This window comes from Thermocrispum agreste DSM 44070 (assembly GCF_000427905.1).
GTDB classification, from domain to species: Bacteria; Actinomycetota; Actinomycetes; order Mycobacteriales; family Pseudonocardiaceae; genus Thermocrispum; species Thermocrispum agreste.
Map to the genome: position 1 here is coordinate 633,107 of NZ_KE386603.1, position 57,671 is coordinate 690,777.

The 57,671-nt window shown below is 71.3% G+C and carries 48 protein-coding genes (2 of these 48 running past the window's edge); 32 read left to right on the forward strand and 16 right to left on the reverse strand.

The features are described 5' to 3' along the window. Both YWY_RS0113035 and YWY_RS0113040 read left to right on the forward strand, forming a co-directional pair. Nucleotides 1-321, forward strand: partial view of a TetR/AcrR family transcriptional regulator gene (locus YWY_RS0113035; protein WP_028847959.1) — the 3' portion only. It extends 258 nt beyond the left edge of the window; 321 of the gene's 579 nt are visible here — the last part of the coding sequence; the start codon falls outside the window, past its left edge; its stop codon occupies nt 319-321. Beyond that, entirely contained in the window at nt 318-1,862 is a 1,545-nt protein-coding gene (locus YWY_RS0113040; RefSeq protein ID WP_028847960.1) for a glycerol-3-phosphate dehydrogenase/oxidase, read from the forward strand. Before YWY_RS0113035 ends, YWY_RS0113040 begins: the two co-directional genes overlap by 4 nt. 126 nt (nt 1,863-1,988) lie before the next feature. Here the strand turns inward: YWY_RS0113040 and YWY_RS0113045 are convergent, their stop codons facing one another. Beyond that, entirely contained in the window at nt 1,989-2,783 is a 795-nt protein-coding gene (locus YWY_RS0113045; protein ID WP_156899232.1) for a hypothetical protein, read from the reverse strand. 227 nt (nt 2,784-3,010) lie between these two features. On the opposite strand from YWY_RS0113045, the gene YWY_RS0113050 reads away from it, so the two are divergent. After that, nucleotides 3,011-3,703: a M15 family metallopeptidase gene (locus YWY_RS0113050; protein ID WP_245566670.1), complete on the forward strand. Its 693-nt coding sequence runs from the start codon at nt 3,011-3,013 to the stop codon at nt 3,701-3,703. A 128-nt stretch (nt 3,704-3,831) separates the two neighbouring features. Here the strand turns inward: YWY_RS0113050 and YWY_RS0113055 are convergent, their stop codons facing one another. From YWY_RS0113055 to YWY_RS0113065, 3 genes are read right to left on the reverse strand one after another with little or no spacing between them, the layout of a single operon-like run. Continuing rightward, a complete protein-coding gene (locus tag YWY_RS0113055; RefSeq protein WP_028847963.1) occupies nt 3,832-7,440 on the reverse strand; it encodes a hydantoinase B/oxoprolinase family protein in 3,609 nt (1,202 codons plus the stop codon). Nucleotides 7,441-7,443: 3 nt separating this feature from the next. Next, complete coding sequence (locus tag YWY_RS0113060) at nt 7,444-8,064, reverse strand: L-threonylcarbamoyladenylate synthase (RefSeq protein ID WP_028847964.1); 621 nt, start codon at nt 8,062-8,064, stop codon at nt 7,444-7,446. A gap of 49 nt (nt 8,065-8,113) precedes the next feature. After that, the gene (locus YWY_RS0113065) at nt 8,114-8,833 is read right to left on the reverse strand and encodes an IclR family transcriptional regulator (protein WP_051310205.1); all 720 of its coding nucleotides are present in this window, start codon (nt 8,831-8,833) and stop codon (nt 8,114-8,116) included. A 59-nt stretch (nt 8,834-8,892) separates the two neighbouring features. On the opposite strand from YWY_RS0113065, the gene leuC reads away from it, so the two are divergent. Beyond that, the gene (gene leuC / locus YWY_RS0113070) at nt 8,893-10,293 is read left to right on the forward strand and encodes a 3-isopropylmalate dehydratase large subunit (RefSeq protein ID WP_156899233.1); all 1,401 of its coding nucleotides are present in this window, start codon (nt 8,893-8,895) and stop codon (nt 10,291-10,293) included. A gap of 43 nt (nt 10,294-10,336) precedes the next feature. Continuing rightward, nucleotides 10,337-10,930 carry a 3-isopropylmalate dehydratase small subunit gene (gene leuD, locus YWY_RS0113075; RefSeq protein ID WP_028847967.1) on the forward strand — a complete coding sequence of 198 codons (594 nt, stop codon included), beginning with the start codon at nt 10,337-10,339 and terminating at the stop codon, nt 10,928-10,930. 227 nt (nt 10,931-11,157) lie between these two features. Here leuD and YWY_RS0113080 read toward each other — a convergent pair whose 3' ends face one another. The 3 genes from YWY_RS0113080 to cofC all read right to left on the reverse strand — a co-directional run bounded on the left by YWY_RS0113080 (nt 11,158) and on the right by cofC (nt 15,022). Next, the gene (locus YWY_RS0113080) at nt 11,158-12,093 is read right to left on the reverse strand and encodes an NUDIX hydrolase (RefSeq protein ID WP_038045059.1); all 936 of its coding nucleotides are present in this window, start codon (nt 12,091-12,093) and stop codon (nt 11,158-11,160) included. A gap of 4 nt (nt 12,094-12,097) precedes the next feature. After that, nucleotides 12,098-14,236: an RNA degradosome polyphosphate kinase gene (locus YWY_RS0113085; protein WP_245566688.1), complete on the reverse strand. Its 2,139-nt coding sequence runs from the start codon at nt 14,234-14,236 to the stop codon at nt 12,098-12,100. Between the two features lie 147 nt (nt 14,237-14,383). Further along, entirely contained in the window at nt 14,384-15,022 is a 639-nt protein-coding gene (gene cofC, locus YWY_RS0113090; protein WP_342665116.1) for a 2-phospho-L-lactate guanylyltransferase, read from the reverse strand. Nucleotides 15,023-15,074: 52 nt separating this feature from the next. On the opposite strand from cofC, the gene YWY_RS21900 reads away from it, so the two are divergent. The 3 genes from YWY_RS21900 (at nt 15,075) to YWY_RS0113105 (ending at nt 17,912) form a co-directional block, all read left to right on the forward strand. Then, entirely contained in the window at nt 15,075-15,815 is a 741-nt protein-coding gene (locus tag YWY_RS21900) for a lysophospholipid acyltransferase family protein (protein ID WP_038045060.1), read from the forward strand. Beyond that, on the forward strand, nt 15,808-16,827 hold the full coding sequence (locus YWY_RS0113100; RefSeq protein WP_028847971.1) for an NAD(P)H-dependent glycerol-3-phosphate dehydrogenase: 1,020 nt from the start codon (nt 15,808-15,810) through the stop codon (nt 16,825-16,827). Before YWY_RS21900 ends, YWY_RS0113100 begins: the two co-directional genes overlap by 8 nt. 596 nt (nt 16,828-17,423) lie before the next feature. Further along, on the forward strand, nt 17,424-17,912 hold the full coding sequence (locus YWY_RS0113105; protein ID WP_028847972.1) for a cysteine dioxygenase: 489 nt from the start codon (nt 17,424-17,426) through the stop codon (nt 17,910-17,912). A gap of 14 nt (nt 17,913-17,926) precedes the next feature. On the opposite strand, the gene YWY_RS21905 is transcribed toward YWY_RS0113105, so the two are convergent. Then, nucleotides 17,927-18,628: a pyridoxamine 5'-phosphate oxidase family protein gene (locus YWY_RS21905; protein ID WP_051310207.1), complete on the reverse strand. Its 702-nt coding sequence runs from the start codon at nt 18,626-18,628 to the stop codon at nt 17,927-17,929. A gap of 80 nt (nt 18,629-18,708) precedes the next feature. Between YWY_RS21905 and pdxR the strand changes: the two genes are divergently transcribed. Continuing rightward, nucleotides 18,709-20,121 (forward strand): MocR-like pyridoxine biosynthesis transcription factor PdxR, encoded by a 1,413-nt coding sequence (pdxR, locus tag YWY_RS0113115; RefSeq protein WP_038045061.1) that lies wholly within the window; start codon nt 18,709-18,711, stop codon nt 20,119-20,121. Nucleotides 20,122-20,142: 21 nt separating this feature from the next. Further along, nucleotides 20,143-21,270, forward strand: coding sequence for a D-alanine--D-alanine ligase family protein (locus YWY_RS0113120; RefSeq protein WP_051310208.1), 1,128 nt, complete (start codon nt 20,143-20,145; stop codon nt 21,268-21,270). Between the two features lie 12 nt (nt 21,271-21,282). Here the strand turns inward: YWY_RS0113120 and YWY_RS21910 are convergent, their stop codons facing one another. Then, entirely contained in the window at nt 21,283-21,852 is a 570-nt protein-coding gene (locus tag YWY_RS21910; protein ID WP_084609235.1) for a DUF3515 domain-containing protein, read from the reverse strand. A 21-nt stretch (nt 21,853-21,873) separates the two neighbouring features. Then, nucleotides 21,874-22,113, reverse strand: a complete 240-nt coding sequence (locus YWY_RS0113130) for an Lrp/AsnC family transcriptional regulator (RefSeq protein WP_028847975.1) — start codon at nt 22,111-22,113, stop codon at nt 21,874-21,876. Nucleotides 22,114-22,248: 135 nt separating this feature from the next. On the opposite strand from YWY_RS0113130, the gene YWY_RS0113135 reads away from it, so the two are divergent. The 3 genes from YWY_RS0113135 (at nt 22,249) to YWY_RS0113145 (ending at nt 24,565) form a co-directional block, all read left to right on the forward strand. Continuing rightward, entirely contained in the window at nt 22,249-23,226 is a 978-nt protein-coding gene (locus YWY_RS0113135; protein ID WP_281168989.1) for a thiamine-phosphate kinase, read from the forward strand. A 53-nt stretch (nt 23,227-23,279) separates the two neighbouring features. Beyond that, the gene (locus YWY_RS0113140) at nt 23,280-23,750 is read left to right on the forward strand and encodes a GNAT family N-acetyltransferase (RefSeq protein WP_028847977.1); all 471 of its coding nucleotides are present in this window, start codon (nt 23,280-23,282) and stop codon (nt 23,748-23,750) included. 137 nt (nt 23,751-23,887) lie between these two features. Next, entirely contained in the window at nt 23,888-24,565 is a 678-nt protein-coding gene (locus YWY_RS0113145; RefSeq protein ID WP_028847978.1) for a uracil-DNA glycosylase, read from the forward strand. 233 nt (nt 24,566-24,798) lie between these two features. Here the strand turns inward: YWY_RS0113145 and rpmB are convergent, their stop codons facing one another. Beyond that, a complete protein-coding gene (gene rpmB / locus YWY_RS23755; protein WP_084609236.1) occupies nt 24,799-24,987 on the reverse strand; it encodes a 50S ribosomal protein L28 in 189 nt (62 codons plus the stop codon). A gap of 112 nt (nt 24,988-25,099) precedes the next feature. Between rpmB and YWY_RS0113155 the strand changes: the two genes are divergently transcribed. The 4 genes from YWY_RS0113155 to YWY_RS21920 all read left to right on the forward strand — a co-directional run bounded on the left by YWY_RS0113155 (nt 25,100) and on the right by YWY_RS21920 (nt 34,148). After that, nucleotides 25,100-26,716 carry a DAK2 domain-containing protein gene (locus YWY_RS0113155; RefSeq protein ID WP_028847979.1) on the forward strand — a complete coding sequence of 539 codons (1,617 nt, stop codon included), beginning with the start codon at nt 25,100-25,102 and terminating at the stop codon, nt 26,714-26,716. Next, nucleotides 26,716-28,932: an ATP-dependent DNA helicase RecG gene (gene recG / locus YWY_RS0113160; RefSeq protein ID WP_084609237.1), complete on the forward strand. Its 2,217-nt coding sequence runs from the start codon at nt 26,716-26,718 to the stop codon at nt 28,930-28,932. The genes YWY_RS0113155 and recG overlap by 1 nt, the downstream gene beginning before the upstream one ends. 124 nt (nt 28,933-29,056) lie before the next feature. Beyond that, nucleotides 29,057-32,425, forward strand: a complete 3,369-nt coding sequence (locus YWY_RS0113165) for a pyruvate carboxylase (protein WP_028847981.1) — start codon at nt 29,057-29,059, stop codon at nt 32,423-32,425. 13 nt (nt 32,426-32,438) lie between these two features. Next, entirely contained in the window at nt 32,439-34,148 is a 1,710-nt protein-coding gene (locus YWY_RS21920; protein WP_245566671.1) for an adenylate/guanylate cyclase domain-containing protein, read from the forward strand. A 6-nt stretch (nt 34,149-34,154) separates the two neighbouring features. Here YWY_RS21920 and YWY_RS0113175 read toward each other — a convergent pair whose 3' ends face one another. Continuing rightward, nucleotides 34,155-36,266: a HelD family protein gene (locus tag YWY_RS0113175; protein WP_028847982.1), complete on the reverse strand. Its 2,112-nt coding sequence runs from the start codon at nt 36,264-36,266 to the stop codon at nt 34,155-34,157. Between the two features lie 151 nt (nt 36,267-36,417). Here YWY_RS0113175 and rsmD point away from each other — a divergent pair, with 151 nt between their 5' ends. From rsmD to mutM, 7 genes are all read left to right on the forward strand, one after another. Then, on the forward strand, nt 36,418-36,990 hold the full coding sequence (gene rsmD / locus YWY_RS0113180; protein ID WP_028847983.1) for a 16S rRNA (guanine(966)-N(2))-methyltransferase RsmD: 573 nt from the start codon (nt 36,418-36,420) through the stop codon (nt 36,988-36,990). A gap of 46 nt (nt 36,991-37,036) precedes the next feature. Beyond that, complete coding sequence (gene coaD, locus YWY_RS0113185) at nt 37,037-37,522, forward strand: pantetheine-phosphate adenylyltransferase (protein ID WP_028847984.1); 486 nt, start codon at nt 37,037-37,039, stop codon at nt 37,520-37,522. Nucleotides 37,523-37,789: 267 nt separating this feature from the next. Then, nucleotides 37,790-38,524 (forward strand): DivIVA domain-containing protein, encoded by a 735-nt coding sequence (locus YWY_RS21925; RefSeq protein ID WP_051310210.1) that lies wholly within the window; start codon nt 37,790-37,792, stop codon nt 38,522-38,524. A gap of 89 nt (nt 38,525-38,613) precedes the next feature. Continuing rightward, nucleotides 38,614-39,222 (forward strand): YceD family protein, encoded by a 609-nt coding sequence (locus YWY_RS0113195; RefSeq protein ID WP_028847985.1) that lies wholly within the window; start codon nt 38,614-38,616, stop codon nt 39,220-39,222. Between the two features lie 80 nt (nt 39,223-39,302). Continuing rightward, nucleotides 39,303-39,485: a 50S ribosomal protein L32 gene (gene rpmF, locus YWY_RS0113200; RefSeq protein WP_028847986.1), complete on the forward strand. Its 183-nt coding sequence runs from the start codon at nt 39,303-39,305 to the stop codon at nt 39,483-39,485. A gap of 12 nt (nt 39,486-39,497) precedes the next feature. Further along, nucleotides 39,498-40,310 (forward strand): ribonuclease III, encoded by an 813-nt coding sequence (gene rnc / locus YWY_RS21930; RefSeq protein WP_051310211.1) that lies wholly within the window; start codon nt 39,498-39,500, stop codon nt 40,308-40,310. 9 nt (nt 40,311-40,319) lie between these two features. Continuing rightward, nucleotides 40,320-41,192, forward strand: coding sequence for a bifunctional DNA-formamidopyrimidine glycosylase/DNA-(apurinic or apyrimidinic site) lyase (gene mutM, locus YWY_RS0113210; RefSeq protein WP_028847987.1), 873 nt, complete (start codon nt 40,320-40,322; stop codon nt 41,190-41,192). Between the two features lie 81 nt (nt 41,193-41,273). On the opposite strand, the gene YWY_RS23320 is transcribed toward mutM, so the two are convergent. Continuing rightward, the gene (locus YWY_RS23320) at nt 41,274-41,876 is read right to left on the reverse strand and encodes a hypothetical protein (RefSeq protein WP_028847988.1); all 603 of its coding nucleotides are present in this window, start codon (nt 41,874-41,876) and stop codon (nt 41,274-41,276) included. 154 nt (nt 41,877-42,030) lie between these two features. Here YWY_RS23320 and YWY_RS0113220 point away from each other — a divergent pair, with 154 nt between their 5' ends. The 3 genes from YWY_RS0113220 to ftsY all read left to right on the forward strand — a co-directional run bounded on the left by YWY_RS0113220 (nt 42,031) and on the right by ftsY (nt 47,621). Continuing rightward, nucleotides 42,031-42,330, forward strand: coding sequence for an acylphosphatase (locus YWY_RS0113220; RefSeq protein ID WP_028847989.1), 300 nt, complete (start codon nt 42,031-42,033; stop codon nt 42,328-42,330). Nucleotides 42,331-42,501: 171 nt separating this feature from the next. Next, the gene (smc, locus tag YWY_RS0113225) at nt 42,502-46,143 is read left to right on the forward strand and encodes a chromosome segregation protein SMC (RefSeq protein WP_028847990.1); all 3,642 of its coding nucleotides are present in this window, start codon (nt 42,502-42,504) and stop codon (nt 46,141-46,143) included. Between the two features lie 68 nt (nt 46,144-46,211). Further along, the gene (gene ftsY / locus YWY_RS0113230; RefSeq protein ID WP_028847991.1) at nt 46,212-47,621 is read left to right on the forward strand and encodes a signal recognition particle-docking protein FtsY; all 1,410 of its coding nucleotides are present in this window, start codon (nt 46,212-46,214) and stop codon (nt 47,619-47,621) included. Nucleotides 47,622-47,924: 303 nt separating this feature from the next. Here ftsY and YWY_RS0113235 read toward each other — a convergent pair whose 3' ends face one another. Next, nucleotides 47,925-49,334 carry an APC family permease gene (locus YWY_RS0113235; RefSeq protein ID WP_084609238.1) on the reverse strand — a complete coding sequence of 470 codons (1,410 nt, stop codon included), beginning with the start codon at nt 49,332-49,334 and terminating at the stop codon, nt 47,925-47,927. Nucleotides 49,335-49,484: 150 nt separating this feature from the next. Beyond that, a complete protein-coding gene (gene dinB / locus YWY_RS0113240; protein ID WP_028847993.1) occupies nt 49,485-50,684 on the reverse strand; it encodes a DNA polymerase IV in 1,200 nt (399 codons plus the stop codon). Nucleotides 50,685-50,755: 71 nt separating this feature from the next. Here dinB and YWY_RS0113245 point away from each other — a divergent pair, with 71 nt between their 5' ends. After that, nucleotides 50,756-51,565 carry a serine hydrolase gene (locus tag YWY_RS0113245; protein WP_211227530.1) on the forward strand — a complete coding sequence of 270 codons (810 nt, stop codon included), beginning with the start codon at nt 50,756-50,758 and terminating at the stop codon, nt 51,563-51,565. Between the two features lie 9 nt (nt 51,566-51,574). On the opposite strand, the gene YWY_RS0113250 is transcribed toward YWY_RS0113245, so the two are convergent. Continuing rightward, on the reverse strand, nt 51,575-52,408 hold the full coding sequence (locus YWY_RS0113250) for a (2Fe-2S)-binding protein (protein ID WP_156899234.1): 834 nt from the start codon (nt 52,406-52,408) through the stop codon (nt 51,575-51,577). Between YWY_RS0113250 and YWY_RS0113255 the strand changes: the two genes are divergently transcribed. The 4 genes from YWY_RS0113255 to ffh form a co-directional block, all read left to right on the forward strand. Next, nucleotides 52,407-53,699, forward strand: coding sequence for an ammonium transporter (locus YWY_RS0113255; RefSeq protein ID WP_028847995.1), 1,293 nt, complete (start codon nt 52,407-52,409; stop codon nt 53,697-53,699). The two genes, YWY_RS0113250 and YWY_RS0113255, sit on opposite strands and share 2 nt — an antisense overlap. Continuing rightward, the gene (locus tag YWY_RS0113260) at nt 53,696-54,034 is read left to right on the forward strand and encodes a P-II family nitrogen regulator (RefSeq protein WP_028847996.1); all 339 of its coding nucleotides are present in this window, start codon (nt 53,696-53,698) and stop codon (nt 54,032-54,034) included. The genes YWY_RS0113255 and YWY_RS0113260 overlap by 4 nt, the downstream gene beginning before the upstream one ends. A 15-nt stretch (nt 54,035-54,049) precedes the next feature. Further along, nucleotides 54,050-56,365 (forward strand): [protein-PII] uridylyltransferase, encoded by a 2,316-nt coding sequence (locus tag YWY_RS0113265; RefSeq protein WP_038045063.1) that lies wholly within the window; start codon nt 54,050-54,052, stop codon nt 56,363-56,365. A gap of 117 nt (nt 56,366-56,482) precedes the next feature. Next, nucleotides 56,483-57,671, forward strand: the 5' portion of a protein-coding gene (ffh, locus tag YWY_RS0113270; protein ID WP_028847998.1) for a signal recognition particle protein. The gene runs 371 nt beyond the window's last position; 1,189 of the gene's 1,560 nt are visible here — the first part of the coding sequence; its start codon is at nt 56,483-56,485; the stop codon falls past the right edge of the window.

The following is a 57,671-nucleotide window of genomic DNA, read 5'->3' on the forward strand; positions in this document are numbered from 1 at the left end:
GTCGTGGAGATCGCCGAGCGGGTGCGCGACCACCCGGTGCTCGGGTTGCTGCTGCGCACCGACCCGGAGGTCTACCGCCGGTACTTCGTCGAACGGCTCGGCACCAGCCAGCGAGGGTTGCTCCGGGAGCTGCAGAGCCGGCTCGCTGCGGCCCAGGCCGACGGCACGGTGCGCGACGGCGACCCCGAGCAGATGGCCGCGATGGTGTTGTTGATCGCGGAGACCACCGTGCAGTCCTATCGCACGGTGACCGCGTTGGTGCCGGAGGACGCCTGGCGCCGCGAACTGACCCACGTACTGAACCGGTATCTCGCGCCATGACCGATTCGTCGCTCAACGCGGCCCGCCGCCGGGCCGACCTGATCGCCCTCGGAGATCGTCCGGACGTGGACGTGCTGGTCATCGGGGGAGGTGTCACGGGAACCGGCGTCGCACTCGACGCAGCCACGCGCGGGCTGCGGACGGTGCTGGTGGAGGCTCGGGATCTGGCCTTCGGCACCAGCCGGTGGAGTTCCAAGCTCGCGCACGGTGGCCTGCGCTACCTGGCCTCCGGGCGGGTCGGCGTCGCCCGGGAAAGCGCGGTGGAGCGCGGCATCTTGATGACGCGCACCGCGCCGCACTTGATCCGCCCGTTGCCGCAGGTCGTGCCGCTGCTGCCGGAGATCAGCCGCAAGCAGGAGTGGCTGGTCCACCTGGGCTTCCGCGCGGGCGACGCGCTGCGCACGGTCGCCGGGACACCGTCGTCGGTGCTGCCCCGCCCGCGCCGGATCGACGCCGCCGAGACGGTACGGCTGGTGCCCGCGGTACGGCGCACCGGGTTGCGGGGCGGCCTGCTCGCCTACGACGGGCAGCTGGTGGACGACGCGCGCCTGGTGGTGGCCATCGCCAGGACGGCGGCCGAACACGGGGCCGCCATCCTGACCCGGGTGCGGGCGTCCGGGGTGACCGGTGAGTCGGCAGAGCTGACCGACGTGCTGACCGGCGAGACCCTGACCGTGCGCGCCGAGGCGGTGATCAACGCGACGGGGGTGTGGGCGGGCACGGTGGACCCGAGCGTCCGGTTGCGCCCCAGCCGGGGTACGCACCTGGTGGTGCCTGCCGAGGCGCTCGGTCATCCGCGAGGAGCGTTGACCGTGCCGGTGCCGGGTTCGGTGAGCCGTTACGTCTTCGCGCTGCCGCAGCAGCACAGCAGGGTGCTGATCGGGCTGACCGACGTCGAAGCGCCCGGTGAGATCCCCGACGTTCCCCGGCCGACGGCCGAGGAGGTGTCGTTCCTGCTGGACACCGTCAATGCGGCGTTGGGGAGCCGGCTCGGTGCCGACGACGTGGTGGGGAGCTTCGCCGGGCTGCGTCCGCTGATCGAAACCGACGGCGCGGCCGACGGCTCGACGGCCGACCTCAGCCGCAAGCACGCCGTGCTGCGTGCCCCGTCCGGGGTGATCACCGTGGTGGGCGGGAAGCTCACGACTTACCGGCGCATGGCGGAAGATGCGGTGGATGCCGCTGTCGCGCGGCTTCGGCCCGGATCGGCAGGCCGTTGCCGGACTCCCTACGTGCCGCTGATCGGAGCGCCGGGGCACCCGATGTCGCAGCGGGCACCCGCCGGTGTCCGCGAGGAGCTGATCCGCAGGCACGGCGGCGCCGCGGCGTCGGTCGTGGATTCGGCCACCGTGGCGGATCCGCTCGCGCCGATCGCCGAGGGGCTTGACGTGACGCGGGCCGAAGTGGAGTACGCGGTTCGGCACGAAGGAGCGCTCGACGTGGACGACGTCATGGATCGCCGCACGCGCATCGGGCTGGTCCAGGCCGACGCCGAACGGGCCCGGCCCGCCGTGCAGGAAATCGTCGACGCGGCCGGCTGACGCCCGCTTGCGCCTGACAGGAATCAGGCCACCGAGCGTGCGGCCCTGACAAGACCCGGCAAGAAGAAGGCTCCGCCGATCGCAGCGGCCGACGGAGCCCTTCCCGAGACGACGTGCCGTCCGGCACTACCAGCGGCTGATCCACCACTCCTCGGCGTAGCCGGCCATGTAGCTGGTCGAGGACGGTGAGTAGGCGCGGTAGTAGTACTTCTTGCCCTTCGGCGGGGACGCCAGGACGAACTTCCAGGTGCCGTTGCTGTTGGCGCGGGTGTACTTGGCGTACTTCCAGCCGCAGCTGGCGCACTGCTTGTACTGCAGCTTGATCTGCGTGCCCTGGCCGCCGGGGCGCACCTTGCCGTAGTACTTGAACTTGGTGCTGGAGGTGCGCACCAGCTTGCTGCCGCTCAAGTTGCGGCGCACCCCGACCTTGGCGTAGGCGGCGGACGGCTCGTAGTTGCCGGTCCCCGCGAACGCCACGCCGAAGTAGTAGTTGCGCGGCGGCTTCCGGTAGAAGCGGAACAGCCCGGTCTTCGTGCTGGTCTTCATCTTGTCGACCTGGACCCACGGCTTCGACGTGCTGTTCCTGGCGAACAGCACCACTTCGACGCCGGGCAGCGCACCGCCGTCGACCACCACCTGACCCTCCAGCGTGGCCTTCCCGCCGTAGGTGATCCAGGTGCTGCGGTGCGTCCAGATGATCTTCGTCTTGATCTTCGCCGCGCCGGCCTTGTCCCCCTTGGCAGCCGTCAGGTCGACGACCTCGGCCTGCTCGGTCTGCGCCTTCGCCGGGGCGACGGCGCGCACGGTGGTGTCGGACTTGGTCTCGGCCGCGGGCTCGGCCCACGCCGAGCCGGCGATCGTGCCGCTCAGCGCGGTGACCAGCACCGCGGACGCGGCGACCAGCCTACGAGTTCGACGCACAGGTACCCCTCCGTCATGGTTGCGGACCCGCCGGATGCGAACCCACAGTGATCATTGCGCGGAAATCCTAAAGTGCGGCCGGGGAGTTCGTGACGGTTTTGCCGAAATCTCCCCTTCTCTGTGGCAGATGTCGTCCGCGTGGAGCTAGCGGCGTGGCCGGCGCCTGGCTACGATCGGCCGCCGCAATCCGGTGCACGGCCTGATGCACGGCAGAGAGGGGAGCCACGATGGGGAAACGTGTGTGGATGTCCGGCTTGGCCATGGTGGCGTCCGCGATCCTGGCGGGCACGCTCGCGGCCGTGCCCGCGTCCGCGGGCAGCGCCGACGCGGCAGGCTGGCGTCCGCCGTTCCGCGCCAAGATCGAACGGATCAGCCCGGAGCTGGCCGAGGAGATGATCGGGGTGTCGTGGCATCCCGGTTGCCCGGTGCCGATCGAGGACCTGCGGCTGATCACCATGAACCACCACGGCTTCGACGGCCGCTCGCACGACGGCGAGCTGGTGGTGCACAAGGACGTCGCCAAGAACGTGGTGAAGGTCTTCCGCAAGCTCTACTACCACAAGTTCCCGATCCGCCGGATGGAGCGCATCGAGCACTACGGCGGGAGCGACGACGCGTCGATGGAAGCCGACAACACCTCGGCGTTCAACTGCCGGGAGATCACCGGCGGTGGCGGCTTCTCGGTGCACTCCTACGGCAAGGCGATCGACATCAACACCATCGAGAACCCGTACGTCAAGGGTGACCTGGTGCTGCCGGAAGCCGGTCGGGAGTACCTGGACCGGGAGGACGTGCACCCGGGAATGATCGTCGACGGCGACATCGTGGTGCGCTCGTTCGCCAAGGCCGGGTTCATCTGGGGCGGCCACTGGACCAGCCCGATCGACTACCAGCACTTCGAGGTGCCCGTCGACGACTGAGCCGCTGGTGGCCTCCGGTGTCCGGGCGGGTGACGGTGCCGGGGCCGGGTGAGGCGGCGTTGCCGTCGGCTGGGTCGAGCGGTTCACTCATGTCGGTGCCACGGGCCGGGCGACGCCACCGTGCCGCGTCACTTCTCGGTGTCCGCTTCCTGAGGTGGGCCGTACCCGCCACCGCCCGGCGTCTCGATCACCAGCACGTCGCCGGGTGCCAGGTCGGCGGAGCCGCAGCCGGGCAGCTCGTCCACGGATCCGTCGGTCCGGACGACGTAGTTGCGGCCCAAGGCGCCGGGGCGGCCGCCTGCCATCCCGTACGGCGGCACCCGGCGATGCCCGGTCAGGGTGCTGACCGTGACCGGCTCGGTGAACCGCAGCCTGCGGATCACGCCGTTGCCGCCACGCCACTTGCCCGCACCACCGGAGCCACGGCGGATCGCGAAGCCGTCGACCAGGACCGGCAGCCGGTGCTCCAGCACCTCCGGGTCGGTCAGCCGGGAGTTGGTCATGTGGGTCTGCACCGCGTCGGCCCCGTGGTAGCCGGGTCCTGCCCCTGAGCCGGAAGCCAGCGTCTCGTAGTACTGGTGGCGGTCGTTGCCGAACGTCACGTTGTTCATGGTTCCGGATCCCTCGGCCTGCACGCCCAGCGCCGCGTAGAGCGCACCGGTGATGGCCTGGGACGTCTCCACGTTGCCCGCCACCACGGCTGCCGGATACTCCGGGGCCAGCATGCTGCCGGGCGGGACGATCACCCGCAGCGGCCGCAGGCATCCGTCGTTGAGCGGGATGTCGTCGGCCACCAGCGTGCGGAACACGTACAGCACCGCCGCCTTCACCACGGCCGTCGGCGCGTTGAAGTTGCTCGTCAGCTGCGGGCTGGTGCCGGTGAAGTCGATCTCGGCCGATCGGTTGGCCCGGTCGACGGTGACGCGCACGGCGATGACCGCGCCCGAGTCCATCTCGTAGCGGTACTCGCCGTCGTGCAGCCGGTCGATCACCCGGCGGACGGCTTCCTCGGCGTTGTCCTGCACGTGCCGCATGTAGGCCTGGACCACGTCCAGCCCGAAGTGGTCGATCATGGCCCGGACTTCGGCCACGCCCTTGGCGTTGGCCGCGATCTGCGCGCGCAGGTCGGCCAGGTTGGTGTCCGGGTCGCGGCTCGGATAGCGGGCGGACGTCAGCAGCTTGCGGGTCTCTTCCTCACGGAACCGGCCGTCACGGGCCAGCAGCCAGTTGTCGAACAGCACACCTTCGTGGTCGATGTGCGTGCTGCTGGCGGGCATCGACCCGGGGGTCAGTCCGCCGATCTCGGCGTGATGCCCGCGGGAGGCGACGTAGAAGAGGATCTCCCCGGGATCGTGCGGATCGTCGGAGGCGAACACCGGGGTGATGACCGTGACGTCCGGCAGATGCGTCCCGCCGTGGTACGGGTCGTTGACCGCATAGACGTCACCAGGCCGCATGTCGCCCGCGCGGCGCCGGATGACCTCCTGCACGCTGGTGCCCATCGAGCCGAGATGGACCGGGATGTGCGGGGCGTTGGCGATCAAGTGCCCGTCCGGGTCGAACAGCGCGCACGAGAAGTCCAGCCGCTCCTTGATGTTCACCGACTGCGCGGTCGACTCCAGCGCGACGCCCATTTGCTCGGCGATCGACATGAACAGGTTGTTGAAGATCTCCAGCAGCACCGGGTCGGCCTCGGTGCCGACTTCGGCGGATTCCTGCGTGCGGACCCGCTCGACGACGAGGTGGCCCTGCTCGATGCAGCGCGCACGCCAGCCCGGATCGACCACCGTGGTGCTGTTGGCCTCGGTGATGATCGCCGGGCCTTCGACGACCTGATCCACCGCCAGTGATTCCCGCTGGTACAGCCGTGCGTCGTGCCAACCGTCGGCATACAGCCGCACGGTCCCGATCGGCGCCGCAGGTTCGGTGCGCTGCACCGTGGGAAGCGTGGCCTCGGCCGACCGTGCGGTGGCCTCGACCGACACCGCCTCGATGATCAGCGGGCGGTCCATCAGGAAGGAGAACTGGGCCTTGTGCAGGCGTTCGAACTCCGCCGTCATGCCGTCCGCCGAGCCCAGCTGGACAGCCACCGTCGTGTCGGTGCCGTCGTAACGCAGGTGCGCGCGGCGGGTCACGTCGACGTCGCCCTGGTGCTTGCCGAGTTCGGCGATGGCCTTCTCGGCCAGCTCCTCGGCCACTTCGGCCGCCCTGGCCACGCCTTCGCCGGTCACCGCCACCTCGACGGAGCGCTGGCGTATGGCGGTCAGATCCGCCAGGCCGATGCCCAGCGCCGACAACACGCCGGCCATCGGCGGCACCAGGACGGTGCGGATGCCCAGGGCGTCCGCCACGGCACAGGCGTGCTGGCCTCCCGCGCCGCCGAAGGTGGTCAGCGCGTAGCGGGTCACGTCGTGGCCCTTCTGCACGGAGATCTTCTTGACCGCGTTGGCCATGTTGGCGACCGCGATCTGCCGGAAACCTTCGGCGACCTCCTCGGGAGTGCGATCGTCCCCGGTGGCGGCGCGGATCTCGGCCGCCAGCTCGGCGAACCGCTTCCGCACTCCGTCCGCGTCGAGCGGCTCGGTGCCGTCGGCGCCGAACACGTGCGGGAAGTGGTCCGGCTGGATCCGGCCGAGCATCACGTTGGCGTCGGTGACCGTCAACGGCCCGCCGCGCCGGTAGCAGGCCGGGCCGGGGTCGGCACCCGCCGAGTCGGGGCCGACCCGGTACCTGCTGCCGTCGAAGTGCAGGATCGACCCACCGCCTGCCGCGACGGTGTGGATGTCCAGCATCGGGGCGCGCAGCCGCACCCCGCCCACCACGGTGGTGAACACCCGCTCGAACTCGCCCGCGTAGTGCGAGACGTCGGTGGACGTGCCGCCCATGTCGAAACCGATCACCCGGTCGAACCCGGCGGCCTGCGACATCCGCACCATGCCGACGATGCCTCCGGCCGGCCCGGACAGCACGGCGTCCTTGCCGCGGAAGTGCCCGGCCTCGGCCAGGCCGCCGTTGGACTGCATGAACTGCAGGTCGGTGTCCGGCAGCTGGGCGGCCACCTGGTCGACGTAGCGGCGCAGCACGGGGGAGAGGTAGGCGTCGGCCACCGCGGTGTCGCCGCGCGGCACGAGCTTGAGCAGCGGACTGGCCTCGGCGGACAGCGAGACCTGGGTGAACCCGATCTCGCGCGCCAGGTCGCCGATCATGCGCTCGTGCTCCGGGAACTGGTAGCTGTGCAGGCACGCCACGGCCACTGCGCGGAAGCCCGCCCGGTACGCGTCGCGGAGTTCGGGTTCCAGCGCGGTCAGGTCCGGCTCGCGCAGCACCTCTCCACCGGCGGTGACGCGCTCGTCGACCTCGATCACCCTCGAGTACAGCGCGCTGGGCAGGGTGATCTGCCGGTCGAAGATGCGCGGGCGGTTCTGGTACGCGATGCGCAAGGCGTCGGCGAAGCCCTTGGTGATCACCAGCACCGTCGGCGCACCGGTGCGCTCCAGCAGCGCGTTGGTGGCCACCGTGGTGCCCATGCGCACCGCGTCGATGTCCGCCGTGCTGCCGGTACCCGCCGAGCTGGTGGCGCCCGCCTCGCTCAGCAGCTGCCGGATGCCCTCGACCGCGGCATCCGGGTACCGGGGATCCTGCGACAGCAACTTGTGGGTGCGGATGTCGCCGCCGGGAGTGCGCGCGACGATGTCGGTGAACGTTCCGCCTCGATCGACCCAGAACTGCCAGCCCATTCCTCACTCGAATCTGGTCGGATCACCCGCCCCGTAGCGGACGATCTCCGGCTCACCGGTGGAGAAGTCGACCACCGTGGTCGGCTCGGTGCCGCACTCGCCGGAATCGATCACCACGTCGACCAGGTGATCGAGCCGTTCCTTGATCTCCCATCCCTGCGTCATCGGCTCCGGCGTGTCCGGCAGCAGCAGCGTGCTCGACAGGATCGGCTCGCCCAGCTCCGCCAGCAGCGCCTGTACCACGGTGTGCTGCGGGATGCGCACGCCCACGGTGCGTTTCTTGGCGTTCATCAGCTGGCGCGGCACTTCCTTGGTGGCGGGCAGGATGAACGTGTACTGGCCGGGCGTGGCCGCCTTGATGGCCCGGAACACCCGGTTGTCCAGCACCACGAACTGCCCGAGCTGGGCGAAATCGGCGCAGACCAGCGTGTAGTGGTGCCGATGGTCGAGCTTGCGGATGTCCTTGATGCGCTCCAGTCCCTGCCGGTTGCCGATCGCGCACCCCAGCGCGTAGCACGAGTCGGTGGGATAGGCGATCAGGCCGCCGTCCCGCAACGTGGCGACCGCCTGGGCGATGGCCCTCGGCTGCGGGTTGACCGGGTGCACGTCGTAGTACCTCGCCATTCCGGCGAGCGTAGTCAACCGCACGCTCGCTGACACGCAGGCACGACGATCACAGCCGTTCGGTCAACGCATCCGCCGCGGCCAGCAGATCCGCGGCCCACCGCACGCCGGGTTTGCGCCCGATCCGCTCGATCGGCCCGGAGACCGACACCGCGGCGACCACGTTGCCGGTGGAGTCCTTGACCGGAGCGGACACGCTGGCGACGCCGGGCTCGCGCTCGGCGACGCTCTGCGCCCAACCGCGGCGGCGCACCTCCAGCAGCGTGCGCTCCCCGAACACGGCGTCCGCCAGGATGGCGCGCTGCGTCTGCGGATCCGCCCACGCCGCCAGCACCTTGGCGCCGGACCCGGCCGTCATGGGCAGCCGGGAGCCGACCGGGACGGTGTCCCGCAGCCCGCTCGGCGGTTCGGCGGTGGCGATGCAGACCCGCTGCATGCCGTCGCGCCGGTAGAGCTGAACGCTTTCCCCGGTGATGTCGCGCAGCTTGGGCAGCACCGAGCTCGCCGCGTCCAGCAGCGGATCGGTCGACCCGCCCGCCAGCTCGGCCAGCGCGGTGCCCGGGCGCCACCGGCCGTCCGGGCCGCGGCGCAGCAGGCGATGGGTTTCCAGCCCGACGGCCAGCCGGTGCGCGGTCGCCCGCGGCAGGCCGGTGCGGGCACACAGATCGGCCAGGCCGCACGGCTCGGTCGCCACGGCCTGGAGCACGGCGACCGCCTTGTCGAGGACGCCGATGCCGGACGACGGTGCAGTCGAGGTATCCTGTCCCACAGCGCGATACTAGCGTCTCGAATATTGGGAAGTCCAGATACTGGGAAATGGGTCCGGCCATGGGTAAGACACTTGCGGAGAAGGTCTGGGACGCGCACGTGGTGCGTCGCGGCAAAGGCGCCGAACCGGACCTGCTCTACATCGATTTGCACCTGGTGCACGAGGTGACCAGCCCCCAGGCGTTCGACGGGCTGCGGCTGGCCGGCCGCAAGGTTCGGCGGCCCGACCTCACCATCGCCACCGAGGACCACAACGTGCCCACGATCGGCATCGAGCTGCCGATCGCCGACCCCGTCTCCCGTACCCAGGTGGAGACGTTGCGCAAGAACTGCGCGGAGTTCGGCATCCGGCTGCACCCGATGGGTGACGACGAGCAGGGCATCGTGCACGTCATGGGCCCGCAGCTCGGCCTCACCCAGCCCGGCATGACCGTGGTGTGCGGCGACTCGCACACCTCGACGCACGGCGCGTTCGGCGCGATGGCGTTCGGTATCGGGACTTCCGAAGTGGAGCACGTGCTGGCCACCCAGACGCTGCCGCTGCGCCGGTTCAAGACGATGGCCATCAACGTCAGCGGCAAGCTGCGCCCCGGCGTGACGGCCAAGGACATCATCCTGGCCATCATCGCCAAGATCGGCACCGGCGGCGGCCAGGGCTACGTGCTGGAGTACCGCGGCGAGGCCATCGAGGCGCTGTCCATGGAAGCCCGCATGACCATCTGCAACATGTCGATCGAGGCGGGCGCGCGGGCAGGCATGATCGCCCCGGACGAGACGACGTTCGCCTACCTCAAGGGCCGTCCGCACGCCCCGCAGGGCGCCGAGTGGGACAAGGCGGTGGCGGCCTGGCGCCAGCTGCGCAGCGACGACGACGCGGTGTTCGACGCCGAGGTCGATCTGAACGCCGACGAGCTGACCCCGTACGTCACCTGGGGCACCAACCCCGGCCAGGGCCTGCCGCTGAGCGAGCGGGTGCCGGACCCGGCGGACTTCGCCGACGAGACCGAGCGGCTGGCCGCCGAGAAGGCACTGGCCTACATGGACCTCAAGCCGGGAACGCCGCTGCGCGACATCAAGGTGGACACGGTGTTCCTCGGCTCGTGCACCAACGGGCGGCTGGAGGACCTGCGCGCGGCCGCCGAGGTGCTGGCCGGCCGCAAGGTGGCCGACGGGGTACGGATGCTGGTCGTCCCCGGCTCCATGCGGGTGCGCAAGGCGGCCGAGGAAGAAGGCCTGGACAAGGTCTTCAAGGAGGCGGGTGCGGAGTGGCGCGCCGCGGGCTGCTCGATGTGCCTCGGCATGAACCCCGACCAGCTCAAGCCGGGGGAGCGCAGCGCGTCGACGTCGAACCGCAACTTCGAAGGCAGGCAGGGCAAGGGCGGCCGCACCCACCTGGTGTCGCCGCTGGTCGCCGCGGCGACCGCGGTGCGCGGCACGCTGTCGTCGCCGGAAGACCTGTGACGCGCGGGTCCACCACGAGCAGGAGAGGCAGGCAGAGTCAGACATGGAGCCGTTCAGCAAGCACACCGGGGTCGGGGTTCCCCTGCGCCGGTCCAACGTGGACACCGACCAGATCATCCCGGCCGTCTACCTGAAGCGGGTCACCCGCACCGGCTTCGAGGACGGGCTGTTCGCCGCATGGCGCAGCGACGAGACGTTCGTGCTCAACCAGGAGCCGTTCCGCAACGGGTCGGTGCTGGTCGCCGGTCCGGACTTCGGCACAGGATCGTCGCGCGAGCACGCGGTGTGGGCCCTGATGGACTACGGCTTCCGGGTGGTGATCTCGTCCCGGTTCGCCGACATCTTCCGCGGCAACGCGGGCAAGCAGGGCCTGCTCACCGCGCAGTGCGAGCAGGCGGACGTCGAGCAGCTGTGGAAGCTGCTGGAGAACGAGCCGGGCACCGACGTGACGGTCGACCTGAACGAGAAGACCGTCCAGTGCAAGGACTTTTTGACCACGTTCGACATCGACGACTACACCCGCTGGCGGCTGCTGGAGGGCCTGGACGACATCGCGCTCACCCTCCGGCACTCCGACACCATCGCCGAGTTCGAGGCGTCTCGGCCGTCGTACATGCCGGTCACCACGCCGCGCTGACCTGGCGTCCGGGTCCCGGGTAGCGCGGCTCGGGCTTCGGCTGGAGCGGCTCGTGGCTCGGCTGGCGCGGACAGTGGCTCGGGTGGCGCGGACAGTGGCTCGGGTACTGCGCCGGGAGCACGGTGGAGGGCCTGCGAGCGTGGATGGCGCAGCCGAAGGCTCGGGCAGTGCACTGCTCGGCCGGCAGCAGCCGCCGCCGACGCGGGCAGGATGTGGCTCATCCCGGCCTAGCCGTCGATCGGCGGCGGTGGGACGTAGTGCGCCGCCACCAGCCGCGGCGCCGTCCCGTCCTGCGATGTCGCGCGCCGGAAGGTCATCACCCATGTCGAGCCCTTCTTGGTCGGGACGTCGGTGAATGCCACGCCGTCCTGTCCGGCGAGCTCGGCCAGCAGGCCGGGGATCACGCCGCCCTGGCTGCACACCACGGGGGTGCGGCTGGCGGCGGCGATCTGCCGCAGCCGGGCAAGGGCTTCTCGCGGGGACTCCCGGTAGGCGTCCTCGGACAGCGCCGGCTCGTAGCCGACCTCGACGTCGGCTTCGGCGGCCACCGCGCGCACGGTCTGCACGCAGCGCAGCCGTGGAGCCGCATACACCCGGTCCGGCCGGAACAGCGACAGCTGCCTGGTCAGCGCCTTCGCCTGGCGTTCACCGTCGGCGGTCAGCGGGCGCAGGTCGTCGTCGCCGTTCCAGTTCTCCCTGCTGCCCGCCTTCGCGTGCCGGACCAGCAGCAGCGTGGTCGCGTCGGGGCCGAGGCTGCCGAACGCGTTTAGCACCGCGCGGTCGGCGTCGTAGGACACCAGTTCGCGGGCCTGCTCCAGCGTGCACCAGCGCAGCCGGTCGACCTCCTCGTTGGGGGTGAACTCGCCCGCTGTCGCTCGCGCGGCGTAGTAGGCGACCACCTTGTGCCCGCCGGCCACCGGATAGCCGACCTGGGTCACGAACGGCCCGAGCGTGCACACGTTGCCGGTCTCCTCGGTGACTTCGCGCGCTGCGGCCACCGGAGCGGTCTCGCCGTCGTCCAGCTTGCCCTTGGGGAGCGACCAGTCGTCGTAGCGCGGCCGGTGCACCAGCGCCACCTCGCGATCCGTGCCGCGCGGCCGCCACAGCACCGCCCCGGCAGCCTGGACCGCCCGCTCCGGGTAGGCCACCACCAGTGCGCCCATCGGGTCAGCCGCCTCGGTGCTGGGCGAGCAGTTCGAACTGGTGGTCGCGCACTTCGGCGTCCGGCGCCGGCGACGGGGTCCATTCCCCGTCCGGTCCGAGCACCCAGCACCGGGTGGCCGGGTGCAGCGCGGACTCGAGCACGTCGTCCAGCTGCGCGGTCAGCCGGGCGTCCTGCACCCTGACCAGCACCTCCACCCGGCGGTCGAGGTTGCGGTGCATCATGTCCGCGCTGCCGATCCAGTACTCGTCCGCGCCGACGAAGTTGATGATGCGCGAGTGCTCCAGGAACCGGCCGAGGATCGAGCGCACCCGGATGTTGTCGCTCAACCCCGGCACGCCGGGCTTGAGCGCGCAGATCCCGCGCACCACGATGTCCACCGGCACCCCGGCCTGCGACGCCCGGTACAGCGCGTCGATGATCTGCTCGTCGACCAGCGCGTTGAGCTTGAGCCGGATACCTGCCTGCTTGCCCTGCCCGGCCAGGTCGATCTCCCGCCGGATCCGCTCCAGGATGCCGCGCCGGATGCCGTGCGGCGCGGTGAGGATGGTGCGGTAGCTGACCTGCCGGGAGTAGCCGGTGAGCACGTTGAACAGGTCGGTCAGATCGGACCCGACGTCGTCGTCGGCGGTCAGCAGCCCGATGTCCTCGTAGAACCGCGCGGTCTTGGGGTTGTAGTTGCCGGTGCCGATGTGGCAGTAGCGACGGATCCGGTTGCCCTCCTGCCGGACCACCATGGCGATCTTGCAGTGCGTCTTCAGCCCGACCAGACCGTAGACCACGTGCACCCCGGCGCGCTCCAGCGTGCGGGCCCACGCGATGTTGGCCTGCTCGTCGAACCGGGCTTTGATCTCCACCAGCGCGACCACCTGCTTGCCTTCCTCGGCCGCGTCGATCAGCGCGTTGACGATCGGCGAGTCACCCGACGTGCGATACAGCGTCTGCTTGATCGCCAGCACCTTCGGGTCGGTGGCCGCCTGCTCGATGAATCGCTGCACGCTGGTGGAGAACGAGTCGTACGGGTGGTGCACCAGCACGTCGCCCTCCCGCAGCGTGGAGAACACGCTGCGCGGCGTCTCCCGCTCGGCGAACGCCGGGTGGGTGGCGGGCACGAACGGCGGGTACTTCAGGTCCGGCCGGTCCAGATCCGCCAGCTGGAACAGGCACGACATGTCGATCAGCCCGGGCACCGAGACCACGTCGTGCGGATCCACCTCCAGCTCGCGCAGCAGCAGCTCGAGCATGTGATCGCTCATGTCCTGCTCGATCTCCAGCCGCACCGGCGGGCCGAACCGGCGCTGGGCCAGCTCGCGCTCCAGCGCCTGCAGCAGGTCCTCGTCGCGGTCCTCCTCCACCTCGAAGTCGGCGTTGCGGGTGACCCGGAAGACGTGGTGCTCGATCACCTTCATGCCGGTGAACAGGTCGTCCAGGTGCGCCGCGATGAGCTCTTCCAGCGGCAGGAACGTGGCGTTCGGCCGGTTGTCGGGGTCCAGCCGGATCAGCCGCGGCACGTTGTTGGGCACCTTGACGCGAGCGAACCGTTCGATGCCGCTTTCCGGGTCGGCGACCGTGACGGCCAGGTTGAGCGACAACCCGGAGATGTACGGGAACGGGTGCGCCGGGTCCACCGCCAGCGGCGTCAGCAGCGGGAAGATGTTGTCGCTGAAGTACCGGGACAGCCGGGCGCGGTCGTCGGCGGTGAGATCGACCCAGCGCACGAACCGGATGCCCGCGCTCTCCAGTGCAGGACGCACTTGCTCCCTGAACACCGCGGTCTGGCGCGCCACCAACTCCTGGTTGCGCTTGGAGATGTAGGTGAGCTGTTCCCTCGGCGACAGCCCGTCCGCGCTGCGCACGTTCAGCCCGGTCTCGTCGCGCCGCTTCAACCCGGCGACGCGCACCATGTAGAACTCGTCCAGGTTGGTGGCGAAGATGGCCAGGAATTTCGCCCGTTCCAGCAGCGGCTGCGACTCGTCCTCGGCGAACGCCAGCACCCGGGCGTTGAAGTCCAGCCAGGACATCTCCCGGTTCAGGTACCGGTCGTCCGGCAGCTCGGTCGCTCGCTGCGCCGGGGTGACCGCCGGGGGAGCCGCGAGGCCGTGCGAGGGCGCGCGGTCCTGCTCGTCGGCCGGAGCTCGCGTCACTTCACTCACACCGTCATTGTTCCGCAACGCGGGCGGCCCTGGGGCGAACAGCAGGTGAACGAGCTGTTCCGCGCACCACGGGGTCGCTTCGGCTGCCAGTGCCGGGCGAGGCCGCGTCGCGGCCGGGAATCCGCTGAATGCCGGGGGTCAGCACGCCCGGGTGCGGGTCTGCAGAGCCGCCCGCGTGTGCTCGCCGACACCCAGCAGCTGGACGTGAGCAAGATCATCCGGAGTGTCCACGTCCGCCCGCAATGTCGGCACCGTCAGTTCGACCGGCGCCGCGCCGGACTCGGTGTGCGCCCTGGCCGAGCCCGGCCCGAAGTGCGGATCGAGCTCGCCGGCGGGGGCGGACAGCAACAACGTCGTCCCGGTGCCTGCCCGGTCGGCGCAGAACGCACGGCGGGCACCGGAGGCGGCGATGGCGGCGGCCAGGTCGTCGGGACGCAGCGCGGGGAGATCGGCCTGCAGGGCGCCGACGACGCAGTCCGGGTCCTCCGCACGCACCTGGCGTGCGACATGACGCAAGCCGGCGTTGAGGCCCGACTCGCCCCCGTCGAACACCACCTCCGCGCCGAGTTCGCGCAGCGCGCCGAGCTCGGTGGGGTCGGCCGCGGCAACCAGCACCCGGCGGACCGCGGGGGTGGCCAGCGCGGCCGCGACGGTGTCCATCGCCATGGCCAGGGCGAGGGCGGACCGCAGCTCGCCGCTCCCGGCCCGCTCGGCGAGCCGGGATTTCGCCGCGGTCAGCCGCTTCAGCGGGACCACCAGGTTCACAGCCACTGCCACGCAGTTATCTTCGCTGATAGCGTCGGCAACCGAGTCGCGAGGAGGGGCTGCGGTGGTAGAGCGGGAGAAGGGCGGCCCGTGGGTGGCCGCGTTGGCGTCGGTGTTCTATCCCCTGACTTACCTGGCCCGGACCGAGGCGCAGCACGCGGAGCGGATACCGCGCACCGGCGGGGCGGTGATCGCGATGAACCACATCTCGCACGCCGACCCGGTCTTCGACGCGGTGTTCATCCACAAGCAGGGCCGGGTGCCGCGCTTTCTGGCCAAGGCCAGCGTGATGACCGCGCCGGTCTTCGGCCGCATGGCGCGTGGCGCCGGCTCCATTCCCGTCTACCGCGGCACGTCCCAGGCCAAGGACGCGCTGCGGGAAGCCCACCAGGCCCTGCGCGACGGCAAGGTGATCGTGATCTACCCGGAAGGGACCATCACCAAGGACCCGCTCGGGTGGCCGAAGAACTCCTACCCGGGCGTGGCCAAGCTCGCCCTGGCCAACGACGTGCCGGTCGTCCCGATCGCCAGGTGGGGCACCCGGGACCTGCTCGACCTGTACCACAAGAAGATCCGGCCGTTCCCGCGCAAGACGGTGAAGTACCTGGTCGGCGAGCCGGTCGACCTGTCGGCGTTCAAGGGCCAGGAACCCACGCCGGAGCTGCACCAGAAGGCGACCGAGTTCATCATGGCCGAGGTCACCCGGCTGCTCGGTCAGCTGCGCGGGGAGCAGCCGCCCCCGCACGCGGGCAAGGACACCCACGGCGAGGACACCCAGGCCGACGGCAAGGGCGCCCATGGCTGAGCCCGTTCCGCAGCGCATCGCCGTGCTCGGTGCAGGCTCGTGGGGCACGACGTTCGCCAAAGTGCTCGCCGACGCGGGCCGGGACGTGGTGCTGTGGGCGCGGCGCAAGGAAGTGGCCGACGAGATCACCGAGCAGCACACCAACGCGGCGTACTTGCCGAACATCACGCTGCCCGAGCGGCTGACCGCCACCTCGGACGCGGCCGAGGCGCTGGCCGGGGCCGAGGCGGTGGTGCTCGCGGTGCCCAGCCAGTCGCTACGGGAGAACCTGACCCGTTGGCGGACGCTGCTGCCCGACGGGGTGCCGCTGGTCAGCCTGGCCAAGGGTGTGGAGCTCGGCACGCTCAAGCGGATGAGCGAAGTGATCGTGGACGTCACCGGCGTGCCGCAGGACCACGTCGTGGTGGTGTCCGGGCCGAATTTGGCGCTGCCCATCGCCCAGGGCGAGCCCGCGGCGACCGTGGTGGCCTGCGCCGACCACGACCGGGCCGTGGCGATCCAGAAGGCCTGCATGGGCGGCACGTTCCGGGTCTACACCAACACCGACGTGGTGGGCTGCGAACTGGGCGGTGCGGGCAAGAACGTCATCGCGCTCAGCTGCGGGATGGCGGCCGGGCTCGGCTACGGCGCGAACACCATGGCCACGCTGATCACTCGTGGCCTGGCCGAGATCGTGCGGCTGGGCGTGAAGCTCGGCGCGGATCCGCTGACGTTCGCCGGCCTGGCCGGCCTCGGCGACCTGGTGGCGACCTGCACGTCTCCGCTGTCGCGCAACCGGACCTTCGGTGAACGCCTGGCCAGGGGCGAGACGCTGGAGGAAGCGCAGCGGCACGCCGGTGGTCAGGTGGCCGAGGGCGTGAAGTCCTGCTCGTCGATCCTCGCCCTGGCGCGCAGGCACGGCGTGGAGATGCCGCTGACCGAGGGCGTGCACCAGGTGTGCCACGACGGCAAGGACCCGGCGGAACTGGCCGCCGAGCTGCTGGGCAGGGCGCGCAAGTCGGAGTGGGACTGAATCCTCAGCGCGACGGTGCACCGCGACGTCGGGACTGGGCATGGACGACGGCCGGCAGTCGCCGCGGCATCATCGCGCCCGGTGGCAGCCGAACCGCTCGTAACCGAACCCCATCGCAACCCCCACCCTCCCTGGGGGGCGACCCCGGCTCGAGTCTAGTGCCTGTGCAGCCGACGGATAACGGCTCGTCAGCACACCTGTGGACGACTCGGAGCTGTGGATCAGGCGCCGCACGCGTGGATCGGCTGCCGGTACCACAGACCCGGCTCGGGGCCGCCAGATGCGCGTCCCGAGCACTCACCTCGGCTCAGGCGCCGCCAGGCAGAGCCGCACGTTGCGCCGTTGCGGCGTGCTGCACAACGCACTGCTCCTGCTGTCGTAGGGACAGCGGGGACCGAAGTCAACACTTCCGGGGGCTTCCGGCCTCGCATCGTGAGATCCGGTTGACCGGCTCTTCGGCGGCTTGATTGGGTGTGCGGCATGAACCAGCGCAGGACCTGGCCGCGTATGTCGATGTGCGTGTGCGCCGCGCTGTGTTGTTGCTGCCGGTAGACCGCAACGTTCCGGTTCACCAGGCAGTCCGAGTGAGGAAGCTGATGTTCGCCGTCCCTGTCAATACCGTTGCCGCTCAGGAAAAGTCCGCCCTCCGCCACCCCGCCCGGGTAGCCGTGGCCTACGCCGCGTCCCGCGACCGGTGGCGCCACCTGCTCCGCTACGACGCCGACGAACGGTACGCGGTGCTGATCGACCGCACCGACACCGACGAGATCTGGCTGATGAGCTGGCTGCCGGGGCAAGGCGCACCACGCCACGACCACGGCGACACCAGCGGCGCCTTCACCGTGGTGCACGGCGAGCTGACCGAGGTCGTGCTCCGGCGCAACGCCGTGCAGGACGCCCCGCCGGAGATCAACGTGCTCCGCTCGGGCCAGACCCGCGCGTTCGGCCCCGGATACGCCCACCAGGTCAGTAACAAAGGCGTCGACCCCGCGGTGAGCATCCACGTCTACCGCTACGGCGGGCGGACGATCCGCCCTTACCCCGCGGATGCGGCCGCGGCCCGGGCCGACGGAGCGGCAGGCTGAGCGGGCCCGTTGCGTCACCCGGCAGGCACGGCCGCGGCGTAGGCCCGTGGATTCTCCAGGTGACGTCGCTCGGTGACGTGCGGCGGCACCGGTAGCTGCGAGGTCATGTCCGGCGACGGTATCGGCGCGCCGAAGGCGACCTCCAGCGGCAGGACACCCGCCCACACGGCGTTGGCCTCGACGTCCTCCGGGTCGTCCCCCGGGTACGTGGCCCGGATCTTCACCGACGCCTCGGCCAGCGGCAGGGCCAGGACACTGACCGCGGCCAGCTCCTTGTTGGTCGCGTCGCGGGCATAGCCCCACGAGCCGGGAGCCAGGTGGTCGGTGATCACCCGCAGCGCGTGCAGCTTGGCGGAACGCTCGGTGATCGGCGTGGCCGTGCCGTGGATGACGGCCGAGCGGTAGTTGATCGAGTGGTGCATCAGGCTGCGGGCGTAGACGATGCCGTCGACATGGGTGACCGCGACGCAGACGTCGGCGCCCTTGGCCGCGGCACGCAGGCTGCGCGCGCCGGTGGAGCCGTGCAGGTACAGCGTGTCGCCCTCCCGGCCGTAGGTGGTGGGCAGGACGACCGGGGAGGAATCCAACACGATGCCGAGATGGCAGACCAGGCCCGCGTCGAGGACTTCGTACAGTGCGGCACGGTCGGTCACGGTGCGATGCTTCGTGCGATTCGGGGTGCTCCGTGGGGTCGGCGACAACGGTGCAGCGCTCATACCGGAAAGCCTCGCCGAGGCAGTGGCATGGTGAAATGTCCAATCTGCAAGAATTTCTGATGTCCACTTAGGGAGGGGTGATGGCGGAGACCGCACTGGGCAGCCGGGGCGAGACCACACTTCCGGTGACGCTGGACCGAAAGTCGCGCACCCCGCTTGCCGTACAGCTCGCGGACGCGCTGCGCACCGCCGCCTCCTCGGGGCACTTGCGCGGCGGTGACCGGCTGCCGTCGACCAGGGCGCTCGCCAAGCGCCTCGGGGTCAGCAGAACGGTGACCGCGGCCGCCTACGAGCAGCTGCACGCCGAGGGATGGATCGTCGGCAGGCACGGCTCGGGCACCTACGTCACCACCACGCCGCCGTCCGGGCGGCCGCAGCACGCCGAGAACGCGCCGGACGCCGCGGTCGACTCCGGCCTGCTGGAGCTGGTGCCGGGCATGCCGTGGGCGGAGGGGATCGAGCGCTCGGCATGGCGGCGCGCATGGCGGGCGGCCTCCGACGAGCCGCCGTCGCAGCGCACCGATCGGGCCGGGCTGACCGGTTACCGCGCGGCGATCAGCGAGCTGCTGCTGCGCCATCGCGGCCTCAACGCCGCACCGTCCGCCGTGCTGGCCACGGCGGGCACCACCGCGGCGGTGGCCGAGCTGGCCTTCGGGGTGCTGCGGCCGGGGGACACCGTCGCCGTCGAGGAACCCGGCTATCAGCGCGCGGTGCAGGCGTTGCGATCGGCCGGGGTGCGGGTGGTGCCGCTCGGCGTGGATTCCGACGGTGTGCGGGTGGACGAAATCGGCGACGTCGCCGCGGTGTACTGCTCCCCGGCCCACCAGTACCCGCTGGGCACGCGGATGAGCGCGGCCCGGCGAGTGGCGCTGGTGGAGAGGGCGCGCGCCGACGGATTCCTGATCATCGAGGACGACTACGACGGCGAGCTGCGGTTCGACGTGGCTCCGCTGCCGGTGCTGGCCGCGCTGGCGCCGGACGTCGTGGTGCATCTGGGCACCACGAGCAAGATCCTCACCCCGACGCTCGGGGTCGGCTGGATGGTGGCGCCGCCTCCGGTCGCCGAGGCGGTGCTGGCCTACCGTGAACGCACCGGCACCCGTCCCTCCCCGGCCGGGCAGCGTGTCTTCACGGCCTTCGCTCGCAACGGCGACCTGGGCAGACATCTCCGCCGGGTGCGGCGGGAACTGTCCGAGCGGCGGCAGTGGCTGGTGGCGGCGCTGACCGAAGCCGGTGTCCCGGTGCTCGGCGACGACGCGGGCGCGCACCTGGTGGTGCCCATGGCCACCCCGGAGGAGGAGCAGAAGAAGCTGGCCGCGGCGGCCGAGCGCGGGATCCTGCTGGACGGCCTGGCCAGGCACTTCGCCGCCGAGCCGACGGTGTTCGGGGTGGCGATCGGGTACGCGGGCTGCTCCCGCGCCGAGCTGTACGAGGCGATCCCGGCCGTGATCGACGTGTTGCGAAGCCCCGGTGGTCCACCGGCGTCCGGTTGATGCGCGGTAGGGTCAGCGACTATGGCACAACCACCCAGCCGGCCGCTTGACGCCACGGGAGGGCGCAAGATCCGCGTCGCCGTGATCTTCGGTGGCCGCAGCACCGAGCACACCATCTCCTGCGTGTCCGCGGGCAGCATCCTGAGCAATCTGGATCGCGATCGGTTCGACGTCGTGCCGATCGGCATCACACCGGACGGTGGCTGGGTGCTGACCACGTCGGACGCCGAGGCGCTGCGGATCAAGGGGCGCGAGCTGCCCGAGGTGACCAGCGGCGCGGAGATCATCCTGGCCGGCGACGCGCGGCGGCGCGAGCTCGTCCTGCTGCACGGCAAGCAGACCGAGGCGCTGGCCGGCGTGGACGTGGTGTTCCCGGTCCTGCACGGTGCGTTCGGTGAGGACGGCACCATCCAGGGGCTGCTGGAGATGGCCGACCTGCCCTACGTCGGCTCCGGGGTGCTGGCCAGCGCCGCGTCCATGGACAAGGTGTTCGCCAAGAAGCTGCTGGCCGCGGAGGGGCTGCCGATCGGCGAGTACGCCGTGGTGCCCAGGGACGCGGACAAGCTCCCGCAGGCCGAGCGCGACCGGCTCGGGCTGCCGGTGTTCGTCAAGCCCGCGCGCGCCGGGTCGTCGGTGGGCATCACCAAGGTGACCGACTGGGACCAGCTCGGCGACGCGATCGCGCTGGCCCGCCGGACCGACCCGAAGGTGCTGGTCGAGGCGGCGATCGTGGGACGAGAGGTGGAGTGCGGCGTTCTGGAGTTCCCGGACGGCCGCATCGAGGCGTCGCTGCCCGCCGAGATCAGGGTGGTGTCCGACGACAAGGACGCCTGGTACGACTTCGAGACCAAGTACCTGACGGACACCGCCGAGCTGGACATCCCGGCGAAGCTGGACGACCAGGTGATCGAGCGCGTGCGGGCAATGGCCGTGCGTGCGTTCCGGGCGCTGGACTGCGCGGGCCTGGCCCGGGTGGACTTCTTCGTCGGGCCGGACGGCGACGTGAAGGTCAACGAGCTGAACACCATGCCCGGGTTCACCGCGACCTCGGCTTACCCGAAGATGTGGGAAGTCACCGGCGTGGACTACCCGACCCTGCTGACCACGCTGATCGAAACCGCGTTGGCGCGCGGCACCGGCCTGCGCTGAGGCCGGCCGGGGTCAGCGCGGCATGGCCGCGGCGACCGCTTTGCTGAGGTCCTGCACGACTCCGGTGCCTGCCCCCTCCGGCACCGTGACGGCGACCGTCACCGGCTTGCCTGCCACGTACCAGGTGGTGGCGCCGGTGTTGTCCACCGGGAACCACTGCACGTCGTCGACCACCACCAGCTTCGAGGTCGGCTTCAGCTCGCGCGGCTTGCCGACGCCGCAGCGCAGCACGACCGGCTCCGACGTGCCCCAGGCGGCGGTCGCCGGGGGAGCAGGGTCGGCGAGTTCTCGCCGCGGCAACTGACGCCCAGCCGACTTCACCGTCGGCGGCAGCTCGGCCATCAGCCTGGCGCACTCCGGCCTGCCGGCGTCGGGTGCGCTCACCGCGGGCACGGGCAGCGGGCCGGCCTGCCGTGCGGGTGTCTGCCTGCCGCCGAAAACCAGGCCGACGACCGCGACCCCGGCGACCAGCACGATCGCCAGGCCCGCGGCGACAAGGAGGACCGGCCGCGGCGGTAGTGCCGATTCCGTCGCCGATGCCGGAGGGGACGGTTGCTCGTCGGAGGATGCTCGGCTACTCACCGCGGCCTTTCCGGTCCAGGGTCAGCTCTCCAGATGCACCACGGGGCAGGTCAGCGTCCGCGTGATGCCGTTGACGTTCTGCACCTTAGCGACCACCAGCCTGCCCAGTTCGTCGACGTTCTCCGCTTCGGCCCGCACGATGACGTCGTAGGGGCCGGTGACGTCCTCCGAGCTTGCCACGCCGGGAATCTTGGCGATCTCGGCGGCCACCGACGCTGCCTTGCCGACTTCGGTCTGGATCAGGATGTATGCGTTGACCACGGCGCGCCCCTTCGTCACCTGCGTTGTGATTCAGGTCCAATAAGGGCCGGCGACGTCAGCGACGACGTCCGGCCCAGCAAAGTTACCGCAGCCGGCACTCGGATGTCCGACTGTTTGTCATACAAGGAGGTTACGGTGCAGCAGCGCAGCCCGGGCGGACGAACGGTCGCCGACATGGGCGAATTCACGCTGATCGGCGCCGTGGTCGCGGGCCGTCGGCAACCGGCGACGACGCAGCTCGGGCCCGGCGACGACGCGGCGGTGGTGACGGCAGCGGACGGCCGCGTGGTCGCCACGACGGACGTGTTGGTGCAGGGCGTGCACTTCCGGCTGGACTGGTCGACGGCGGAACAGGTGGGCCGCAAGGCGGTGGCGGTGAACCTGGCGGACGTGGCCGCGATGGGGGCGAGGCCGACGTCGGTCCTGGTCGGCCTCGCCTGCCCGGCGTCGACACCCGCGCAGTTCGCCATGGACCTGGCCAAGGGGATGGGCGAAGAGGCCGAGCGGGCCGGGGCGGGGCTGGTCGGCGGCGACATGGTCGCGGCGGACCAGATCGTCATCAGCGTCACGGCGCTCGGCGATCTGGAAGGCCGCGCCCCGGTGACCCGTTCCGGTGCCAAGCCGGGCGACGTGCTGGCCGTGGCGGGACGGCTGGGCTGGGCGGCGGCGGGCCTGGCGGTGCTGGGGCGCGGCTTCCGTTCCCCGGTCAACGTGGTCAACGCGCACCGCTGGCCGGAGCCGCCGTACCAGGAGGGACCGAAGGCGGCCACGGCAGGCGCCACCGCGATGATCGACGTGTCGGACGGCCTGCTCGGCGACCTCGCGCACATCGCACGAGCGTCCGAGGTGTCGATCGACGTCGAAGCGGGCCGCCTGGAGATCGACCGGCGGCTGGCCGAGGTCGGTGCCGCGCTCGGGGTCAGGCCGCTGGACTGGGTGCTCACCGGGGGTGAGGACCACGCGCTGGCGGCGACGTTCCCGCCCGACGTCCCGTTGCCCGAGGGATGGCGGGCGATCGGGTCCGTGCTACCCGCCGAGGACGAGCCCGCGGTCACCGTGGACGGCGAGGAGTACCAGGTGGCCGAGCCTGGCTGGCAGCACTGGCGTCGGTGACCGGGCGGATTCCGCTTCCGCCGAGCACCGGTGCCGCCCGATACGCTCGATGTGTGCAGATCGTTGCCGTGGCTTACGACCATCCGGATGCGCAGAAGCTGATCGCCGAGGTCCAGCAGGAATACGTCCGGCGATACGGCGACGAGGACGCCACGCCGGTGGATCCGGCCGAGTTCGCCCCGCCGCGCGGCTATTTCGCGGTCGGCTATCTGGACGGTGCTCCGGTGGCGTCCGGCGGGTGGCGGGCGCACGACGGACCGGAGCCGGAGTTCCAGCCCGGCGACGCCGAGATGAAGCGGCTGTACGTCGTGCCTGCGGCGCGTGGCCGGGGACTGGCTCGTGCCATGGTGGCCGAACTCGAGCGGTCCGCCAGAGAAGCCGGGCGGCGCCGCATGGTGCTGGAGACCGGGACCCGGCAGCCGGAGGCGATCGGCCTGTACACGTCGTTGGGGTACCGGCCGATTCCCAAGTTCGGCATCTATCGCTGTGAACCGGGGTCCCGCTGCTTCGGCAAGCTGCTGTGAGCGGGCAACGGCAGATGGTCACGCTTGCCCGGCTGCCCGGCCTGCGGGCAGGGCATCACGTGCCGTGATCGGCCTTGCGATCACCCGGGGCGGGGACCGTGCGGGCGGGCCCGGCGAGCTGGCTAGGCTGTCGGACCATGGCGCCACGACCGCTGCACGAGATCGTCGAAGCCGGGTGGGCCAAGGCACTGGCCCCGGTGGCCGATCGCATCGCTGCGATGGGGGACTTCCTGCGCGCGGAGATCGCCGCCGGGCGTACCTACCTGCCCGCCGGTGACAAGGTGCTGCGTGCCTTCCAGCAGCCGTTCGACGACGTCCGGGTGCTCATCGTCGGGCAGGACCCGTACCCGACGCCGGGGCATCCGATCGGGCTGAGCTTCGCGGTCGCCCCGGACGTCAAGCCGCTGCCCAAGAGCTTGATCAACATCTTCACCGAGTACTGCAACGACCTCGGCTACCCGATGCCGTCCACCGGCGACCTGACACCGTGGGCCGAGCGTGGCGTGCTGCTGCTGAACAGGGCGCTGACGGTGCGCCCGCACGCTCCGAACTCGCACAAGGGCAAGGGCTGGGAGGAGATCACCGAGCAGGCCATCCGGGCGCTGGCGGCCCGGCAGAAACCGCTGGTGGCCATCCTGTGGGGCAGCAACGCCCGCCAGCTCAAGCCGCTGATCGGCGCCGAGCGGTGCATCGAGTCGGTGCACCCGAGCCCGCTGTCGGCGCACAACGGGTTCTTCGGGTCCCGGCCGTTCAGCCGGGCCAACGAGATGCTGGTCGCGCAGGGGGCCGAGCCGATCGACTGGAAGCTCCCCTGACCGTCCGGTACGTGCGGAACCGCGCGCCGGGGCGGGATCCGGCCGCTGACCGAGTGCCGGACCTCGATCCCCGGCGTCGTGCCGGCTCAGGCGAGCGCCGCAGCTTCAGCAGGGAGCCGGGAGCCACACGCGCCGCTTTGGGGTGCCACACGACAACGCCGCCGCCCTGGGGTCAGGACGGCGGCGCCGATGGATCTGTCGTTGTCGAGATCTTGTCAGCCTGGCGGCCCGAACTACCGGGTGACCTTGCCCGCCTTCAGGCAGGACGTGCAAACGTTGAGGCGCTTCCGCTGGGAGATGCCTACGCGCGCGTGCACGGTCTGGATGTTCGGGTTCCACCGGCGGCTGTGACGTCGGTGAGAGTGAGAGACCGACTTGCCGAAGCCCGGCCCCTTGCCACAGACGTCGCACACGGCAGCCACGTCGGAACACTCCTTACGTCTACGGGGATGATCCGCGCAGGTCGCGGACAGCTCACATAGGGTAGCTGGTAGCAGGAACGTCGCCGGAACCGGGGGCCGAAAGGAGCGCGGAGTGTCGACGGGTGGGCCAGCCGCGGTCACCGCCGCTGCCGTCGCTGCCTGGGCGGACGCCGCGGTCCGCGCGTTGCAGGGGCTGTGTGCGGAGCTCGACGCGATGAACGTCTTCCCGGTCGCCGACTCCGACACCGGTTCGAACATGCTGCACACCTTCACCGCGGCCCGTGACGCCCTGCTTGCCGCCGACGATCGCGCCCGGGAGAGCGTGGGCACGGCGCTGGCGACCATGGCGCACGCGGCGGTGTCGGCCGCGCGGGGCAACTCCGGGGTGATCCTCTCCCAGTTCGTCCACGGGCTCGCCGAGGCCTGCGGAGACCGGCCGGAGCTCGACGCGTCCGGGTTGGCGAAAGCGTTCGAGAACGCGGACAGTGCGGCGGCTTCGGCGGTCGTGCGCCCGGTCGAGGGCACGATGCTCAGCGTGCTCCACGCTGCCGCGGAAGCGGCCGGGCGAGCCGACACGTCCGTGCCCGCCGACGTCGCGTCCGCAGCAGCCGACGCAGCGGCCGAAGCGCTGGCCCGCACCCCGGATCAGCTCGCCGTGCTGGCCGAGGCCGGGGTGGTGGACGCTGGTGGCCGCGGACTGCTGGCCGTGCTCGACGAGCTGGCCGCGGTGCTGAGCGGGCGGCCGAGCCCGGCGCGCGGCGACTTCCGGTTCACACCCCGGGGTGGCACCCGCGCGTCCGAGGCGGAGCAGGACCAGCAGCCGTGGGAGGTCATGTACCTGCTCGAGGAGGCCACCGAGGACGCGGTCACGACGCTGAAGGAGGATCTCAGCGCGATCGGCGACAGCGTGACTATCGCTGCGAACGGCGCGGGCACGTACGCCGTCCACGTCCACTGCGCTGACATCGGCGCAGCTATCGAAGCAGGAATGCGTGCAGGCAAGCCGCACCAGGTGCGCGTCGAGTCGCTCACCGGGGCCGCCCGGCCGCGGGACCGATCCGGCAGCGCGGTGCTGGCGGTGGTGTGCGGAGCCGAGCTGGCCGAACTGTGTCAGCACGAAGGCGTCACGGTGCTGGACGTGCGGGCCGGCCACGCGGTGAGCGTGGAGGTCGTCGAGCAGGCCATCGACGAGCTGGCCGCCGACCACGTGACGGTGCTCGCCGCGAGCCGGGAGCTGACCGTCCTCGCCGAGGACGCCGCCGAGCGGGCCAGGAAGCACGGCGGCGAGGTGGTGGTGGTGCCGTGCGCCTCCCCGGTGCAGGTGCTGGCCGCGATCGCGGTGCACGACCCGGAACGCCGTAGCGGCGACAACGTGGTCGCCATGGCCGAGGCCGCGGCGTCCACCAGGCGCGGTGAGCTCAAGCGCGCCGAGCAGGACGCGATCACCTGGGTCGGGCGGGTGGCCGCGGGCGACCTCGTCGGCTTCGCCGACGACGAGGTGGTGCTGATCGCCCCGGCGGACCGGCCGCCGGCCGAGGCGGCCACCGAGCTGCTGGACCTGCTGCTCGCCTCCGGCGGGGAGCTGGTCACCGTACTGCTGGGAGCGTCGGCCCCGGCGGGTATGACAGAAGCCGTGACCAAGCACATGGCGCGGGTGCACCCGGAAGTGGAGCTGAGCATCTACCCCGGCGGGCAGACCGACTCCGTGCTGAGCCTGGGAGTGGAGTAGTGACCACCGCTGACCCCACGCAGTCGCTGCGGACGCCGCTGACCACGCTGGTCGGTGCCAAGTCGGCCAAGCTGCTCGGCAAGGCGCTCGGCCTGCACACCGCGGGGGAGCTGTTGCGGCACTACCCGCGCCGGTACGCCCAGCGTGGCGAGCTGACCGACATCGCGGGCGTGGAGATCGGCGAGCACGTCACGGTGATGGCCCGGGTGATCAAGGCGCACCAGCGGCCGATGCGCAACCGGCGCGGCAAGATCCTCGAGGTCACCATCACCGACGGCACCCGGCAGCTGCAGCTGGCGTTCTTCAACCAGACCGCCTACCACGAGCGCAGGCTGCGGCCGGGCACGATCGGGCTGTTCGCAGGCAAGGTCGGCGCGTTCCGCAGGCACCTGCAGCTGGCTCATCCCGAGTACCAGCTGCTGGAGGACCCCGACGCGGAAGCGGTGGACAAGTTCGTCAACGAGATCATCCCGGTGTATCCGGCTGCCGAAGGCGTGCCGTCGTGGGTGATCGGCCGCTGTGTGCAGCAGGTGCTGGACCTGGTGGACATCGCCGACGACCCGTTGCCCGAGCAGCTGCGCAGCAAGTACCGCCTGCCGACGCTGGCCGAGGCGCTGCGCGGCATCCACCGCCCGGAGGCGATGGAGGACGTCCACCGGGCCCGCGAGCGCCTGAAGTGGGACGAGGCCATGGCGGTGCAGCTGGTGCTGGCCGAACGCCGCGCCTCGGCGAGCCACCGGCTCGCCCCGCCGTGCCCGCCGGTGAAGGGCAAGCTGGCGGACGCGTTCGACGCCCGGCTGCCGTTCGAGCTCACCGAGGGCCAGCGCGAGGTGGGCGAGGTGATCTCGGCCGACCTGTCCCGCGATCATCCGATGAACCGGCTGTTGCAGGGTGAGGTCGGCAGCGGCAAGACGGTCGTGGCGTTGCGCGCGATGACGCAGGTCATCGACGCGGGCAAGCAGGCGGCGCTGCTCGCGCCGACCGAGGTGCTGGCCGCCCAGCACGCGCGGTCGCTGCGCGAGATGCTGGGCGATCTGGGCATCGCCGGTGAGCTCGGCGCCGCCGAGCACGCCACCCGTGTCGTGCTGCTCACCGGATCCATGACGGCCAAGCAGCGCAAGCAGGCGCTGCTGGACACCGCCAGCGGGGCGGCGGGCATCGTCGTGGGTACCCACGCGTTGATCCAGGAGTCGGTCTCGTTCGCCGATCTGGGACTGGTCGTGGTGGACGAGCAGCACCGCTTCGGGGTGGAGCAGCGTGACGCGCTGCGCAGCCGCGGCACGGGCGAGACGTCGCCGCACGTGCTGGTCATGACCGCAACGCCGATCCCGCGCACGGTCGCCATGACCGTGTACGGGGACCTGGAAGTGTCGATGCTGCGCCAGTTGCCCGCGGGACGTTCGCCGATCTCCACCACCGTCGTGCCCGCCCGGGAGAAGCCCGCGTGGGTCAAGCGGGTGTGGGAGCGCCTGGTCGAGGAAGTTGCCAAGGGCCACCAGTGCTACGTGGTCTGCTCCCGCATCGGGGACGACGAGGACGGCGACGACGGTGTCGACGCGGTCGGTGTGGCCGACGAGGAATCCGAGGAGGAAGAAGGCCGCAGGAAGCCGGTTTCCGTTCTCGAGCTGGCCGAGCAGCTGCGTACCGGCCCGTTGCGGTCGGTACGCCTCGGCGTGCTGCACGGGCGCATGCCCGCAGACGAGAAGGACGCCGTGATGCGGGCTTTCTCGGCGGGCGATGTCGACGTGCTGGTGTCCACCACCGTGATCGAGGTGGGGGTGAACGTCCCGAACGCCACCGCGATGGTGATCATGGACGCCGACCGGTTCGGCATCTCCCAGCTGCATCAGCTCCGCGGCCGGGTCGGCCGGGGCGACGTGCCCGGGCTCTGCCTGCTGGTGACCGATGCGCTGGAGGGGACCGTCGCGCGGCAACGGCTGGACATCGTCGCGTCGACGCTGGACGGCTTCGAACTGTCCCGCCACGACCTGGAACTGCGGCGGGAGGGCGACATCCTGGGCGCCGCCCAGTCCGGCCGCCCGTCGGCGCTGAAGCTGTTGTCGCTGTTGCGTGACGAGGACCTCATCGAGCGCGCCCGGCGTGAAGCGCAGCTGATCGTGGCCGACGACCCCACGCTTGCCCGGCACCCCGGTCTGTCCCACCTGGTGAGCGAACTGGTCGATCCCGAGCGTGCGGAATATCTCGAGAAGGTCTGAACCGCCGTTCACGCACTACGGTTACAGGGCGAGCTGAAAGACGGTCACGGGCTGCACGAGCCGCGCGCCGCCCGGCGCGCGGGCGTGCCCGGAGACCGCCGCGACTCGGTGTGAAGGATGATGCATGTTCGACAAGGTGCTGGTGGCCAACCGGGGCGAGATCGCGATCAGGGCGTTCCGCGCCGCCTATGAACTCGGAGCCCACACGGTTGCGGTCTTCCCGTACGAAGACCGCAACTCGCTGCACCGACTGAAGGCGGACCAGGCGCTGGAGATCGGGGAGCGCGGCCACCCGGTGCGCGCCTACCTGTCCGTCGACGAAATCGTCCGCGCTGCGCGGGAGACCGGCGCGGACGCGATCTACCCGGGCTACGGCTTCTTGTCGGAGAACCCGGAGCTGGCTCGCGCATGCGAGCGCAACGGCATCACCTTCGTCGGCCCGTCCGCGGAGATCCTGGAACTGACCGGGAACAAGGCGCGGGCGGTGGCCGCCGCGCGGGAGGCCGGCCTGCCCGTGCTCGCCTCGTCGGAGCCGTCGTCGGACGTCGACGAACTGGTGGACAAGGCCGAGGAGATCGGCTTCCCGCTGTTCGTCAAGGCGGTGGCGGGCGGTGGTGGCCGCGGCATGCGCCGGGTGGACGACCCCAAGCGGCTGCGGGAGGCGATCGAAGCGGCCGCGCGCGAGGCGGAGTCGGCGTTCGGTGACCCGACGGTCTTCCTGGAGCAGGCCGTGGTGGACCCACGGCACATCGAAGTGCAGATCCTCGCCGACAACGAGGGCAACGTCATCCACCTCTACGAGCGGGACTGCTCGGTGCAGCGCAGGCACCAGAAGGTCGTCGAGCTGGCACCCGCCCCGAACCTGGACCCGCAGGTGCGCGAACGGATCTGCGCCGACGCGGTGGCGTTCGCCAGGCACATCGGCTACCGCAACGCGGGCACCGTGGAGTTCCTGCTCGACCGCACCGGCAAGCACGTGTTCATCGAGATGAACCCGCGCATCCAGGTCGAGCACACGGTCACCGAGGAGGTCACCGACGTCGACCTGGTCCAGGCGCAGCTGCGCATCGCTGCCGGGGAGACGCTGGCCGACCTCGGCCTGCGCCAGGAGGCGATCTACCTGCGCGGTGCCGCGCTGCAGTGCCGGATCACCACCGAGGACCCGGCCAACGAGTTCCGGCCCGACGTCGGCGTGATCAGCGCCTACCGGTCGCCCGGCGGTTCGGGCATCCGGCTGGACGGCGGGACCACCCACGCGGGCACGGAGATCAGCGCGCACTTCGACTCGATGCTGGTCAAGCTCACCTGCCGGGGCAGGGACTTCGAGACCGCGGTGCGCCGGGCCCGCCGCGCGGTCGCCGAGTTCCGCATCCGCGGCGTGGCCACCAACATCCCGTTCCTGCAGGCCGTGCTGGACGACCCGGACTTCCGCGCCGGCCGGGTGACCACGTCGTTCATCGAGGAGCGGCCCCACCTGCTCACCGCCCGCGGATCCGCCGACCGCGGCACCCGCCTGCTGACCTACCTGGCCGACGTGACGGTGAACAAGCCGCACGGGCCGCGTCCGAAGCTGATGGACCCGGCCGCCAAGCTGCCGGAATGCTCCGGCGAGCCGCCCGCCGGCTCCAAGCAGAAGCTCGCCGAGCTCGGCCCGGAAGGGTTCGCCCGCTGGCTGCGGCAGTCACCGCAGCTGGCGGTCACCGACACCACGTTCCGCGATGCGCACCAGTCGCTGCTGGCTACCCGGGTACGGACCAAGGACCTGCTCACCGTCGCGCCGGTCGTGGCCAGGACGTGCCCGCAGCTGTTGTCGCTGGAGTGCTGGGGTGGCGCCACCTACGACGTGGCGCTGCGCTTCTTGGCCGAGGACCCCTGGGAGCGGCTGGCGAAGCTGCGCGAGGCGGTGCCCAACATCTGCCTGCAGATGCTGCTGCGCGGGCGCAACACCGTCGGCTACACGCCGTACCCGCTGGAGGTGACGAAGGCCTTCGTGGAGGAGGCCGCCGCGACCGGCATCGACATCTTCCGCATCTTCGACGCGCTCAACGACGTCGAGCAGATGCGTCCGGCCATCGACGCGGTGCGGGAGACCTCCGCGGTCGCCGAGGTGGCGCTCTGCTACACCGGTGACCTGTCCGATCCGTCCGAGAAGCTCTACACGCTGGACTACTACTTGCGGCTGGCCGAGAAGATCGTCGAGGCCGGCGCGCACGTCCTGGCGATCAAGGACATGGCGGGCCTGCTGCGTGCCCCCGCCGCGCACCGCCTGGTGTCCGCGCTGCGGTCGAACTTCGACCTGCCGGTCCACGTGCACACGCACGACACCGCGGGCGGCCAGCTGGCCACCTACCTGGCGGCCATCCAGGCCGGGGCCGACGCGGTGGACGGCGCGATCGCCTCGATGTCCGGCACCACGTCGCAGCCGTCGCTGTCGGCCATCGTGGCGGCGACGGACCACTCCGAGCACGCGACCGGCCTCGACCTGCAGGCGCTGACCGACCTGGAGCCGTACTGGGAGGCGGTGCGCAAGGTCTACGCGCCGTTCGAGGCCGGGCTGGCCTCGCCCACCGGCCGGGTCTATCACCACGAGATTCCCGGCGGTCAGCTGTCCAACCTGCGCACGCAGGCCATCGCGCTCGGGCTGGGCGAGAAGTTCGAGGAGATCGAGGCGATGTACGCCGCGGCCGACCGCATCCTCGGCAGGCTGATCAAGGTCACCCCGTCGTCGAAGGTGGTCGGGGACCTGGCGCTGCACCTGGTCGGCGCCGGGGTCGACCCGGCCAAGTTCGAGGCCGACCCGGCCGCGTTCGACATCCCGGATTCGGTGATCGGCTTCCTGCGCGGCGAGCTGGGCGACCCGCCGGGCGGCTGGCCGGAGCCGTTCCGCACCAAGGCGTTGCAGGGCCGCGGCGAGCCGCGCCGCATGGTGGAGCTGACCGACGAGGACCGGCACGGCCTCGAGCACGACCGCCGCGCCACCCTCAACCGGTTGCTGTTCCCCGGGCCGACCAAGGAGTTCCTGGCCCACCGCGAGCAGTTCGGCGACACCAGCGTGCTGAGCAGCCTGGACTTCTTCTACGGGCTGCGGGCCGGCGAGGAGTACGCGGTCGACCTCGAGCCGGGGGTGCGGCTGCTGATGGAGCTGGAGGCGATCGGCGAGGCGGACGACCGCGGCATGCGGTCGGTGATGGCCACGCTGAATGGCCAGCTGAGGGTGATCTCGGTGAAGGACACCTCGGTGGCGGTGGACGTCCCGGCCGCCGAGAAGGCCGACCGGAACAACCCGAACCACGTCGCCGCGCCGTTCGCCGGGGTGGTCACGCTGGCCGTCGCCGAGGGCGACCAGGTCGAGCAGGGCGACACCGTGGCCACCATCGAGGCGATGAAGATGGAGGCGGCCATCACCGCGCCCAAGGCGGGCACCGTCGAGCGGCTGGCCATCAACGCCGTGCAACAGGTGGAAGGCGGGGATCTGCTGGTCGTGCTGAAGTGAGACAGTGTGCACCGTGGACGACACGGTGGACACGGCCGGCACAGTGGGCACTCCGGACCCGCCCGGCACGCCAGGCATGCCGGGCTCGGCTGGCTCCTCCGGCTCGGCGGGCGCCTCGGGCGTGACGGGCTCATCGGGCTCGGCGGGTCCGGCGGGTGCCGCCGGGCGGGCGCCCCGCGTCCATCCGTTCGGCTCGTGGCTGCTCGGTGACGACGACGACGTCGGCCGGCTGCGGGCGCGCGTTCGCCTGCTGCTGATCGGCCCGCTGTTCGTGGCCAACCTGATCGGGCTGGCCGTGGCCGTCCTGTTGGTCACCTGGGTGGTGCCGGGCCCGGAGGTGTTCACCGCCCAGCTGGCGCCGTTGAACTTCGTCGCGGTCCCGATCTACGTCGGCCTGGCCTGGGTCGCCATGACCGTCACCGGTGTGGTGACCGGGCTGCGGGTGCTGCGCTGGGTGCTGGACAGTGACGCCGAGCCCGCGCTCGACGAGCGGCGGCGGCGCGCCACGCTCCGGCTCCCGCTGGACCTGACGGTGATCCAGGCGCTCGGCTGGGCCGGGGGACTGGTGGTGTTCACCGTGCTCTACGGGCTGGTGGACGCGGAGCTGATCCCGAAGCTGGTCTTCAGCATCCTGCTGTCCGGCACGGTGACGTGCGCGAACTCGTACCTGATCAGCGAGTTCGCGCTGCGGCCGATCGCCGCCAGGGCGCTGGCAGGCGGGCTGCCGGAGCGGCGGACGTTCCTCGGGGCGACGCTGCGCTCCGTGCTGTTCTGGGGCATCGGCTCGGCCGCCCCGGTGCTGGGCATGATGGTCGTCGCCGTCTCGGCGCTCTACGAGCCGGACGTCACCCGCAGGCAGCTGATCATCACCGTGCTGGCGCTGGGCGGCGTGGTGCTGTCCGCCGGTGCGTTCCTGACGGTGATGACCGCGCGGGCCACCATGGCCCCGATCATGACGGTGCGTGCCGCGCAAGCGCGGGTGGAGCAGGGCGACCTGGACGCCGAGGTGGTCGTCTTCGACGGCACCGAGCTGGGCAGGCTGCAGGCCGGGTTCAACGCCATGGTGGCCGGGCTGCGGGAACGGGAACGGGTGAAGGACCTGTTCGGCAGGCATGTGGGGGAGGACGTCGCCCAGGCGGCGCTGACCTCGCCGCTGGAGCTCGGCGGTGAGCTGCACGACGTCGCGGTGTTGTTCGTCGACGTGGTGGGGTCCACCCGGATCGCCGCGACGCGCCCGCCGACCGAGGTGGTCGAGGTGCTGAACCGGTTCTTCGCCGTGGTGGTGGACGAGATCGACGCCCACGGTGGCCTGGTGAACAAGTTCCTCGGCGACGCCGCGCTGGCCGTCTTCGGCGCCCCCACGCCGATGCCGGACGCCGGCCGCCGGGCGCTGAAGGCCGCCCGCAGGATGATCGCCCGGCTGCGCGAGGAGGTGCCCGAGGTGGCGGCGGGCATCGGGGTGTCCGCGGGCCAGGCGGTGGCCGGGTACGTGGGCACGGAGAGCCGCCTGGAGTACACGGTGATCGGCGATCCGGTCAACGAGGCGGCCCGGCTCACCGAGCTGGCCAAGTCGGTGCCGGGCCGGGTGGCGGTCTCCCACCGCGTGCTCGACGGCGCCGACGACGACGAGAAGGGGTTCTGGCGAACCTATCGCCGGGTCACCCTGCGCGGCCGCACCGAGCGCACCAGGGTGGCGATCCTCGCCCGGCGGTCGCGCCGGTGACGGCGGCTACCGCTCCGGCAGCCACGACGGGTCGGAGGCGATCACGATCAGCTGCTGGGTGGCGCGGGTGAGCGCCACGTAGAGCACGCGCCGCCCGGTGACCGATTCGTCGATCAGCTCGCGGGGCTCGATGACGACGACCGCGTCGTACTCCAGGCCCTTGGCGTCCAGGCTGCCCACCACGCGCAGCCGGTCGTCGGCCATCGAGGCCAGCCACTGCCGCACCGTGGCGACCCGGTCCATCGCGCTGATCACCCCGACCGTGCCCTCCACCGCGTCCAGCAGCTCCTTGGCCGCGTGCCGCACCTCGTCGGCCCGGGAGGCCGGGCCGACCTGGCGGATCTGCGGCTCGATGCCGGTCTGCCGCACCGCACGCGGCAGGTCGTCGGGCTCGGCGTGCTCGGCGACCACCCGCGCGGCCAGCGCGAAGATCTCCGCTGCGTTGCGGTAGTTGGTGCGCAGCGTGTAGCGCCGCCGGGTGGCCTTGCCGAACGCCTCGGCCGCGGCTTGTGCGGCCTCCCGCGGGTCGGGCCACGAGCTCTGCAACGGGTCGCCGACGACCGTCCAGCTGGCGTACCGGCCGCGCCGGGCGACCATCCGCCACTGCATCGGGGACAAGTCCTGCGCCTCGTCGACCACGACGTGCGCGTACTCGTCGTAGTGCTCGGGCCGCCGCCTGCCGGGCTCGGGCTCGGCGTCGGGCGCGGCGGAACGCCGCCGCTTCGGCTTGCCGACCAAAACCCGCAGTTCGTCCAGCAACGCCACGTCGGCCACCGACCAGCCCGCCGAGGAGTCCGCCCACGAGCGGCTGAGCATCCGCACCTCGTCCGCGGTGAGCACGTTGCGGGCCGCACGTGCCAGCCGCTCCTCGTCGGCCAGCCAGCGCAGGATCTCGGTCGGCCGCAGTTCGGGCCACCACACCACGAGGAAGCGGTGGAAGTCGATCCGCTCGCCCAGCTCCATGATCAGCTGGTGCCGGGCGGCCGGGGTCAGCTCGCCGCCGTCGTCCTCGGCGTGCTTGGCCGCCACGTCCGCCAGCGCTTCCAGCAGCATTTCCGCCGCGACCACCCGCGAGCGGTTCGGTGGCCCGCCGCGCGCGTGCACCCGCTTGCGGACCTTCTCCAGCTGCTCGGTGTCCAGCCGCAGCACGTCACCGCGGTAGGTGATGCGCATGTGCGTGGGAACGCCGGGCGGGGTGTCCCGCACCGCTCGCTGCAGAACCTTGCGCATGCGCAGCGACCCCTTGACGGCCGCGACCGGCGCCGGGTCGAAGCGCTCGGCCTTGACACCGTCCAGCAGCGTGCCGAGCGAGCGCAGCTCGGCGTCGGTCTCGCCCATGGACGGCAGCACCCGGGAGATGTAGTTGGTGAACACGTCCGACGGGCCGACCACCAGCACCCCGGCCCCGCCCATCCGCCTGCGGTACCGGTAGAGCAGGTAGGCCGCGCGGTGCAGGGCCACCGCCGTCTTGCCGGTGCCGGGACCGCCGGTGATCTCGGTGACGCCCTGCCACGGCGCCCGGATGACCTCGTCCTGCTCCTTCTGGATGGTCGCGACGATGTCCCGCATGTGCTCGCCGCGGGCCCTGCCGAGCGCGGCCATCAGCGCGCCCTCACCGACCACGGCCATGCCTTCCGGCAGCGCCTCCGGCATCAGCACGTCGTCGTCGATGTCCAGCACGCGCTGGCCGGAGCAGCGGATGGCCCGCCTGCGCACGACGTCCATCGGCTCCTCGGCGGTCGCCTGGTAGAACGGCGCCGCCGCGGGGGCGCGCCAGTCGGTGACCAGGTTGTTGAACTCCGCGTCGCGGATGCCCAACCGCCCGACGTAGACCACGTCGCCGCTGCTTGCGTGGTCCAGCCTGCCGAACACCAAGCCCTCGTACTCGGCGTCGAGCCGCTGCAACGTCTGGCTGGCGTGGTAGACCATCATGTCGCGCTCGAAGAGCATCGACGCTTGCTCGAAGACGGCTTCGCGTTGTGCCCCGTGGCCCATCTGGTAGCCCTTGGCCAGCATGTCCTCCGCCTGGGCGCGCAGCTCGGCCAACCGCTCGTACACGCGGTCGACGTGGGCCTGCTCGAGCGCGATTTCAGCCTTCCGGATCCGGGATTCGGACACCGCGCTCCTCGAGATGCCAGTGTGTGGGACGGAGAAAGACGAGCATACGCGGTCGGTGCGGGGCGGCGAGCACGTGCCGGGGGTAATCGCCGCCTGCGGGGAGCGGACCCGGCCTGGCCGCGCTGCCCGCGCTGCGCCAGACTCACCGACCATGACGCGGATCGTTGCCGGACGGGCGGGTGGCAGGCGGCTGCGAGTGCCCGCGCGCGGCACCCGCCCCACGTCGGAGCGGATTCGTGCGGCGCTGTTCAACGCGCTGGAAGCCGCCGGCGAGGTCGCCGGGGCCCGCGTGCTCGACCTGTACGCCGGTTCCGGCGCGCTCGGACTGGAGGCGCTGTCCCGAGGGGCCGCGGACGCGGTTTTCGTCGAGTCGGATCGCCGTGCCGTGGAGGTGTTGCGGGCGAACGTGCGTGCCCTCGGCCTCGGCGGTTCCGTCCGGCACGGCACCGTGCGGCAGGTGCTCGAGGCGGCGGCGGCCGAGCCGTTCGATCTGGTGGTGGCCGACCCGCCGTACGGAACGCCGGACGTCGAGCTGCGTGCGGTGCTGACGGCGTTGGTCTCCGGCGGCTGGTTGACCGCACACGCCCTGGTCGTCGTGGAACGGGCCAGCCGGGACGGGGCGGTGGACTGGCCGCCGCAGTACCGTCCGGTGCGCGTCAAACGCTACGGCGACACCGAGCTGCACTGGGCCGAGCTGGCGGCGGAGGGGGCAGGCGCGCCGTGACGTGGATCGCGGCGAAGGCGTCCGCGGGCTGGGTAGGCTGCTCGCCATGCGACGTGCGGTGTGCCCCGGCTCCTACGACCCGGTGACCAACGGCCATCTCGACGTCATCGAGCGAGCCGCGACCCTGTTCGACGAGGTCGTGGTGGCGGTGCTGATCAACCGCAACAAGAAGGGCATGTTCGACATCGACGAGCGGCTGGCGATGCTGGCCGAGGTGACCTCGCACCTGCCCAACGTGCGGGTCGACTCGTGGCACGGGCTGCTGGTCGACTACTGCACGGCCAACGACATCCAGGTCATCGCCAAGGGCCTGCGGGCGGTCAGCGACTTCGACTACGAGCTGCAGATGGCGCAGATGAACCGCAGGCTGTCCGGGGTCGACACGGTGTTCGTGTCCACCAGCCCGGAGTACAGCTTCCTGTCCAGCTCGCTGATCAAGGAAGTCGCCACGCACGGCGGCGACGTCACCGGGCTGCTGCCCGAGGCGGCCAAGCGCTGGCTGCTGGAGCGGGTCGCCGAGCAGTCGTCGTGATGCGGCCGGACCCGGGGGCACGGTGCGCCCGGCCTCGCCTGCTCGCCGACGGCCTCGGTCGCACCGCGGGTGTGTCCCGGGCGCCCGCGTGCTGACGGCCGCGGCCGCGACTCGTACGCCCCCGGCTCGACCCGTCCGGCGCCCGCCCGGCTCGCTCGGTCAAGCGTGACACGCCCAAGGAGGCGCCACCTGCACGGATTTCGTGTGCGCAGCGGGCAAACTTGACCACAGTGACAGCCGCTGAAGTCGCCGGCCAAGGGAGTTGCTGTGTACCGGGTGTTCGAGGCCCTCGACGAGCTCGTGACGATCGTGGAGGAGGCTCGCGGGGTACCGATGACGTCCAGCTGCGTCGTGCCGCGCGGGGAAGTCCTTGAACTGCTCGACGACATCCGCGAGGCCTATCAGCCCGAGCTGGACGACGCCCAGGACGTGCTGGACAAGCGCGACGAGATCCTGGAGTCGGCACGCACCGAGGCGGAGCAGACGCTCAGCTCGGCTCGGGAAGAGGCCGAGCGGCTGGTGGCCGAGGCCCGCGCGGAGGCCGAGCGCCTGGTGTCGGAGGCCCAGGACAGGGCGAACGAGATCCTGGCCGAGGCGGACGCGGAAGCCGACCGTGCGGTGGCCGCGGGACAGGCCGAGTACGACAGCCTGACCAGCCGCGCCCGCGACGAGCACGACCGGATGCTGCAGGCGGGCAGGGAAGCCTACGAGCGGTCCGTGCAGCAGGGCATGGAGGAGCAGGCCCGCCTGGTGTCGGAGACCGAGGTGGTGCAGGCCGCGCACGCCGAGGCGGCGCGGCTGGTGGACGAGGCGCACGCGGAAGCCGAGCGGCAGCGCTCGGAGTGCGACGCCTACATCGACGGCAAGCTGGCCGAGTTCGCCGACCTGCTGGACCGGACCCTGCGCTCGGTGGACCAGGGCCGGTCCCAGTTGCGCGGCGGCTCGTTCGCCTCCAGCTTCGGCCACAACGGCTACCACTCGGAGCACAGCGGCTACCGCTGAGGGCCCTCGGGGCGCCGGTGCGGCCGGACGCCGCGCGAAGTGCGCACAGGTAGCGCAGCGGCAGGTACGCAGGCGTACGCTTGGCGTCAATGTCCGAAGAACGCAGCACCCGCAGGAATCCGGTTCCGGACGCCAGGAACCCGTGGGTGGTCGACACCCAGGAGCTGGGCCGCAGCCCCGGAGCCAGCCAGCGCCTCGAGCGCACCGTGCCCGCCGAGACCGCGGTGGGCTTTCCCGACGTGATCGAGGTCCCCGTCGGCGCCCCCTACCGGCTCGACCTGCTGTTGGAGTCGGTGGTGGAGGGCGTGCTGGTCAGCGGATCGGTCACGGTGCGGGCAGCCGGGCAGTGCTCCCGCTGCCTGGACCCGATCGAGGAGGAGATCGCGGTCGAGCTGACCGAGCTGTTCGCCTACCCGGACTCCACCACCGAGGCCACCACGGAGGAGGACGAGGTCAGCCACGTGGTGGACGACATGGTGGACCTGGAGCCGGTGGTCCGGGACGCGGTCGTGCTGGCCATGCCGCAGGTTCCGCTGTGCCGCCCGGATTGCCCTGGTCTGTGCCCCGATTGCGGTCTGAAGTGGGTCGATCTCGAGCCGGATCACGGCCATGAGAAGATAGATCCTCGGTGGGCGGCCCTTGTCGAACGGTTTTCCGGATCGAACAGCAACGGGTCCGCGCCAACAGACAGCAAGTGACGACGTGGGGCGCGATCAGCGCGCAGTCCCAGGGTGTGGTGCCCAGGGTGCCCATGAGTGAGACTTGAGGAGTAGTAACCGTGGCCGTCCCGAAGCGGAAGATGTCGCGCTCGAACACGCGGTCCCGCCGCTCGCAGTGGAAGGCGGCGCCGGTGCACCTCGTGCCGTGCCCGAACCGTGCGTGCAAGGAGCTCAAGCCGCGTAACGTGGCCTGCCCGGTGTGCGGGCAGTACGCGGGTCGACAGGTCGTCGAGCCGGCCTGATCGGGGTAGGTCATGGCGGGGAATGGTGTGCGCGGCCCGAAGGCCGACCCCGCTGAGCTGCTGGCCGCTCTGGGGGTCGAGATCAAGCCGGACCTGCTGACCCTGGCCCTGACGCACCGTTCGTACGCCTACGAGAACGGTGGCCTGCCGCCGAACGAGCGGCTGGAGTTCCTCGGCGACGCGGTGCTGGGCCTGGTGATTACCGATCACCTGTACAACGAGCACCCCGACCTGCCGGAAGGGCAGCTGGCCAAGCTGCGCGCCAGTGTGGTCAACATGCAGGCGCTGGCCGGTGTCGCGCGTGGGCTCGGCAAAGGCGGCCTCGGCGCGCACCTGCTGCTGGGCAAGGGTGAGGAGCTCACCGGTGGCCGGGACAAGGCGAGCATCCTGGCCGACGGGCTCGAGGCGATCATCGGCGCGGTCTACCTGGAGCACGGCATCGAGGTGGCGCGCAAGCTGGTGCACCGGCTGTTCGACGACCTGCTGGCGGAGGCACCGCTGCGCGGTGCCGGGCTGGACTGGAAGACCAGCCTGCAGGAGCTGACCGCGTCCGCCTCGCTCGGCGTGCCGGAGTACCGGGTGGTGGACACCGGGCCCGATCACCAGAAGGAGTTCTCGGCGACGGTGCTCATCGCCGGCGAGCCGCGTGGTGAGGGCCGTGGCACGACGAAGAAGGAAGCCGAGCAGAACGCCGCGGAGATGGCGTGGCGTTCGCTGACCGCCGAGCTCGAGGCCGGCAAGGACAGCGAGGACGCCGGCAACCCCGGCGGCGACAAGGAGCAGGCCGGCGGCAAAGCGCAGCCCGGCGCCACGACCGGGCAGTAGCGGTTCGGCATGCCCGAGCTGCCCGAGGTCGAGACGGTCCGTCGTGGGCTGGCCGAGCACGTCAGCGGCCGGACCATCCGCAGTGTGGACGTGCTGCACCAGCGAGCGGTGCGGCGGCACGTGCTCGGTGCGGTCGACTTCGCCGGACGGCTGGCCGGCCAGCGCATCGACGCGGTGCGCAGGCGCGGCAAGTATCTGTGGCTGGAACTGGCCTCCGGCGAGGCGGTGGTCGGTCATCTCGGCATGAGTGGGCAGATGCTGGTGCGCTCGCCCGGCGTCCCCGACGAGAAGCACCTGCGTGTGCGACTGCACCTGGACGACCGGCCCGGAGCGGCGCGCGAGCTGCGCTTCGTCGACCAGCGCACGTTCGGCGGCCTTCTGCTGGACGAGCTGGTCGAGGTCGACGGAACCATGGTGCCGTCGAGCATCGCGCACATCGCGCGCGATCCGATGGACCCCGCATTCCGGCTGCCGCACGTGGCCAAGGCCATGCGCGCCAAGCGCACCGAGGTCAAGCGCGCGCTGCTGGACCAGACCCTGGTCAGCGGGATCGGCAACATCTATGCGGACGAGGCGCTGTGGCGGGCGCGGATGCACTGGGCGCGGCCGACCCAGCGGCTGACCCAGAAGCAGGCCGAGCTGGTGCTGCGGGAAGCCACCGCGGTGCTGATGGACGCGTTGCGGGCGGGCGGCACGTCGTTCGACGCTCTCTACGTCAACGTCAACGGTGAATCCGGCTACTTCGACCGGTCGCTCAACGTCTACGGCCGCGAAGGCGAGCCGTGCCGTCGTTGTGGCTCACCGATCCGGCGGGAACGGTTCATGAACCGCTCGTCCTACACCTGCCCGCGCTGCCAGCGTAGGCCACCGCGACGCCGCTGACTGCCCGGACGAGAAGCGCACGGCCACGCCCGGCGCACTGACACGCGCTTGCTGAACCGGCGGCCAGACGGCCGAACCGGATCAGCGGCGCGAGCTGCTGCTTCCCGAGGGCGTCGCGGTGTTGGACGCCGTGGACGTACCGCCGCCGGGCGGCTCCGGGTCCTCCGTCTCACACGGTTCGTCGCACGGCGGATCCGTCGGGCCGGTGCTCGGCGGGTCGTCCGGGGTCGTCGTGGTGGGTGGATCGTCCGGGGGCGTCTTGGTGGTCGTCGTGGTCGGCTTCGACGGTTTCGTGGTCGTGGTGCCGCCCGTGGAGGTCGTCGGCAGATCCTCGGACGTGTCCGCCGGGCGGTCCGGCTTCGGCGTTCCCGGGGCGTCCTCGTCCTCGGTCGTGCTCGTCGTGGTCGGGGTGGTGCTCGGGGCGAGGTCGCCACCGTGTGCCGTCCCGCTGATCTTGACCGTGGTCTCCTCCGGGGTCGGGTTGCCTGCGATCAAGCCACCCCCGGCGCCCCCGTTGGGCTCGCGCTGGAATTGCTGCACGTTCTTCTCGGCGACCGGGGCAGTCGGGCTGGCCAGCACCGCGATCCCGGCGAACGCGGTCGCGGTCACCACACCGCTGGCCAGCAGCGCCAGGTAGCTCGCGCGCCGTGGCCGGGTCGCCTCGGCCGGGGGCGCGACCGACACTCGCGTATCGTCGGTTGGCCCAGACGGGCTCATAGGCTGCTCCTTGTGGCGGCTAGGCTGGGGCGGGGGAACTGTATCACTGTCGAGTGAACGATGTGCCTACCCCATAGTGTTCGTTTTGTTCCGGAGCGTCACCACTGGGGAGTTGCGACGGATGACGCCATCCGCAGCCGAATCCGGCGAGCGCGTGCGGCTGACCGCGTGGGTGCGCGGTCATGTGCAAGGTGTCGGTTTCCGGTGGTGGACGCGCTGCCGGGCGCTGGAACTGGGCCTGGTCGGGACGGCGACCAACCTGCCGGACGGGCGCGTGGAGGTGGTCGCGGAAGGCCCGCGGAAGGCGTGCGCCGAGTTGCTGGCCGCGCTGCGAGGCGGGTCCACCCCCGGCAGGGTCGACTCGGTGGTCGAGCAGTGGTCCGAGCCGCGCGGGGGGCTGCACGGGTTCGTGGAGCGCTGAGCCGGGCGGACGGTGGCGGTCCGGTCCGGCCGGAGTTCGCCCGCACGCATCCGACACGCCGCGCGGTTCGGTGCGTACCAGGGCCCGCAGGTACCATTCCGCAGTTGAGGTCGGCCCGGCCGCATGACACATCAGCCGTGAACCGGCACAGATGAAGGGGCCGTATAGCTCGTGCACCTGAAAAGCCTGACACTGAAGGGCTTCAAGTCTTTCGCTTCGACGACGACGCTCCGTTTCGAGCCGGGCATCACCTGTGTGGTCGGCCCGAACGGATCGGGGAAGTCGAACGTGCAGGACGCCCTGCGCTGGGTGATGGGCACGCAGGGCGCCAAGGACCTGCGCGGCGGCAAGATGGAGGACGTCATCTTCGCCGGCACCGCAGGCAGGCCGCCGCTCGGCCGCGCCGAGGTCACGCTGACCATCGACAACTCCGACGGTGCGCTGCCGATCGACTACACCGAGGTGTCGATCACCCGGCGGATGTTCCGCGACGGCGCCAGCGAGTACGAGATCAACGGCGAGAGCTGCCGCCTGCTGGACGTGCAGGAGCTGCTGTCCGACTCCGGCATCGGCCGGGAGATGCACGTGATCGTCGGCCAGGGGCAGCTCGGTGAGATCCTGCAGGCCAAGCCGGAAGAGCGGCGCGCGTTCATCGAGGAAGCCGCGGGCGTGCTCAAGCACCGCAAGCGCAAGGAGAAGGCGCTGCGCAAGCTCGAGGCGATGCAGGCGAACATGAACCGCCTGACCGACCTCACCGCCGAGCTGCGCCGCCAGCTCAAGCCGCTGGGCAGGCAGGCCGAGATCGCCCGCAAGGCGCAGGCCATCCAGGCCGAGCTGCGGGACGCCAGGCTGCGGTTGTACGCGCACGATCTGGTCACCCAGCGCGAGGCGCTGGCCAAGGAGGAAGCCGACGAGGAGCGGATCCGTCGGCAGCGCGCCGAGGTGGAGCAGCAGCTGCAGATCGCGACCAGGCGGGAAGCGGAACTGGCCGAGGCGCTGGCCGAGGACGAGCCACGCCTGGCGGCGGCCAAGGACACCTGGTACAAGCTCAGCGCCCTGGCCGAACGGCTGCGCGGCACGGTGCGGCTGGCCATGGAGCGCAAGCGGCACCTGTCCGCCGACGTCGAGGACACCTCGACCGGCCGGGATCCCGAGGAACTGCTCGCCGAGGCCGAGCAGGCCGAGGAGAAGGAGCAGGAGCTCGACGCCGCGGTCGAGGCGGCGCGGGCCGAGCTGGCGGAGGCCATCGCACGCCGGGAAGAGCTCGAGCAGGCGCTGCAGGCCGCCGAGCGCGCGCACATGGCCGCGGTCCGGGCCGTGGCGGACCGCCGGGAAGGCATCGCCAAGCTCAAGGGGCAGGTCGAAGCCCTGCGCAGCAAGACGGGCGCCACGGCCGAGGAGATCGAGCGGCTGAGCGCGGCCATCGCCGAGGCCGAGGCCAGGGTCGAGCAGGCGGCGGAGGAGCTGGAGCAGGCCAAGGCCGAGGGCGGCGACTCCGATCTGGACAGCGCGCAGGCCGCCGAGCGACTCGAACAGTGCATGCGCGCCAACGACGCCGCCAAACAGCGCGTCGAGGAGCTGGTCGCGGCCGAACGGGCCGCGGAGAAGGAGATCGCGACGCACCGCGCCACCGTGGAGGCGCTCTCGCGCGGGCTCGCGCGCAGGGACGGCGCGGGCACGTTGCTGGAAGCCGGCGACGACGTGCCCGGTGTGCTCGGGTCGGTCGCCGCGCTGCTGGACGTCGAATCCGGCTTCGAAGCGGCGATCGCCGCCGCGCTGGGCCCGGTCGCCGACGCGGTCGCTGTGCAGACCGACGACGACGCGGTCTCCGCGCTGGAGTACTTGAAGAAGCACGACGCCGGCCGGGCAGGCATGCTGCTGGGCGGCCTGCTGGGTGGTGCCGAGGGTTCCGCCCTGCCCGATCGCCCGCAGCTGTCGTCCGGCGCACGGTGGGCCGTCGACGTCGTGCAGGCGCCGGAGCAGCTGCGTCCTGCCGTGCGCGTCGCATTGCACGACGTCGTGATCGTGGACAGCGTCAACGCCGCCAAAGCGCTCGTCAGCGAGCACCCGCGACTGCGTGCGGTCACCACGGAAGGCGATGTCTTCGCCGCTCACTGGGCGTGCGGTGGTTCGAAGGCCGCGACCGAATCGGTCATCGAGGTCCAGGCCGCGGTGGACGCGGCGCGGGAGAAGCTGATCGCGGCGGAACGGCAGCTGCAGCGCGTCGCCGCGGAGCTGGAAGGGGCGCGCGCCGAGCAGCAGCAGCGGAAGGCCGAGGCGGCCAAGGCCAGGGAGGCCGTCGGCGAGGTCAAGGTGGCCAGGGCCAGGTTCACCGAGCGGCTGAACCGGCTGCAGCAGGCGCTACGCAACGCCGAGGCGGAGGCCGCGCGGCTGCGCAACCAACGGGCGAAGGTGGAGGCCAGCCGGGCCGAGGCGGTGGCGAAGCTGGCCGAGCTGGAGCAACGGCTGACCGCGGCCAGCGAGGAGCCGATCGACGAGGAGCCGGACACCACCGAGCGGGACGAGATCGCGGCCGCGCTGTCCGAGGTGCGGCAACAGGAGGTCGACGCCCGCCTGGCCCTGCGCACGGTCGAGGAGCGGGCCCGTGGGATCGCGGGCAAGGCGGAGAGCCTGCGCCGGGCGGCGGAGGCCGAGCGGCAGGCCCGTGAGCGTGCGGCGCGGGCGCGGGAGGCCCGCAGGCGTGGCGCGGAGATCGCCGCCGCCGTGGTGGACGCCGGTGAGATCGCCCTGGAGCGCATCGAGGTGTCACTGCAGCGTGCCGCGGCGGAGCGAGATGCGCTGCAGCAGGCCAGGGAAGAGCGGGAAGTGATGCTGTCCGGTGTCCGGGCCAGCGTGCGTGAGCTGAGCGGCCAGCTGGAGAAGCTGACCGACGCGGTGCACCGCGACGAGCTGCTGCGCGCCGAGCAGCGGATGCGGCTGGAGCAGCTGGAGTCCCGCATCGCCGAGGAGTTCGGCATCGGGCTGGACGACCTGGTGGCCGAGTACGGTCCGGACCAGCCGGTGCCGCCGAGCCCGACCGAGATGGCCGAGTACGAGGCGGCCAAGGAGCGGGGCGAGCCGGTCAGCGAGCCGCAGCCGATGCCGTTCGACCGGGCCACCGAGGAGCGCAGGGCCAAGCGGGCCGAGCGGGAGCTGGCCATGCTGGGCAAGGTCAACCCGCTGGCGCTGGAGGAATTCGCCGCGCTGGAGGAGCGGTACAAGTTCCTGTCCACCCAGCTGGAGGACCTCAAGGCCACCAGGAGGGACCTGCTGGCGGTGATCCAGGAGGTGGACGACAAGATCCTGGAGGTCTTCACCTCCGCCTTCCACGACGTGGCGCGGGAGTTCGAGAAGGTGTTCGCCACGCTGTTCCCCGGCGGCGAAGGGCGCATGGTGCTCACCGACCCGGACGACATGCTGACCACCGGCGTGGACGTCGAGGCCCGCCCGCCCGGCAAGAAGGTCAAGCGGCTGTCGCTGCTGTCCGGTGGCGAGAAGTCCCTGGTGGCGGTGGCGATGCTGGTGGCGATCTTCCGGGCCCGGCCGTCGCCGTTCTACGTCCTGGACGAGGTCGAGGCGGCGCTGGACGACACCAATATGCGCAGGCTGATCGGCCTGCTGGAGCAGCTGAGGGAGAACTCGCAGCTGATCGTGATCACGCATCAGAAGCCGACCATGGAGATCGCCGACGCGCTCTACGGCGTGAGCATGGCCAACGACGGGGTCACCAGGGTGATCTCGCAGCGGCTGCGGTCGCGCGATCGGGCGGACGAGCGAGCCGGCGAGCGTTCGGCCGAACCCGCCTCGGCGTAGGCGGGTCCGTGGGACGGTGAGGGTTGCCCTGCGACGGCCTGCGGTGACGCGGATGCGAGGATGACGACGTGACGGACAACGTGTGGCTTCTGGTCATCGTCGGTGTCGCCGTGCTGCTGGCCGTGGCGCTGGTGGTGGGGTTCACGCTCTCGCGCAGGCGCAGGATCCGCCTCGACCGGGAGCGCCCGGGTGCCGGTGAGCGACCCAGCGGCGGCGGATACTCGGCAGGCGGCGGGATCGCTCTGGCCCCCGGTGGGGTGCGGGAACACGCACCGCCGGAGCACCCGGCCGGAGAGCGTCCCGAGACCGACGGCGAGCCGGGGGTGGGCGAGGACGCGGCGGTACCGCGGGACAGCCATCGTCGCGACATCGTCGACATCGCGCTGCCCGAGACCACCGGCGAGGCGCCTGCCTCCGAGTCCGGCACCACGCCAGGCTCCACTCCGACGCCCACGGCGCCGGAGCCGGAAGCCGGCGCGGCCCAAGCGGCGACGGCGACCAAGACGGCCGAGCCGCAGCGCGCGCCGGTGTCCACCGAGGAGCCCGCGCCCGCCGCCGGGCGTATCGAGCGGTTGCGTGGCCGGCTGGCCAAGTCGCGTTCGGCGTTCGGGCAGAGCCTGCTCGGCCTGCTCGGTGCCGGCGACCTGGACGAGGACTCCTGGCAGGACGTCGAGGACACCCTGCTGGTGGCCGACCTGGGCGCGGCGACCACGACGGAGATCGTCGAGCGGCTGCGCACCGAGCTGGTCAGCCGCGCGGTCCGCACCGCCGACCAGGCCAGGGCGCTGCTGCGCGAGGTGCTGATCGACGCGTTGAATCCACGGTTCGACCGGGCGGTGCGTGCGCTGCCGCACGAGGCCGACGGCCAGAAGCGCCCGGCGGTCGTGCTGGTCGCCGGTGTCAACGGCACCGGGAAGACGACGACCACCGGCAAGCTTGCCCGGGTGCTGGTCGCCCAGGGGCATCGGGTGCTGCTCGGCGCGGCCGACACGTTCCGTGCCGCGGCCGCCGACCAGCTGCAGACCTGGTCGGAGCGGGTGGGCGCCGAGGTCGTCCGCGGCAAGGAAGGCGCCGACCCGGCGTCGGTGGCGTTCGACGCGGTCAAGCGCGGCATCGACAGCGGTGTGGACGCGGTGCTGATCGACACCGCGGGCCGGCTGCACACCAAGTCGACGCTGATGGACGAGCTCGGCAAGGTCAAGCGCGTGGTGGAGAAGCAGGCCGAGGTCGACGAGGTGTTGCTGGTGCTGGACGCCACCACCGGCCAGAACGGCCTGACCCAGGCGCGGGTGTTCCGCGAGGTCGTGGACGTCACCGGTATCGTGCTGACCAAGCTGGACGGCACCGCCAAGGGCGGCATCGTGTTCCAGGTGCAGCGCGAGCTCGGCGTGCCGGTGAAGCTGGTCGGCCTGGGCGAGGGCCCGGACGACCTGGCACCGTTCGAGCCGGACGCGTTCGTCGACGCACTGCTGAACTGAAGGCCCCGGACGCGCGGAAAACCGTGACGGCTGCCCGGGACGACCTTCAGCCGTGACGGCTGCCCGGGGTGGAGCAGCACCCGCTTTCCGGTGCATCCCCGCCGCTGCAAGCACAGCCGGAATCGCGATCTCGCCTCCCTTCGCGGCTTGCGCTGGGTCGTTCCCCGCGTATCCCGGTCAGCGGAGCTGGTGGCCGAGGACGACAGGTCCGACGACGAAAGAAGACTCGGCGGGGCGGCTCCGTTGCCCGCGCGGGGGGGAGCCTGTCCGGTCGGGTGTGCCTGCAGGGCAGGCCGTCTTCGGCTAGTCCTCGCGGGCTTCCACCGCGAGCAGTTCCTCTTCCTCGTCGTCGAAAGCATGGCCGCCGCGCGACTCCGGGTCGAAGATCCAGGTCAGCGCCCACAACACGATGCCGAGGCCGACCATGCCCGCGGCCACCACGTACTCGTTGGTGTTGCGGCCGGTCCACGGCCCGGCGAGGAAAGCGCAGGCCAGTGCGCCGAGCACCGGGATGAGCGTCGGCGCCTTGAAGTGCTCGTGCTTGACCGGCTTGCGGCGCAGCACCAGCACCGCGATGTTCACCACGGTGAACACGCACAACAGCAGCAGGGACGTGGTTCCGCCCAGCAGGGAGACCACCCGGCTGGCTTCGTTCTCCTCGGTGGCCGGGTCGTCCACCACCACCCTGGTCACCACGATGATCAGGGCGAAGGCGATCAGCGTGGTGAAGATGATGCTGATCCACGGGGTCCGGCGGAACGGGTGCACGGTGGCCAGCGGCCTGGGCAGCACCCGCTTCTTCGCCATCCCGTACAGCAGGCGGCTGGCCATCAGCATGTTGATCAGCGCCGAGTTGGCCACCGCGAACATCGTCATGAACGGGAAGATGTCCTCCACCGGAAGGTCCGGTGCGCCCGCCCGGACCACTTCCAGGAGCGGGGTCTCGCTGTCGGCCAGCTCGCCAACCGGCACCACCGCCACCGCGGCGATCGACACCAGGACGTAGATGGCGCCGGTGATGGTCAGGCCGCCGAGCATGATCTTCGGGAAGATCCGCACCGGGTCCTTGGTCTCCTCGGCCATGTTGACCGAGTCCTCGAAGCCGACCATGGCGAAGAACGCCAGCGTGGTGGCCGCCGTGACGGCGAGGAACGCCGACTTGTCCTCGGCGGTGTGGAACACCGTGACCCGGCTGAAGTCGGCCTCACCGCCGAAGATCGCGATGAACCCGATGACGATGACCGCGATCAGGCCGAGCAGCTCGACGCTGGTCAGGAAGACGTTGAACTTCACGCTCTCGGCCACGCCGCGCAGGTTGATCAGCGCGATCAGGGTCATGAAGCCCAGCGCCAGCAGCATGATGGCGGTGTCACCCCAGTCCAGGCCGAGGCCTTCGACCAGGTTCGCCGCGAAGCTGCGGGACGCGGTGGAGGCCGACGTGATACCGGACGACATCACCGCGAAGGCCACCAGGAACGTGACGAAGTGGATACCGAAGGCCTTGTGGGTGTACAGCGCGGCACCCGCCGCCTGGGGGTACTTGGTGACCAGTTCCATGTAGGCGAACGCGGTCAGCGTCGCCACCACGAACGCCACGAGGAACGGGACCCATGCCGCGCCGCCGACCTCGCCCGCCACTTGGCCGGTGAGGGCGTACACGCCGGTGCCCAGGATGTCACCGACGATGAACAACAGGAGCAACTTGGTGCCCATAACCCGCTTGAGCGGAGGCTGGCCGCCCGGCCCTCGCTCCGTGGCACTTGCCGCCGTATCGCTCACGTCACTGCCTTTCTTTTCGCCGCACAGATGCGCCGACACCTTATGTGATCCATCTCATGACCGATCATCCGGCGCCGTGCCTGTTCACCCTTCCGGCAGCGTAGGCATTTCGATGCCGCCACCCCGGCGAACGAGCCCTGCGCGTGTCAGTGCTTCCCGGCCGAATTTTTCCCACACCTGGTCCATCGCCGCGTCCAGCGAGCCGTCCGCGTCACCGAACAGCGGGAGCTCCAGTTGCCTGCCGGCGTCGCCGTCCAGGTTGGCCACGGTGACGCCCAGCAGCGAGATGCCCCGGTCCCGGATCATCGGCATCGCCTCGGCCAGCAGCCCGCGCGACACCTTCAGCAACGTCGCTCCGCGCGCGGTGGGGATCGGCAGCGTGCGCGATCTCGTCGCCCTGGCGAAGTCGGCGAAGCGCAGCCGGAGGACTACCGTGCGTCCGGTCCGCCCCGCGGCGCGCATCCGCCTGCCGACTCGGTCGACCAGGCCGGCCAGGACGGCGTCCAGCTCCTCCGGTGACCGGATGCTGCGGCCGAGTGCGCGCTGCGAGCCGATCGACCTTCGCCTGCGCCGGGTCACCACCGGACGCGGGTCGCGATGGCCGGCCAGCGCGTGCAGCTTGTTTCCCACGGCCGCGCCGACGTGATGCGTCAGCGTGGTCCGGGGGGTGCGGTGCAGGTCCCCGATGGTCGTGATGCCGATGGCGTGCAGCCTCTCCGCGGTGACCGGGCCGACCCCCCACAGCCGTTCGACCGGCAGCGGATGCAGGAATGCTTCCTCCTCGTCGGGCTCGACGACGAGCAGGCCGTCCGGTTTGGCCTCGGCGCTGGCCACCTTCGCCAGCGACTTGGTGCGCGCCACGCCGACGGTGATGGGCAGACCGACCCTGCGGCGCACCTCGGCCCGCAACCGCTGGGCGATTTGCCTGGGCGTCCCGGACAGCCTGGCCAGCCCGCCGACGTCAAGGAAGGCCTCGTCGATCGAGATGCCCTCGACCACCGGGGTGATGTCGCGGAACACCTCGAAGACCGCCTTGCTGGCGGACACGTAGGCCTGCATCCGGGGTGGCACCACCACCGCGTCCGGGCACAACCGTTTCGCCTGCCTGCCGCCCATACCGCCGCGCACCCCGCACGCCTTCGCCTCGTAGCTGGCGGCCAGCACCACGCCGCCGCCGACGATCACTGGACGATCACGCAGCCGCGGGTCGTCGCGCTGCTCGACGGACGCGAAGAACGCGTCGAGGTCGGCGTGCAGGATGGACGCTGTCGTGCGAACGGGCATCGAACATATGTTCGCATGGTGCGTGGGCTGCGAGCAGCGGCCGAACGTACGAAAGTGGCACGCTGGCTGCCGTGACCGACGCTCTCGAGGCGAGCTTGCCGTCCGCCGGCGATGCAAGGTGGGGAGTCCGCGTGGTCGACCTCGACGGCGGCGACGTTCTTGTCGATCACGGGGCGGACCGTCGCCTCTCCACCGCCAGCGTGGGCAAGATCTTCCTGCTGCTGGAAGTGGCCGACCGGCTCGCGTCCGGCGCGCTGCGCACCGGGCACCTCGTCGATCGGCGCGCGGTCGAGCCGGTGGCCGACTCCGGCCTGTGGCAGCACCTGGCGGCCGATGTGCTGCCCGTCGGCGACGCGGCCGCTCTGGTCGGCGCCGTCAGCGACAACCTCGCCACCAACGTCCTGCTCGACCTGGTCGGGCTGGCGGCGGTGCAGCAGTGGCCGGCACGGCTCGGACTGGCCGAGACGGCCCTGCACGACAAGGTGCGCGACGTCCGGCGGCCGAGCGACCCGCCCGCGTTGTCCACCGGCACCGCCGCAGAGCTTGCCGAGGTCATGCGCTCCCTCCATGCCGGTGAGGTGCGCGCGGCCCGCCGGGTTCTCGGCTGGCTCCGGCTCGGCACCGATCTGTCGATGGTCGGCCAGGCGTTCAACCTGGATCCGCTGGCACATGCCGAGCCCGACCGTGGTGTGCGGCTGATCAACAAGACCGGAACCGACACCGGAGTGCGTGCGGACGTGGGGCTTGTTTACGGGCCTCGTCGTCGCGTGGCCTACGCGGTGGTGGCGAACTGGACACCGGAAGGGCCGGCCGATCCGCATCGAGACGCCGTGCTGGCGGGAATGCGGCAGATCGGGGCGCACATCCGTGCGGTGGTGTGAATCCGCCTGTCAACCCAGTAGCTCGCGGATCCGGCGTTCGCGTTCCTCGGGATGCTGGCCGGGGCACGCCGCGCACGTCGTTCCCCTCGGCGTCCGGTCGATCAGGCAGCACGATGCCCGGCGGACCACCAGGTGCGGCCCGACGCGCGCGAAGCGCGGCGTCGGCAGTTCCCCTCCGACGGCCTCGGCCAGTTCGGCAGCGAGCTGCACGGCACGCTGGACATCGCCGTCGGCCTGCCCGGCTTGCAGCAACCGGCTGGCGATGGAATCCGTTGCGACAGCCCACAGGGCGGGCTGCCGGGCACCGGAAACCGCGGCAACGGCCCGGACGGCAGCCTCCAGTGCGTCGTGCAGGCGGCGGCCGAACTCCGGCAAGCCGCCGTCGAGCGGGCGGTTCGACCACGCGTCGAGGAAACGTCCGTCCGGCAGGATCCGCAGAATCACTGCGTCCAGCGAGGGATCCACCGGGGATCCCGCCAGCAATCCGTGCAGCGGCTGGCCCACCAGCACGGAGGACGCCGAGTACCACCACACGGTGCCCAGGACGCGGCCGGGCGCCTGCCCGTAGTACCGCCGAGCCAGCTCCAGCTGGCCGGCCAGCCAGCCGTGGTCGAGCACATCGGTGGCCGGGTGAGGGGTGGCCGGGAGTGATCCGTTGACCGGGGCCTCCTTCTGGTCGTCGTCAGCCGTTCGGCGGTAGCGCGAGCAGGCATGAAACGTGGTCGTAACAGCACGGGCCGCGTGGTTCACATGCGGGAAATCGAGGATGCCGTTACCCGCAACACCGACCTCGCATGCTGTCGGCCAATCGTCCGGTACGCGAGTGTCGCGAGGAGAGTCCATGGAAGGAAACACCGCCTGGTTGCTCACCAGCGCAGCGCTGGTGTTGCTGATGACGCCAGGCCTGGCGTTCTTCTACGGCGGCATGGTCCGCTCGAAGAGCGTGCTGAACATCATGATGATGTGCTTCGGCGCCATCGGCCTGATCGGTGTGCTGTGGGTGCTGTACGGGTACGGTCTCGCCTACGGTGACGACGTCGGCGGGCTGTTCGGGTGGTCGAACGACCTGCTGGGCATCACCGGTCTGCTCGACTTCGACCCGGAGGCCGACCCGACCGGCGGAACGGTGGACGTGGCCTTCCAAGCGATGTTCGCCATCATCACGGTGGCGCTGATCGCGGGCGCGATCGCCGACCGGGCCCGGTTCGGCCCGTGGCTGCTGTTCGCCGGCCTGTGGGCCACCCTGGTCTACTTCCCGGTCGCGCACTGGGTGTGGGGCGACGGCGGCTGGATCGGCGAGATGGGGGCGCTGGACTTCGCCGGTGGCACCGCCGTGCACATCAACTCCGGGGCCGCCGCGCTGGCGCTGGCCATCGTGCTCGGCAAGCGCAAGGGCTGGCCGCAGGAGCCGATGAAGCCGCACAACCTGCCGTTCGTCATGCTGGGCGCCGGCCTGCTGTGGTTCGGCTGGTTCGGCTTCAACGCCGGTTCCGCCTACGCCGCGGACGGCGTCGCCGGTGTTGCGTTCGTCAACACGGTCACCGCCACCTGCGCCGCGATGCTCGGCTGGCTGCTGGTGGAGCGGGTGCGCGACGGCAAGCCGACCAGCCTCGGTGCCGCGTCGGGCATCGTGGCCGGCCTGGTGGCGATCACGCCGTCGTGCGCGTTCGTGGACACCTGGGGCGCGCTGGCCATCGGGTTCCTGGCCGGCCTGATCTGCCCGCTGGCGGTGGCGCTGAAGTACAAGCTCGGCTACGACGACGCGCTCGACGTGGTCGGCATCCACTTCGTCGGTGGCTGGATCGGCACCGTGAGCCTCGGCTTCCTGTCCACCGCCCGGGTCGTCCCGGACGGCGTGGACGCGCTGTTCTACGGCGGTGGCGCCGGCCAGATCTGGCCGCAGGTCGCCGGTGCGCTCGGCGTCAGCGTCTACTCGTTCGTCGCCGCGCTGGTCATCGGCCTGGTCATCAAGAAGACCATCGGTTTCCGGGTGGACGAGGACGTGGAGATCGCCGGTATCGACGAGGCCGAGCACGCCGAGGTCGGCTACGAATTCGGGTTCGGCAGGGGCGGTCGGTCGGGCGGCTCGTCCATCGCTGCGGCGAGCAAGAAGCTGGAGGAGAGCACGGCATGAAGCTGATCACCGCCATCATCAAGCCGTTCACCCTGGACGACGTCAAGTCCGCGCTGGAACAGCTCGGCGTGCTGGGCATGACGATCTCCGAGGCCCAGGGCTACGGCAGGCAGAAGGGGCACACCGAGGTCTACCGGGGCGCCGAGTACGCGGTGGACTTCGTCTCCAAGCTCCGGGTCGAAGTGCTCACCGACGACGCGAGTGCGGACAAGGTCGTCGAGGCCATCGTCACAGCGGCGCAAACCGGCAAGATCGGTGACGGCAAGGTCTGGGTGACACCGGTGGAACAGGTGATCCGGGTCCGTACTGGCGAACGTGGCGCCGACGCGCTGTGAGGCGAACCCGTACTCGTGGACGTCGGTGAATTGGTGGCGGCGGCCGAGCGACTGCTTGGCCGCCGCCACGGTCGGCTGGCGGCGGGTGAACTGCGCGCCGCGCTGTGCGACCTGTACGAGTTCTGGCTCAGCAAGGCCGCGGCGGCGGCCGGTGTCGGCGACCCCGGCATGCCCGGCGGCGTCGCGCTGGTCGCGGTCGGCGGCCTCGGCCGCCGTGAGCTGGTGCCGTACTCCGACCTGGACCTGGTGCTGCTGCACGACGGCACGACGCCGCGGCCGGTGCTGGACCGGATGGCCAATGCGCTCTGGTACCCGCTGTGGGACGCCAAGGTCGGTCTCGACCATGCCGTGCGCACCGGCGACGAGGCCTTGTCGGTGGCGCGGAGTGATCTGCGCACCGCGATGGGCCTGCTCGAGGTGCGGGCGATCGCCGGAGACGAGGAACTGGCCGCCCGGCTCGCCACCGCGGCCAGGCAGCAGTGGCGACGCACGGCACGCAAGCGCCTGCCCGAGCTGGCTGACGCGGTGCGCCAGCGGTGGCGGCGCACCGGCCATCTCGCGCAGTCGGCGGAGCCGGACCTCAAGCACGCGGGCGGGGGCCTGCGGGACATCGCCGTGCTGGAGGCGCTGGCCGCGGCTCAGCTGATCGACCGGCTGGACGACGAGCTGCGGCAGGTGAAGCGGTTGCTGCTGGACATTCGCACCGAGCTGCGGCTCGAGCTGCGCCGCAACCGGGACGTGCTGAGCGCGGAACAGGCCGACAAGATCGCCGCCGACATGGGCTTCGGTGATCGGTTCGCACTGCTCAAACAGCTGTACTCGGGTGCGCGCGCGGTCCGCTACGCGCTCGAGGTGGCGTTGCGGTCGGCCACCGGAGGTACTCGCCGGCTGCGCCGTAGACCGCTGGCCGAGGGGGTCGTACTGCACGGCGACGAGGTCGCGTTGGCGCGTGGCGCCAACCCGGCCAAGGACCCGGCGCTGCTGTTGCGGGTCGCCGCGGCCGCGGCGCACACCGGCAGGCCGGTGGCGCACGGCACGCTTCGCACTCTGGCCGATTCGGCACCGGAACTCCGGCAGCCGTGGCCGGCGGACGCGCGCAGCGAGCTGATCGCGCTGCTCGGGGCAGGCGAAGGCCTGATCGGGGTGATCGAGGCACTGGACACCCTCGGCCTGTGGAGCCGCCTGCTGCCGGAGTGGGGTGCCGTCCGCGACCTGCCGCCCGCCGAGCCGGTGCACCGGTGGTGCGTCGACCGGCATCTGGTGCAGACCTGCGTGGAAGCTGCGAAGCTGACCACCAGCGTGGCCAGGCCGGATCTGCTGCTGATCGGCGCGCTGCTGCACGACATCGGCAAGGGACGCGGCGCCGATCATTCGGTGATCGGTGCCGACATCGCGCGGCAGGTGACCCAGCGGCTGGGGCTGCCCGACGAGGACGTCGCCGTCGTCACCGGTATGGTGCGGCACCATCTGCTCCTGCCGCACGTGGCCACTCGGCGCGACATCACCGAGCGCGAGACGGTGCGGCGGGTCGTCGACACCATCGACGGCAATGCGCTGCTGCTCGAGCTGCTGCACGCATTGACCCAGGCCGACTCGCTGGCCACCGGGCCGGGGATGTGGACGCCGTGGAAGGCCAAGCTGGTCGCCGAGCTGGTGGCCAGGTGCAGGCAGCTCATCCGCGGAGTGGAGCCGGTCGCGCCCGATCCGCTGACCGCCGAGCAGCAGGAGCTGGCCGCGCGGTGCCGGGCGTCCGGTCGTCCCGAGGTGCTGGTCACCTCCGACGGGGCCGTGGCGACGATCACCGTCGCCGCGCGACGCGACGTCGCCCTGCTGGCGCCGGTGGCCGGTGCCCTGGCCCTGTCGTCGCTCGAAGTCGCCGCGGCCACCCAGCACGAGGACCGGGACGTGGCGGTCGCCGTGTTGCACGCCGCGCCGCGTTTCGGCAGTCCGCCGGACGATGCACTGCTCCGGGAGAAGGTCGTCCGTGCGGTGACCGGGCGCCTTGCGCTCGCCGAGCAGCTGGCCGCCAAGGAGCGCGACTACGACCCGGGCGACGGCGGTCGCGTCGAGCCGACGGTGCTGTGGTTCGACGACGAGGCCGAAGGGGCCGACGTCGCCTTGCTCGAGCTGCGCGCCACCAATCGCATCGGCCTGCTGCACCGGGTGGCGACCGCGCTCGGCCGGTCAAGGGCGACGGTCAAATGGGCACGGGTGGCCACTTTCGGCTCGTCATGCGTGGACGCCTTCGCGGTGCGGGCCGTGACGGGCGATCCGCGCGACGAGGCATGGCGCCGGGCCGTCGAGCGGGCCGTGCTGGCCGCCGCGCGGTGACCGTCGCACCCGCCGTGCCGGGAAGCGTCGTGTGTGCAGGTGGGCGCGGCTGCGGTGTTGATACCGTTGCGGGTGGGCCATCATGCCCGTCACCGACGACCGCTGGAGTACATGCCCGTGTTCGAGACCCTTTCCGACCGGCTCACCTCCGTCCTGCAGAACCTGCGCAGCCGGGGCAGGCTGACCGATGCCGACATCGACGCGACCGCCCGCGAGATCCGCATCGCGCTGCTCGAGGCCGACGTGGCGCTGCCGGTGGTGCGCACGTTCATCGCGCGCATCAAGGAACGGGCCAAAGGCGCCGAGGTGCACGAGGCCCTCAACCCTGCCCAGCAGGTCATCAAGATCGTCAACGAGGAACTGGTCGCCATCCTCGGCGGCGAGACCCGCAGGCTGAACCTGGCCAAGAACCCGCCGACGGTGATCATGCTCGCTGGTCTGCAGGGTTCCGGTAAGACCACGCTGGCAGGCAAGCTGGCGCTGTGGCTGCGCAAGCAGGGCCACTCACCGCTGCTGGTGGCCTGCGACCTGCAGCGGCCGAACGCGGTCACCCAGCTGCAGGTGGTCGGCGAGCGCGCGGGCGTGGCCGTCTTCGCACCGGAGCCGGGCAACGGCGTCGGCGACCCGGTCGACGTCGCGGCGCGCAGCATCGACGAAGCGCGGCGCGGGCAGCACGACGTGGTGATCGTGGACACCGCGGGCCGGCTCGGCATCGACGAAGAGATGATGAAGCAGGCCGCGGACATCCGGGACCGGGTGCAGCCGGACGAGACGCTGTTCGTGGTCGACGCGATGATCGGCCAGGACGCGGTCACCACGGCCGAAGCGTTCCGCGACGGCGTCGGGTTCACCGGGGTGGTGCTCACCAAGCTGGACGGTGACGCCCGCGGCGGTGCCGCGCTGAGCGTGCGCGAGGTCACCGGCCAGCCGATCCTGTTCGCCTCCAACGGCGAGAAGCTCGAGGACTTCGACGTCTTCCACCCCGACCGGATGGCGTCGCGCATCCTGGGCATGGGCGACGTGCTCACCCTGATCGAGCAGGCCGAGAAGGCGTTCGACCAGCAGAAGGCGGAAGAAGCCGCGGCCAAGATGTCGGCGGGTGAGCTGACGCTGGAGGACTTCCTCGAGCAGATGCTCGCGGTGCGCAAGATGGGCCCGATCGCCAACCTGCTCAGCATGCTGCCCGGGGCGGGGCAGATGAAGGACCAGCTGGCCGCGATCGACGACAAACACCTGGACCGGGTGCAGGCCATCATCCGCGGCATGACGCCGGAGGAACGCGCCAACCCCAAGATCATCAACGCGT

Bases quoted from the DNA above. Each gene is read 5' to 3' on its own strand.
- YWY_RS0113040 (WP_028847960.1), top strand. From the start codon at position 318: ATGACCGATTCGTCGCTCAACGCGGCCCGCCGCCGGGCCGACCTGATC.
- YWY_RS0113050 (WP_245566670.1), top strand. From the start codon at position 3,011: ATGGGGAAACGTGTGTGGATGTCCGGCTTGGCCATGGTGGCGTCCGCG.
- YWY_RS0113055 (WP_028847963.1), bottom strand. From the start codon at position 7,440: ATGGGCTGGCAGTTCTGGGTCGATCGAGGCGGAACGTTCACCGACATC.
- YWY_RS0113060 (WP_028847964.1), bottom strand. From the start codon at position 8,064: ATGGCGAGGTACTACGACGTGCACCCGGTCAACCCGCAGCCGAGGGCC.
- leuC (WP_156899233.1), top strand. From the start codon at position 8,893: ATGGGTAAGACACTTGCGGAGAAGGTCTGGGACGCGCACGTGGTGCGT.
- leuD (WP_028847967.1), top strand. From the start codon at position 10,337: ATGGAGCCGTTCAGCAAGCACACCGGGGTCGGGGTTCCCCTGCGCCGG.
- YWY_RS0113080 (WP_038045059.1), bottom strand. From the start codon at position 12,093: ATGGGCGCACTGGTGGTGGCCTACCCGGAGCGGGCGGTCCAGGCTGCC.
- YWY_RS0113100 (WP_028847971.1), top strand. From the start codon at position 15,808: ATGGCTGAGCCCGTTCCGCAGCGCATCGCCGTGCTCGGTGCAGGCTCG.
- YWY_RS0113105 (WP_028847972.1), top strand. From the start codon at position 17,424: ATGTTCGCCGTCCCTGTCAATACCGTTGCCGCTCAGGAAAAGTCCGCC.
- YWY_RS21905 (WP_051310207.1), bottom strand. From the start codon at position 18,628: ATGAGCGCTGCACCGTTGTCGCCGACCCCACGGAGCACCCCGAATCGC.
- pdxR (WP_038045061.1), top strand. From the start codon at position 18,709: ATGGCGGAGACCGCACTGGGCAGCCGGGGCGAGACCACACTTCCGGTG.
- YWY_RS0113120 (WP_051310208.1), top strand. From the start codon at position 20,143: ATGGCACAACCACCCAGCCGGCCGCTTGACGCCACGGGAGGGCGCAAG.
- YWY_RS0113145 (WP_028847978.1), top strand. From the start codon at position 23,888: ATGGCGCCACGACCGCTGCACGAGATCGTCGAAGCCGGGTGGGCCAAG.
- YWY_RS0113165 (WP_028847981.1), top strand. From the start codon at position 29,057: ATGTTCGACAAGGTGCTGGTGGCCAACCGGGGCGAGATCGCGATCAGG.
- rsmD (WP_028847983.1), top strand. From the start codon at position 36,418: ATGACGCGGATCGTTGCCGGACGGGCGGGTGGCAGGCGGCTGCGAGTG.
- coaD (WP_028847984.1), top strand. From the start codon at position 37,037: ATGCGACGTGCGGTGTGCCCCGGCTCCTACGACCCGGTGACCAACGGC.
- YWY_RS0113195 (WP_028847985.1), top strand. From the start codon at position 38,614: ATGTCCGAAGAACGCAGCACCCGCAGGAATCCGGTTCCGGACGCCAGG.
- rnc (WP_051310211.1), top strand. From the start codon at position 39,498: ATGGCGGGGAATGGTGTGCGCGGCCCGAAGGCCGACCCCGCTGAGCTG.
- mutM (WP_028847987.1), top strand. From the start codon at position 40,320: ATGCCCGAGCTGCCCGAGGTCGAGACGGTCCGTCGTGGGCTGGCCGAG.
- YWY_RS0113220 (WP_028847989.1), top strand. From the start codon at position 42,031: ATGACGCCATCCGCAGCCGAATCCGGCGAGCGCGTGCGGCTGACCGCG.
- YWY_RS0113235 (WP_084609238.1), bottom strand. From the start codon at position 49,334: ATGGGCACCAAGTTGCTCCTGTTGTTCATCGTCGGTGACATCCTGGGC.
- dinB (WP_028847993.1), bottom strand. From the start codon at position 50,684: ATGCCCGTTCGCACGACAGCGTCCATCCTGCACGCCGACCTCGACGCG.
- YWY_RS0113255 (WP_028847995.1), top strand. From the start codon at position 52,407: ATGGAAGGAAACACCGCCTGGTTGCTCACCAGCGCAGCGCTGGTGTTG.
- YWY_RS0113250 (WP_156899234.1), bottom strand. From the start codon at position 52,408: ATGGACTCTCCTCGCGACACTCGCGTACCGGACGATTGGCCGACAGCA.
- YWY_RS0113260 (WP_028847996.1), top strand. From the start codon at position 53,696: ATGAAGCTGATCACCGCCATCATCAAGCCGTTCACCCTGGACGACGTC.